The organism is Arthrobacter sp. Soil_N43 (assembly GCF_057655195.1).
This window is the reverse complement of the sequence record NZ_JBDGML010000113.1, coordinates 57,672-115,342: the sequence shown is the minus strand read 5'-3', so window position 1 is coordinate 115,342 and position 57,671 is coordinate 57,672. Positions and strand designations below refer to the sequence as shown.

Below are 57,671 nucleotides of genomic sequence, written 5' to 3'. Positions count from 1 at the left end.
CGCTGTCTGTGTCGTCCGGCATTTTGGGAGATTTCTCTGAGGCAGCCGACTTTGCAGCCGCTCTTCGCCCTGCTCCCGGGCGACTAATGCCTAAGTTCGATTGAAGCTTCTTCCGCAGTCCGGGCCGTGGGCGGCTAAGCGGGGCAGGACGCCCTGCGGCCCAGACTTCTAACCGATCAGGCTTGGGTCGGACTTGCCAGAATGTTCCCATCGGGGTTGGGCGCTAGGGAATGCGCGCTTGTGGTCTGGTCGTACAGCCACCCGATATGCTTCCGGAGCAGGTCGGCTGCAAGGCTCCCGTTCTTGTCTTCAACGGCAGCAAAGATTGCGTGGTGATGAGCCCTAAGCTCTGCGAGGACGACCGGCCATTGCCCGAGGGAAACGAGGGCGTCCTTGATGTAGCCACGGACCGAGCCGCTAAGGGAGTCCATGACCGTATCGATGACCGCATTGCCAGCTAACGCGCTGAGGGCCAGATGGAACTGTGCGTCCAAATTATGGAATGTTTCGTAATCGATGTCGGAAGCATCCATGGCCATAAGAAGCTCCCTGGCCCGCTGGATGCCCTGCGGATTGTCATGTTGGACAGCCGCCTCGGCAGCCCATGTTTCGAGGAGAATCCGGGTTTCAACGATGTCTTTGACGGCAAGCCGGCTGCTGGCGATGTGGAGGCGAAGTGTGGCGGACAGTCCTGCCGAAGGTTCAGAGACGATGACGGCGCCGGACTTGGGGCCCGCCCCGCTCGGGCTGCGGATGACACCCACGACATCCAGGATGCGCATTGCCTCTCGAACTGATGCCCGGGATATGCCGTACTTTTCCGCCAGTATGCGCTCCCCGGGAAGCTGGTCCCCGGTTTTGAAGCGTCCGGAGCGCAACCCCTCCTCAACATCCTGCAGGAGTGCATCGTACGTCCGCTTTGGTGAGGAGGGCGCTAAATCGGTCATGCTTCAGTTTCCCCTACCAGGAACAGCATCAGCTACGGTCCTGTCCAAGAGCTCAGGAAAAGGAAAGGGATAACAGAACCTGAGAGGGGCCGCTATCCCTTTCCTTACCCGAGGCTGTCGAGGAACTGTGGAGTCCGGTTAGATGGCTTTACCCGGGTTCAGAATTCCCTGAGGATCGAACACATTGCGGATCGACCGCTGAAGTTCCAGCGACACGCTGCCCAGCTCGTCTTCAAGCCAGTCTCGCTTGAGCAGGCCCACGCCGTGTTCACCGGTGAGTGTGCCCCCAAGGCGCTGGGCCAGGTAGAACATGTCGCCGAGGGCCTTCTTCGCGGGTCCTTCCGTGATGGATTCGTCAGGGTCCACCACGATCATAGGGTGGAGGTTTCCGTCGGCCGCGTGGGCCACATTGAAGATTCGTACTCCGGTCTTACGGGAGATGTCTTCAAGTCCTGCGAAGACATCTGCTAGCCGGTTCCGCGGGACACCAATGTCGCAGATCGAGACACGGCCAAGTTGTTCCAGCGACGGGATGGCTTCCCTTCGCGTGGCCACAAGCGCATCAGCGGCGGCGGCGTCAATGGCCTTCTCTACATGGCTGGCGAAAGGCTCTATGGCCTGGAGAAGGACATCCTGCTCCAGGAATGCGCCGTACCCGTCGGTCTGGGCCAGTAGGAAGGCGCCGCCCTTTGAGCGATGGTTGGTGCCTTGCGCCGCGTCCACAGCTTCCAGTGTGGGGCCGTCCATAAGTTCCAGTACCGAGGGCTGCAGCCGGGCTGCGATGATCGCAGATGCAGCCAGGGCCGCGGCGTCGACATCCGGGAAATAGGCGGCGACGGTGGCAGTCTGGATGGGCCGGGGCCGAAGGCGCAGGGTGGCTTCCACCACCACCCCCAGCGTTCCTTCAGAACCGATCATCAGGGCGTTCAGGTCGTACCCGGTAACCCCCTTAATGGTGTTCCTTCCCGTGCGCAGCATCCGGCCGTCGGGCAGGACAACTTGGAGCGCCAGGACGGATTCCCGTGTAACGCCGTATTTTGCGCACCACATTCCGCCAGCGTTGGTGGCGATGTTGCCACCGATGGAGCAAATTGCCGTACTCGCGGGGTCCGGTGCGTAGAAAAGGCCGTGGGCTCCTGCTGCGGCGTTCACTTCGGCATTGAGGACGCCAGGTTCCACCACCGCCAGCTGCTCCACCGGGTCGATGTGGAGGATCTTGTTCATCCGGGCCAGGTCAAGGACCACTTCGCCCGCGTGGGCCGAAGCTCCCGCCGCCAGTCCTGTCCCGGCCCCGCGGGGAACCACCGGAACGTTGTGTGCAGCGGCGAGTTTCATGGTGGCAACCACTTCCTCCGTGCTGGTGGCGTACACGACGCCATCCGGGAGGCTGGGCGGGATGTAGCCGGATCGGTCCGTGCTGACCCGGACACGTTCGTCCAAGTCGGTCGACGAGTGTGCGCTGGCTTTCAGGAGAGCCGACGACGCTGTGAGGGCTGCTGTTGTGCTCATGGAAGGAAACCTCTTTGTCTTCTTGGGGCCCAGGGGTAGGACGAAACCGTACCCAGTGCGATGTTCGTTTTGGATAATGCGGGGTTTAGGGAACCATCCAGCCCAGCACCGGAGTTGATTGCAGCAGGACCAGGATGATCATTACGGCTAGGAGCGCAAGGCTCCAGCCCAGAAGCCTCCGGAACAGCGTGCTTTCGGCTCCTTCAAGGCCCACGGCTGCCGAAGCTACTGCCAGGTTTTGCAGGGACAGCATCTTGCCCATCACGCCGGCGGAGGAGTTTGCTGCTGCCATGAGTACCGGAGGCAGGCCTGTTTGTTCGGCTGCGGCAACCTGGAGTTGGCCGAACAGGGAATTTGAGGACGTGTCAGAGCCGGTGAGCGCGACTCCGATCCAGCCGATCACCGGGGAGAGCACAGCAAAGAAGCCGCCGGCCGAGGCGAGTGCCAAACCGAGGGACGTTGTCTGTCCAGACAGGTTCATGACGAATGACAGGGCGAGGACGGCGGTCACGGTGATGATGGTCCAGCGCAATTGCTTAAGAGTTTCCCAGTAAATCCGGAGTCCACTGATTGCCGGAATGCGGTACAGGATCATGGTGAGGATGCCAGAGATCAGCAGAAGCGTACCGGTGGCCTTGAGGTGGTCGAACTTGAACTTCTGCGCGGCAACATGCTTCCCGTCTGCATCGACAACGTCCAGGCCCGGCCATGCAAAACTCACGCTTCCCACCACACTCAACCAGTTCTTCACCAGAGGAATCTGGGCGATGGAAAAAATAGTCATAATGATCAGGTATGGCGCTACGGCCATCCAGATTTCCCGCGCCGCGGGCCGCTGTACGTTGGTTGGTGTCATGACTCGCGTGGTCGCCGCTGCGGAAACGGCCTCCGTAACGGAGGCGGAGGCCGGCTCCCGCTCTGAACCGTAGAGGCGAGCCGAGGCCGGACGGGACTGTGCCGGACCGGATGGCAACTCTTCGCCGGGCTCGCCTGGTTCCCTGCCCTCCCCGGACATCTCGATGATCTGTCGGGGCTGCCAGACACGAAGCATCAGCAGCCAGCGGCCACCGTGGCGACAGCGGCCACAACGTCAGTCAGTTCGACGGCAAAGTAGTTGGACGTGATGAACTGGAAAATGCCGAACACCGCGCCGGCCACCAGCGCCACGGGCCAGGTCTGCTTCAGGCCGCGCTTGCCGTCCACGATAAAGACGAGCAGCAGCGGCACGATCAGGGCGATAAAGGGTGTCTGGCGGCCAGCCATCGAGGACAGGTCCTGGAGCGGCAGCCCCGTGACGCCGTTGAGGGCAATAATTGGGGCGGCCATGGCACCGAAAGCCACGGGGGCAGTGTTGGCCAGGAGGGAGACGATGGCGGACTTCAGAGGCTTCATGCCGGCGGCCATCAGCATCGCCGCGGTGATCGCCACCGGCGCACCGAAACCAGCCAGGGATTCGAGGAGCGCACCGAAGCAAAACGCAATCAGAATGGAGAGGATGCGCAGGTCGTTGGAAATCGACCTAATGGTCCTGCCGAGCGCATCGAACCACGGAGTGGCCACGGTGAGCTTGTACACCCACAGGGCGTTCACCAAGATCCATAGAATCGGAAACAGTCCGTAAAAGGCGCCGGCGGCGGTGGCGCTGAGAGCCTGATCCAAAGGCATCTGCCACACGGCGGTGGCCAGCACGATGGACAGCAGCAGGCTGACCAGGGCAGCTTTTGCGGCCTTGACACGGAAGACGCCCAACAGGACAAACAGAAGAAGCAACGGCAACGCCGCACACAAGGCGGATAGGCCAAGCGAACCCCAGAGGGGATCCACGACTTGCTGGTAAGTGCTCACAAAAAACTCCTTTGTATTTGGAGCGGGGGGAGGGAGAGAGTACGTGGTGCATAGGACTGAAAGCATCAATTGATGGGGCAGATCTCCGACGGGTCTGGTCCGGGGGTTGCAGAAGAGCCGCTATTTTCCACCATGCGATAAAATCATTCTGCTCTATGGATCGACCTTACGTATCGGTCTGACCGCTAGTCAATGGTCTTTCAGAGAAAAAATTTCACGTTGCTTTAGCCGTTAGTGTCGACTGTCGGATAGCCAAGGCGCCGCCGTGAGCGAACTCGACTTGAGCGTTGACAGGCATCGTTACGGTCGCTAGGTTCTACTTGTTGAAATATTTTTTCCGCTGTGCGGAATACCGTGGATGGGTGAGAAACATGTCAAACCGAATAGAAACTAATGGCCTTAGAATCGCCGAAGAGCTCCACGCCTTTGTCCGGGACGAGGCGTTGCCCGGCACCGGGATCGAGGAGGAGGAATTTTGGAGAGGCGCCGCGGCGCTAATCGGGGAGTTCTCGCCGCAGGTGCGCGAGCTGCTCGGTGTCCGTGACCGGCTGCAGCAGCAGATTGACGAGTTCCACCGCTTGAACGGCCCGTCGCACCCTGAGGTCTATGAGGCGTTCCTGCGTTCGATCGGTTACTTGGCCGATGAGCCTGCGGATTTCACTATCACGACCGACCGGGTCGACCCCGAAATCGCCACGATCTCCGGACCCCAGCTTGTCGTGCCGCTGCTGAACGCACGCTTTGCGGTCAACGCGGCCAACGCCCGCTGGGGCTCGCTTTACGATGCCCTGTACGGCACCGACGTCGTCGACGAAGCGGAGGGACGTGAGCGAACGGGCGGCTACAACCCGGTCCGGGGCGCCGCCGTCGTCGCCCGCGGGCGACAGTTCCTGGACGAGCACGCGCCGTTGGCGGCCGGCTCGCACGCAGACGTCACCGCCTACCGTGTTGCAGACGGCGTCCTCGTCGCCGAAACCCCGAACGGCACGACAGAGCTGGCAAAGAAGGACCAGCTCCGCGGCTATCGGGGAGCCGCGGATGAGCCTGAGGCCGTGCTGCTCGTCCATCACGGCCTGCACATGGAGATCCAGATTGACTTCACCCATCTCATCGGATCGGGCGACCCAGCCGGCGTGAAAGACATAGTGCTGGAATCCGCGATCACGACAATCATGGACCTCGAAGACTCGGTGGCGGCCGTCGACGCCGAGGACAAGGTGGTCGGCTACCGCAACTGGCTGCAGCTGATGCAGGGCACTCTAACCGCCGAGGTCGCCAAGGGCGGGGGCACTTACACCCGACGGCTGAACCCCGACCGCCTCTACACCGCACCTGACGGCTCCGAACTGACCCTGTCAGGCCGCTCGCTGCTGCTCATCCGCCAGGTCGGCCACCTCATGACGAGTGACGCCGTTCTTGATACGGCCGGTGACCCGGTGCCAGAGGAGATCCTCGACGCCCTGTTTACCGGCCTCGGTTCCGTGCACGACCTGCGCGGGCCGAACGCACGCAACAATTCGCGGACAGGCTCGGTATACATCGTGAAGCCAAAGATGCACGGACCGCGGGAAGTGGCAGTGGCCTGCGCTCTACTCGCGGCCACAGAGTCGGTGCTGCGCCTTGACCCGCTCACCCTCAAGATCGGAATCATGGACGAGGAACGCCGCACCTCGGCCAACCTCAAGGCGTGTATCTGGGAGGCGCGCGACCGCGTGGTATTCATCAACACCGGATTCCTGGACCGCACCGGCGACGAGATCCACACCTCAATGCTCGCAGCGCCCATGGTGCGCAAGGCCGACATGCGCACTTCCAGCTGGATTGCCGCCTACGAGGACGCCAACGTCGACATTGGACTGGAATGCGGATTCCGCGGCCGGGCCCAGATCGGCAAGGGCATGTGGGCGGCACCGGACAATCTGGCGGACATGCTCGCCCAGAAGATCGCGCACCCGCTCGCCGGCGCCAACTGTGCTTGGGTTCCCTCGCCGACCGCCGCGACCCTGCACGCCATCCACTACCACCAGGTCGACGTGGACGCCCGGCAGGCCGAGCTCGGTGGGGCGCGCCGCTCCACGTTGCGGCAGCTTCTCACCATCCCGGTCGGGGACCCCTCCAATTGGGACGCCGATGCTCGACGCAACGAGCTGGACAACAATATCCAGAGCACCTTGGGCTACGTCGTGCGCTGGGTGAACGCCGGCATCGGATGCTCCAAGGTTCCCGATATTCAGGGCGTGGCGCTCATGGAGGATCGGGCCACCTGCCGCATCAGCTCGCAGCATGTCTCCAACTGGGTCCGGCACGGGGTTGTAACCACGGAGCAAGTGGAAGAATCGCTGCGCCGCATGGCTGCGGTCGTCGACGAGCAGAACGCCTCAGATCCGGACTATTTGCCAATGTCCCCTGCGTTTGACACCGAGGCGTTCCTAGCCGCCCGCGAGCTCGCACTTGACGGCGTCGCGCAGCCGGCCGGATACACAGAACCCGTCTTGCACTTGCGCCGAGCCACGCAGAAACACATCCACGACCTTGCCAGGAGCACCTCATGAACATTGACCTAGCGACTGCCCAGTCCATCATCACCCAGGCCCTCGCGACGGGTCAGGAACACGGTTTCAAACCGCTCACCGTTGTCGTGCTCGACGCAGGAGGCCACGTCATCGCCGTCTCTCGCCAGGACGGCGCTTCGAATAACCGCTTCGACATTGCCCAAGGCAAGGCCTATGGTGCCCTCGCCCTCGGGATGGGATCGCGGGCCATCATGGAGCGCGCCGAGCAGCAGGCCTACTTCATCGCCGCTGCGACCGCCGCTCTCGCAGGCCGCTTGATCCCAGTGCCCGGTGGCGTCCTCGTGCGCGATGACGACGGCACAATCAAGGGTGCCGTCGGCATCAGCGGAGACACCTCCGACAACGACGAGACCGCGGCGGCGACGGCCATCAAGGCGGCCGGTCTGACGGCGCAGGTAGCCTGACCGCCCGGGTGATCTGATCCGCCGGGCGCACCTCAGCCCACGTGAGTCCGGCGGCTCCTAGCATCCCTTCAATACGAAACTCCTAGTCGTTCGACGTAATCGAGGTCAATCTCCAAGCCTTGACCTCGAAGGTCGCCGTCGGGGGAAGACCGACCGACTCGATGCTCGTTGCATGTTCATGGGTTGGAGGCGGCGGCGGTGGACAGCGGATCGAATACGTGCGCCTAAGCTGAACCGCACCTCCGAAAGCTGCGCTCGAAAACAAGAGCAGTGCTTTCGGAGGCGCGGTTCTTGCATGTCGCCCTGTTGCTGGTGCTGCATACTTTCGTTCGCCGGAGAGAAACGTCAGGCGGACCCTTATGGAGCACCAACCCCGATTCTCTTGATGCATAAGCAGTACCGTGTCGCGGCAGGCGGCAACTACCAGCGAAGTAACGGCGAGATTGCAAGTGTCCATGGCGCGACGGTTACAGCGCGCCTCCGTGGCCGTATTCCCAGTGCGACCTACAGGCATCAACCCCTCCTCTTGCAGCCGCGAGTGAGTAGTTGAGACAACTTCACGCAACGGGCCCCACAGACTCCGTCGGTCTGACCTACACCCAAAGCTGACACACTGTTCACACCCGCTCAAAGGGAGCGCGCCTCATGTTTGGTTCAGACCGACATAGTGATGTATTGCTTCTTAAAGTGTTCGTGGATTTCCCATTTCCCGCTCCAGCCGTTTGGGATCAAGACCATGTCGCCGGTTCTGTGGTCCAGACGTTCCCCTGTCTCGGAAACAAGAGTTCCTCGTCCCTCTAACACCAAAATGACCTCGTTCACGCCCTGGCGGGACGTCTTGAAACTGCCTGGAGAGCATTCCCAGAAGCCAAGGTCTACTTTGCTGGCGTTGAGCGTCGAGACGCTGTCGGTCGCATCCCTTGGATCCGTGCCATCAGCAGCCGTTGGCTTAGAAACCGGGTCAGGGAAGGACAGGCTTTGGATCGAACGGAGAACTTCGGGTTGTGGGTTTGTCATGTGCTTCCTATTCCTTGTCTTTGTGGGCGGGGAGGCGGTGGTGAGGATGAAGGTCTTGTGGTCGTGTTCTTTGAATCGTGCTGGGGCTCCTAGGCGTAAGACTCCTGCAGTTGGAGTTCGACCACGAGTTCCTCGATGCGCTCCAGGGAAGCAGGCGCGAGGTCTGCGGTGGGGCGGCGGGCGGTGCCGGCAGGGAGTCCGAGAATTTTGAGAGCGGCCTTCACGGCGGGAACGAAAGGCGCGGACAGAATGGCGTCGATCAGCGGGTAGATGCGGTTCCACTCGGCCTGGGCTGTGGCGAAGTCACCAGCTGCAACCGCCCGCTGGACAGCCACAATTTCTCGTGGGACCAGGTTGGCGGTGCCTGCCATGACAGCCGTGGCACCCTCTGTGAGGGCGGCAAGGATCAGGCTGTCTGAGCCGATGATGGTGGTGATGTTGTCACGGTGGAGGTGGATGAGCTGGATGGCCTGTTCCATATTGCCGCTGGAGTCCTTGATGTAGCGGATGTTCTCTACTTCGCGGGCGAGTTCTCCCACGGTTCGGGCATCGAGGTTGACGCCGGTAGCAGACGGGTAGTTGTACAGCATCACGGGACGTTCCACTTGTTCAGCCACGGCGCGGAAGTATCCGGTGGTCTCGGACATCGAGAGTGGCTCGTAGTAGGGGGCAATCAGCATGAGCACGTCAGCGCCACATTCCTGCGCGTGCAGGGAGTTCTCGATGGACTGCCGCGTGCTGGTCGCTCCTGTTTGCGCCACGACCGGCACCCGCCCTGCCGTCTGTTCCACGACGGTCTGCACGACCAGGCGGCGTTCATCGGAGCTGAGCGCAGCGAATTCACCGGTGGAGCCGCAGGCCACTACACCGTCGACGCCCCCGGCGATGGAACGTTCGACGAGGGCACGAAGACCTGGCTCGTCGATCCGGCCGTCAGTGTTAAAGGGGGTTGCCAGAGCGGTGAGCACACCGTTGAGTTGAGAGGACATGGGTTCCTGACTGCTTGTTGAGTACTTGTTGGAGAGAAGCGATGTTGGCGTTATTTCCGGCCCGGGAAGGGGCTAACCTTCCCGGATCAGGAGCCACATGATTCTTGGATTTACCTAGGCTCAGTGTGAGTAGCCTGCGGCAGCCTCCGTGAGGGTTTTTCCCTTCGTCTCGGGAGCCAGCCACTGGGACAGTCCCGCTCCGGCTAAGGCGACAGCGGCGGCGATGAGCATGGTGGGACCTGCCCCGAGGCTCTCCATGGACATTGGCATCAGGAAGATGCCGATTCCTGCCCCGACGCGGCTGACAGCGGCTGCGAAGCCTGTTCCGATTCCACGGATCTCCGTCGGGAGGACCTCGCTCGGATAGACACCGGTCAACGTGGTGTACATCGCGTTGAAGAACGAGAAGATCAGGAACAGGACGAGTACAACAGGCCCGGGCGCCCCGGCCCACATGCCGATTATGGCGAGGACGACGGCGCACAACCACTGCGGCGGAACGCACAGGACTCGGCGGCCGGCCTTGTCGATCAGCAAGACCGTGACGACGACTCCAGCCAGGGCGACGGCGGAGAGTCCGACTCCGCCTGCGAGCCCGCCGGAAAGCCCGTACTGGTGCAGCACGCTGTCGGCGAAGGTGGCGATAGCGAAGTACGGGGTCACGGCGCAGAACCAAAAGGCCGAGATGAACAAGGTGGACCGCCAGTGCTCCTTGGAGAACAGCATCCCGAAGCTGCCCTTGCGCACGTCCTCGTGCTGGACGTCCTCGAGCGCATCATCGGGCATGTATTGTGCTGCCAGGGCGCGGGCCTCGTCCTTGCGTCCCACGCTCCAAAGCCAGCGTGGCGACTCCGGCAAGCCAAGCCGGGCGAGGAACAAGGCAACCGCGATGAACGTGCTCGTACCCAGAATGAAGTGCCAGCCAATATTCGTATACTCAGCCAGCAAATAGCCGATCAGGAACGCGACCATGAAGCCGCCGTACCAGGCGATCTCCATTGCGCCCATCAGCCGCCCCCGCAGATGGGTGGCAGAGAACTCAGCCATCAGGGGCCATCCGACCGCATACTCGGCGCCGATTGCAATGCCCATGAGCAGCCGCACTACCAGCAGCCACACGGGTGAGTCGATGAAGAACTGCATGCCTGACGCGACCGCGAAGAGGCCGATGTCGAACATGAAAATTGGTTTGCGGCCCCATTTGTCGGCTGCCCAGCCACCCAGCGGCGAGCCGATGAGGATGCCGATCAGGGCGGCCGCGGCAATTAGACCTTGCCAAACCACTGAGAGCTCCAGGTCCTCAGCCATCCTCCCCGACAACGGTCCAATGATGCCGAGGATGTAGCCGTCCAGGAACATGCCGCCGATCAGGACGGCGATCATTCTGATCATGAAGCGTTTTTTGGTTGCCGCTGAGACGACGTTCTGACCGGCAGTCGAATTATTTGTGGCTGACACTGGTATATTCCTCCCCGTGGGGATAGATGGGTTTTTGGTTCCTCGTTCGCGGTGTTGGAGCACTATTTTCCGTTTTCCGGTCACTGAGGCGGTGTGCGCTCCGACGGCGTGGTGTGCAGGTGGGGAACATGTGCCGCCGGAGCGCTTGCCGAACAGTTATGAGGCTGGAGTTGTTATCGAGTTGATTAGATGGGCGATCACTCAGTATCGGCGTTGAATCCGGCCTTTGGTTGGGTTTTGGGGTTCTAGCTTTCCGGGTGGGTGTGTGAGGCCTTTTTGCCGTTGTTGCTGGGGTAGATGGGCGTTCCTGCTGCGGTGGCGTCTACTGCATGGAGTTGTCCGGTGGGTGGGGCTATGGATTCTTTGGTCGCGAGGATGAATTTTTGGTGACCGTGTTCATCGACGGCTGCGCGGACGGTGCGTCGCATGACGGAGTCGGAGAGTTGTTTGCGGAGCCAGATGGGGTCTCTGCGGAGGTCCCGGGTGAGCGCGATGCAGAGGACGAGCAGGACGATGACGAAGGGGGCTGCGGCGACGATCGTCATGCGTTGGAGCCCGCTGAGTGCTTCGGCGGGTGTGTCACCGCCGGCCAGGAGCATCACGATTGCCACGGTTCCCATCAGGACTCCCCAGAACACGACGACGGGTTTGGAGGGTTTGAGGGTACCGCGGGAGCTGAGGGAGCCCATCACGATCGAGGCCGAGTCAGCCCCGGTGACGAAGAAGATCGCGGTCAGGACCATGGCGAGGACGGCAAGGCCGATGGTGAGCCACTGGGGTGTGCCGAGCCCGTTGAGCATCGCGAACAGCGCACCGTCGAAGGAGATGCTGGGGGCACCGTCGACGATGGTGGCGATGCCGTCGCCGGTGTCCGCGGTGGCGTCAGCGGCGCGCTGCTGGTGGATGGCGGTGCCGCCGAAGACGGCGAACCAGAGCAGGGAGACCAGGGACGGGACGAACAGCACGCCGGTGACGAACTGGCGGATGGTGCGTCCGCGGCTGATCCGGGCGATGAACATGCCTACGAACGGGGTCCAGGACATCCACCACACCCAGTAGAACACGGTCCAGCCCGAGAGCCAGGCGCGCATGGTGTCATCGCCGGTGGCTTCGGTGCGGGCGGCCATTTCGGGCAGCTGCTGGATGTAGGAGCCCAGTGCCGAGGGGATGATGTTCAGGATGAACATGGTGGGGCCGACGACGAAGACGATGACCGCCAGCACGACAGCGAGGACCATGTTGGTGTTGGACAGGAACTGGATGCCCTTCTCCAGGCCTGATACCGCCGAGGCGACGAAGCAGAACGTGAGCACGGCGATGATAATCACTAGAAGCGGCGTGGCGACCTCGCCGACGACTCCGTTGAACTGCAGGCCGCTGCCGATCTGCAGGGCTCCCAAGCCCAAGGACGCCGCGGAGCCGAAGAGGGTGGCGAAGATGGCGAGGATGTTGATGATTTTCCCGCCGAGGCCGTCGACGGCCTTGCGGCCGAAGAGGGAGGCGAAGGCCTCCGAGAGCAGGTTCTTGCGGCCCAGCCGGAAGGTGCTGTAGGCAATGGCTATTCCGACGACCGCGTACATGGCCCAGGGGTGCAGGGTCCAGTGGAATACCGAGGTGGCCATGGCCGTCTCGACGGCTTCAACTGTCTGCCCGTCCACCGTGCTCGGGGGCGGTGAAATGTAGTGGTAAAGGGGCTCGGCAACACCGTAGAACATCAGGCCGATGCCCATGCCGCAGGCGAACATCATGGAGATCCAGGACCCGGTCTTGAATTCGGGCCCTTCCCCGTCCTTGCCCAGCGGGATGTTCCCGAACCGGCCAATGGCCAGCCACAGAACGTACACAACGAAGACCGAGGACAGCAGGACGAAGACCCATCCCGAGGTTCCGAGGACCCAGTTCAACGCCGCAGTTGACGCAGCAGCCAGACCATCGGTGTCCGTGAACCCCCAAATCAGGAACGCAATGACCAGCGCGCCGGTCACCACAATGATCGTCTTATCGAGTCCACGGGCGTGTTCCCGTAGTGCGCCGCGTCGTTCGGCGACGCCGTCCTTTAGATCTTCAAGGATCTTCGCCTCCTCTGACTCGGTGCGGTGCAGGAGGGCGGTGTCATCTACAGGTGGCGCCATTACCACCTCATCGGGCGACGCGTCCGATGCGGAATGTTTGGTGCTCATGAGAGCCTCTTTCAGAAGGGAGGGATTCTAGGATCTTGCTAATTGGGTGGAAGGCAGTGTCGGAAAGCTGTCTTCCAATCAGGGGCCACACGCTGTGGGAAGCTTTTTAGCCGGCCAGGGTCCTCGAGGATGGGCCCGACCTGGCGTGATGAATACAAGGGCAGTTTCGGAGTATGTTGCCTGCCGCCACCCGGCATCCCAGGACGGTAGAACCGGCTTTGATCAGGCAGGCTATGTGAGCTGCATTCTGTTGACCAGGTGTTAGAGCGACTTCGCGCTACACAGTCACGTCGGAGAGAAGCAACATTTCGTAGTCGGCCAGGGCGGTCCGCGGGGCAATCACCTGAGCCGACCAGCTTGGTAAATATGACGTTGGCCAGACTCCGCCCTACTGACAGGTGAAGTCCCGCGGCAAGCATCACGCCGTGGAGGCCTCGTAAAGACCAGCCCTAGGTGCGCAGCCCCAGAGATCAGAAGCGGGCGCGGTAGATGGGGCGGGGGCAACGGGTGGCATGGACGGGTGCTGATGACGGACCGTCCTGCCGGGCACACGGAAGAACGCTTTGATCGGAATGCGAAGCTCATAATGACTCCTCGACGCTGACGAGGGAACCAAAGGTTCCGGAGGCTTTTGAAATTCTGGGTGGGGGTAACTGAATTTAATCTTTGAACGCGGTGTTCATTTCTTGAACTTCCTCAAGTGTGGCGCGGCTCACCCTTCTTTGCAAGGGGTTCCAGAAATATGTCGAACGTTACGTTCAATCACCGAACGCAGCTGAAGAGGGCTGCGCGGAGCCGCTTCGAACCTGTGGATCCCGGCTGCAATAGGGGAAGGAGTGCCGGCGGGTTATGCCCAACGCTGCAACATGTCCTGGGGCAGCTGCCGCAGGTGCGAAACGGAGCGAGTGTCACAAGAAGCTGCCTCCCCGTGAGGCAAGCGCCTTAGAACGGCAGCGGCAGCTTGGCGGTCCTGCCGCCGTCGAGCGTGATGACCTCCCCGGTGAGAAAACCCGCCTTGTCCCCGGCTAGGAAAACAGCGAGGTCGCCCACGTCGCGAGGCTCGCCAAGACGGCCCGCTGGGTGCAGCCTTTTCACGGCATCGCGCGCCTCTGCCGGTGCCGGCTGGGAGGCGAGATAGGTTTCGCTGAGTTCTGAGGCGATCCAACCGGGGGCGATGGCGTTGCAGCGAATGTTGTCAGCGCCGAGATCGAGGGCAAGGGCTCTCGTCATCCCATGGAGACCCGCTTTGGATGCGGCGTAGGCCGCGTGCTGTGGATTGGCGGCAATGCCTTCGACGGAGCCAATGTTGATGATGCTTCCGCCGCCGGCCTTACGAAAATGGGGCAGCACGCCCTGCGCAAGGAATAGCGGCGCACGCAGATTCAGGGCGATCATGCGGTTCCACTCCTCGGGCGTGATCTCAGCGACGCTGCGTTCGAACATGATGCCGGCGTTATTGACGAGGATGTCCACCCCGCCAATCCGGTCGGCCACCTGATCGACGACTGCGGGAAGGTCGACTGTGTCCGCCAGGTCTGCCTGGATGCCAAAAACCGAGGGGTGGCATTGCAGTTCCGGATCAAGTGGCCGACGCTGAATGACGGCTACGTGGGCGCCTTCTGCGAGGAAGCGATCTACGATTCCCCTGCCGATCCCCTGGCCACCCCCGGTGACAAGGGCTTTTTTGCCTAAAAGCTGCATGGTCTTGGTTAATCGGTTTCCGGGCTGGTGCAGAAGAAGCAGCTGTTGGTGTCACAGTCGTCGGCAGCCGAAGCAACAGCACCGTCGCTGCCGGATGCTTCAGCATAGAGAGTGTTGGCCATGGCTTATTCGCCGTACATCAGATTTGCAAGGAACGAATCCAATTGCCGGTCTGAACCGGCCTCGTTGCCGCCTGCCGTGACGGGTCGCGCCTGCTCCAGGTACAGACCTTCCCAAGGTGAGCACTTAAGCTCTCCTGCTTCATGGGAGGCTCCTGCTTCGAAGGGGGTGACAATTTCCTCCGCGGCTGCCGGCGAGAACGCAGGCACGGATGGAGCGTGTTCACGCAGCGCGGTGGAATTGCGGTGACCAAAAGCGGTAAAGATGGCGCGGTGCCCGATGTAGATAGACATGTTGCTTTCCTTCCTTGCTGTCGGCTGCGAGACGACGATGTCATGCCAGTCGACGGTAATAATGAACGTCTCGTTCGATTAATGAACGTTTAGCTAGTGTGGCACACCTCACGCACACTGCGCAATGGTCCCACGGGAGTTTCCACCCTTAGGCGTCATTGTGGGGATACGGCAACTACGTGAGGCTTGTCAGCGCTGCAGACCATGGCTCGGCCATTGCCGTCATCCTGGATAATCCAGAAGACGCTCCGGTCAAGGGCGAGCATGTCAATTTGTCCCAGCATTCTGCTCCCGTCCCGGCGGAAGACCTGCACCACATCCCCCCGGCTCAGCTTTGACCAATCCGGTACGGGTATGGGCAGATGGGAGCGACGGCGGGCAGTGGCGGCCTGGTGGTGGGTGTACATCGTCCTTGTCCGTTCAAATTGGAGTTAATGGCACGGCGCCGCCTTGCAAAAGAACGTGAGGGGAGCCACAATTAGGAATGTTCATCTAATGAACGTGGCGTTCAACATAGTACTACGACGCGACTTTTTCAAGACCCTGCATCAACGGAGTGCGATTAGATAAAGGATGAGGACAGCCACTTTCCAGACTGCACCGCGCAGTTCCCCTCAGATCTTCCCCGTCTCCCGGGCCCCCTGTGCTAATCGCGCCCTAAGTGCGGGCCTGCGCCCCTTTTTCCGGGACGAGCGAGGGCCTCTTTTTCCTGACAAGGAGGGATGACTATGCCGTACTGGCATCACAAGCAGAAGCAAAAACCGCGCAGGGAGCCCGCGGAAGTCATCAGGGAGCGCGATGAGCGCCGGACCGCGGCATTGGCGCAATGCGTGAGGGAATTGAACAACAACAAACAGGGGTTGACCCACGCTCTGGTGGCCGAGCGCGTCGGAGTCCCGGTTCAGTACGTGCGCTGGAAGTATCCGTCCGTGCAGCAATTGCTGGAGATGGCGGAAGCATAGACCGGCAAGGCTGTGCGCTTTTCCAGTCGCCGCACAGCCCGGCCTGTCAGGCAGGAAGTAAGGTCAGGAGTTGCCCTGGTCGATACCTAAAAGGGCCTTGGCGATCTTTCTGCTGGCCATGCGAAGTTGTTCAATCGTCTCCGGCAGGCTGTCCGATTTCAGCCGCTGCTCCGGTCCGTTGACGGACACGATGCCTACCAGGGCGCCGCCTACGTCCCGCACCGGGACTGCCACGACAAAGAGGCCTTCTTCGAGTTCACTGTCCAGAACTGCATACCCCTGTTCCCGGACTGCGTGCAGTTCCTCGATGAGCGCTCGGGGTTTTGTGATGGTTTTGGACGTATACGTTTCCAGCTTTTTGGGCAGTGCTTGCGCAACTTCTTCGTCGGTCATTTCCGCAAGCAGAAGCTTGCCTGTTGCACTGGCATGGACCGGGTAGGTTTCACCCACGTACATGGTGACGTTCAGATACCGGGAACCGGACGCTTCGGCAATAACGTCATAGGCCAGCGCCTCCCGCACCATTGAGAAGCTCAGGTTCTCTTTAACCTGCGCGGCGTACTCGTCCAAAATGGGTTGCACCCTGGCCACCGCACCGGCGTAGGGGTCTGCCAGCCGGCCCAGTCGCGCCATCTCCCAGCCCAGGGTATAGCGGTTGTCCACCCGGTCCACGAATCCCGTTTGTTCCAGGCTCAGCAACAGGCGGAAAGCCGTAGGGCGGGTCATTCCGACGGCCTGAGCCAGCTCGGTTACAGTGATTCCCGCCCGGTGCCGGCCAAGCTCACTGAGCAGGACGGTTGCTTTAATGACAGATTTGTTGGTGAGGTCAACGGTCTCGCCGGGCGTCGTGTCGTCGTTGCCCATTGCCGCCTGTACATCCACGTCTGTTTCCGCTGCCACATCAGCCCCCGGTCCCGGTTCGGTTCACATCTGTCACGGCACTGCAGCCCTGACTGGTCCTTTACCATCCTATGCCCCTTCAAAGAGCGAACAAGGCGTTCAAGACCGCAATGCTCCACTCCATGTATGGCAGGCCCGACGGCAAGGCACCAAGAACTTGTCCGAAGGGGTATGCCCCGGACGGGCGCCCGCCGCCAGGGCCAGGCAGCACGTACTTCCTTCGGTTTGCCCTCAACCGACCCTGGCGCCCTCGCGGGAGGAAGGTTCTGGCACGAGGAGCATGATCGCAGTATTGATGCGCTCGTCGGCATCCTGCCCCTCGACCAGCTGGGCTGCCTCCTCAACGCTGGTAACGACCGGCACGGAGCCCAGTAGCGGCTGTGCTGAGGATTCGCGCATTTTCAGCGCCGCCATGAATGCGACCGCGGAGAAGAACATGATGTAGAAGGCCGGGGCATAGGAGTCGCCGGTGACCTCGACGAGTACCTGGCTGACCAGTGGCGTGGTGCCGCCAAAGATTGAAATGGCCAGGTTGTGGGTGAGGCCCACGCAGCCAAAGCGTGAGGCCGTGGGGAACAGTTCGGACATTACCGCACCGGTCAACGCCAGGAACAAGGCGCTGGGCACCATGACCAGGACCATGGCCAGGTACAGCGACCAGAGGGTTCCGAACTGCATAAGCCAGAATGCTGGCACCAGCAGGATGAGGTTGCCGATAGTGGCCATGATGTAGATGGGGCGGCGGCCAATGCGGTCCGACCAGTGTCCGACCAGTGGAATCAGGACGGCCTGCAGGACCAGCACGACCACTGCTGCCCCAGCGGTGTTGGCCGTTTGCGACCCGATCTGCGTTTCCAGATACGTTGGCATGTAGCTCGTCAGCATGTAGGACGAGGTTCCGTCGGCGGCAACCAACGCAAAGCCAATGAGGACCTGGGGCCAGTAGTGCTTCAGGATGTTCGGCAGGTTGTGCCGGACGAAAATGGGGTTAACGTCCTTATCCCCGGCCTTGTCCTGGGCAACCTCGAAACTCGGTGATTCCGGGATGCGGCTGCGGAGACAGATCGCAAGGATGCCCAGGGGGCAGGGCGATCAGGAACGGAATCCGCCAGCCGCCATTGAGCATGGCCGAAGGGCCCCACGCCGACGTGGTCACCGCTGTGGTCCCTGCCACTGCTCCGGCGCCGGCGGCGAAACCGAGCATGGACCCCGAATTCAGCAGCGCAGTCATAAACCCGCGGTGGCGGTCCGGGGAGAACTCGGCGATGTAGGTGGCAGCACCGGAATACTCGCCACCGGTGGAAAATCCCCGCAGCATCTTCAACAGGTACAGGGGAATGATGACCCATAGACCGACCTGCCCGGCGGTGGGCAGCAGGCCAATGACGGTGGTGGCAGCGGCCACCAGCGCCATCGTAAAGAAGAGCACTTTCCGGCTCCGATCTTGTCGCCCAGCGGGCCGAGAATCATTCCACCGAGGGGCCGCACCACGAAGGAGACAGCGAAGCCCAGAAGCGTGACCAGCAGACCCATCCGCTCGTCCATGCCCTCAGTGAAAACCGAGGTCATGGTTACCGCTAGGTCGCCGTAAATACCGATGTCATGCCACTCGATGAAGTTGCCGACCCCCGCACCAACCTGGGCCTTCCGCAGGTCGCGGTTGTCGATGACGATGCAGTCCTCGGCCCGCAGTCGACGCGTGGTTGCGGCCGGTATCGAACGCTTCGTACCGAGATGATCGAACATCGTTGTCCTTCTTTCCGTGGGAGTGGAAGCGCTTTTGGCTGGTTCACAAGCCCCTGGCCGGCGCTTGGCGCCACCAAGGACGGACACCCAGTTGGGTTGTCCACCCTCTGCCGACGCGCTTCCTCATAGGTCGTGCTCTTTGAAGGCGAGCCGCCTCGCTGGCGCTGCGGCAAAGAACGCAGCGACCTCCGCTCGTTCAAAAATCGAACGCGATGGTCAAAAATTGTGGCATGCGCCACATTCGCTGTCAGAAAGTGCCCCCGGAAAGTCCGGCCTCAAGAAACCCCTTGACAGTGAGCTGGCTTACAACCTAAATTGAACGCAGTGTTCACAAGCTGAACGTCCGCAATTATTAGTAACGGCATTGTCCGGCACGAGTCCAAGGAAGCACCGCTGCCATGAAAAACGAACCTCTCAGCCTTTTCGCCTTCGATGTTTTCGCCCCGTCCCACCTGACTTCGGGATCATGGCGTGCCGAGGGCGACCAGGGCCACCGCTATACGGATCTGCAGTACTGGACCGGCGTCGCCCAGATGCTCGAAAACGCCGGCTTCGACGGGATCTTCTTCGCCGACAATGTGGGCTACCATGACGTTTACCGCGGGAATGGCGACGCAGCCCTCCGCGATGCCGCACAGTTCCCCATCAACGACCCCACCGTGTTGATCAGCGGCATGGCCGCCGTCACGAAGCACCTGACCTTCGGGGTCACCGTCTCGGCTACGTACGAACCGCCGTACCTGCTGGCCCGAAAGTTCAGCTCGCTGGACCACCTGACCTCCGGCCGTGTCGGCTGGAACATCGTCACCTCCTATTCGGAAGCAGCTGCCCGGAACCTCGGCAAGCAGCAGCAGCTCACCCCGGCCGAGCGTTATGACATGGCCGATGAGTACATGGATGTGGTGTACAAGCTGTGGGAAAGCTCCTTTGAAGAGGATGCGGTGGTCCGCGACGTCGAATCGGCGACGTACATTGACCCCAGCAAGGTGCACCCCATCGAGCATGCCGGCGAGCATTTCACGGTGCCGGGTTTCCACCTGTGCGAACCGTCCCCGCAGCGCACCCCGGTGCTGTTCCAGGCCGGGTCTTCCGCAAGGGGCATGGAGTTCGGCGGCAAGCACGCCGAGGCCGTCTTCATTCAGAGCACCTCCGTAGAGGGCGCCAAGCGTATGGTGGCGAAGCTCCGCCAGGCCGTCGCCGATGCCGGCCGCGATCCCCGGGATGTCAAGATCGTCATCCTGCTCACAGTGGTGGTTGCGCCCACCGACGAGGAAGCCCAGGCGAAGTACCAAAAGGCCGTTGACAATGCGCCCGTCGACGCCGTCCTTGCGCGGTTCAGCGGCTGGACCGGAATCGACATGTCCGAATACGAACTCGACACTCCCTTGCGCTCGGTGGGAACCAAAGCGGGGCAGTCCATGGTGGACATGTTCTCCAAGGCTGACCCGGACAGGGATTGGACCCCGCGCCAGATCGCAGAGTTCCTCGCTGTCGGCGGCACCGGTTCCACCATCGTTGGTTCGCCGGAGACGGTTGCGGCGGAACTGCGCCGCTGGCGCGACGAGGCCGATATCGACGGCATCAACCTCAGCTACATCACCAAGCCCGGGGGCTGGGAAGAGTTCATCGAGCTCGCCCTTCCGGAGCTCCGAGCCCAAGGCATTATTGCTCCTGCCCGCCCCGAGGACCAGGAACCGGTCACCCTGCGGGAAAAGCTCTTCGGCCAGAAGTACACGTTGGATGGCCACCCCGCCACGGCGCAGCGCGCAAAGCACCTCAGCGACGCCGCTCGCTAAGCACAGCTGCCCGCCACGGAATTATCAACGAAGGATCCCTCAATGACTGAACAAACTGACGTCGTCGTCATCGGTGCCGGTCTCGCCGGCCTCATCACCGCCCGTGAACTCGGCAATCGCGGCCACACCGTGGTTGTCCTGGAAGCCCGCGAGCGCCTTGGCGGCCGCCTCTGGACGGAAAACCGCTTGGGCCAGAAGCTCGAGCTCGGCGGCAACTGGCTGCACTGGACCCAGCCCCACGTCTGGGCAGAGGTCACCCGCTACGGACTTGAAGTCTCCCGGGGCCCGCGCTCAGAAGAAACCTACTGGCTGGCTGGCGATGAAGTACGCCGAGGCAACCTCGATGACTTCATGAAACTGATCGATCCCGGCATGACCCGCCTACTCGAAGACACCATGAAGTGGCTGCCCCGCCCCGATGCGCCGCTGACCAACCCCAACCTCGCCGAAGTGGACCAGTACAACCTGCAGGAAATGCTGGACAAGCTGGACCTGTCCGAGGACGAGCGGAACGCGAATGAAGCCGCCTGGGTGGGCCACTTCAACGCTCCCCTGGACCAGTGCGCTTACGTCAACGCGCTGCGCTGGACCGCCGGCTCCTCAGGCCACTGGCATCTGATGCACGAAGCCTCAGCCATCTACCGGCTCAAGCACGGCAACGACACGCTGCCGAAAGCGATTGCCGCCGACACCAACGCCGACATCCGTTTCGAGGCCCCGGTGACCGCCATCCGGCACCACAGTGAGGGAGCGACCGTCTTCTACGCCGATGGGCAGGAGATCGAGACGAAAAAGGTGGTCATTACGCTGTCACAGAATATTCTGCACAAGCTCGATGTCCAGCCCGCCCTGTCCGAGGGAAAGCTCGCCCCCAGCCGGGAAAAGACCGCATCCCAGGGCGTCAAGGCCTGGATCCGCGTCAAGGGACCCATCAAGCCGTTCTTCGCCTACTCCGCCCAGGACAAGCCCCTGTCCGTCATCCGCACGGAGTTCGTCGGCGAGGATGACGCCGTGCTGGTCGGCTTCGGTGCCGACGCCAACCGCATCGACGTCACCGATCCTCAGCAGGTCCAGGAAGCCATCAAAGTGTGGCGCGACGACTTGGAGGTCCTCGAGGTCACCGGACACAAGTGGGGCGAAGACCCCTACGCCGAGGAAACCTGGCAGATCCAGCGCCCCGGCCAGCTCACCAAGTACCACGCAGCGCAGCAGGCCAGCGAAGGTGCACTGCACTTTGCCAGCAGCGACATCGCCAACATCTGGGCCGGCTTCTTCGACGGAGCCATCGAAAGCGGCCTGCGCGCTTCCCGTAACGTCCACGCAGAACTCAAGGAGGGCCAGCCATGAGCGCCCCCGCACTGGAAACCCGCCGGATCACCCCCGATCACTACCGTGCCGTCATGCGGCACCTGCCCACCGGTGTCGCCGCCATCTGCTCCACCGACGCGGTCACCGGCGCCCAGAACGGCATGATCGTCGGAACATTTGCCTCGCTGTCCATGGAGCCTGCACTGGTGACGTTCAGTGTGATGCACTCCTCCACGAGCTGGCCCAGAATGGCCGAGGCTGCGAATTTCAGCGTCAACCTGCTCGCGGAAGACCAGCAGCAGGTCTGCCGTGCACTCTCAGCCAAAGGCGAAGACAAACTCCGTGACGTTAGATGGTCCGAATCCGCCTGGGGAACACCCCACATCCACGGCTCGGTTGCCTGGTTCGACTGCCAGGTCGAACAGCATTTTGTTGCCGGCGACCACATCGTCGTCATCGCCAGCGTGCTGGAAATGACATCCGGTGGGGGAGCGTCCGATCCGCTCATCTTCCATGGCGGACGCTTCGGAAGCTTCCGTGAACCCTCCCTCTCACCGTCCCTCTAACGGGACGGCCTCCAAAGGCCTCCCGGACAACTCATGAAATCGATCAAGGAAGATTGACATGGATATCACCCCTACCAAAGCCGCCACACCGGCAACAGAGGTCACGCCCGCCTACTACCGCCAAGTCCTGGGTAAGCTGCCCACCGGCGTCGTAGCCATCACCGGCATCAACGACGACAAGGAGAAGCTCGGACTGGTCGTCGGCACGTTCCAGTCCCTGTCACTGGACCCGCCGCTGGTCATGTTCTGCGTCGACAAGTCCTCTTCAACCTGGCCCAAACTACGCAAACTCCAGAACTTCACCGCCAACATCCTGGCCGATGATCAGATCAGCATCTGCCGCTCCCTCTCCCGCAAAGGTCCGGAGAAATTTGAAGGCCTGCCCTCCACCGCCGGCCCCCTCGGCACGCCCCACCTGGACGGTGCCACAGCCTACATCGACTGCAAAGTCACGGCTGAAGTCGTCGTCGGTGACCACTACATGGTCGTCGGAGCCGTCACCAACATGGAGGAAGGCAGCGGCAACGCCCTGATCTTCCGGGGCGGGAAATTCGGACAGTACCTGCCCATCGAGATCCCCACCCCCGAAGCAGCCAGGAGCGCATCATGAGCAACCGCCGTGAAGAAATTCTCAACGCCTGGAACCGTGCGTGGGGCGACGGGGACGTGACAGCGTTCGAGCAAATCATCGTTCCCGGGTACCTCCGCCGCTCCAAGTCAGGCAGCGAGGACGCCAACAGCGTCGTGGAAACCATCAAGGCGACCCACGAAGCCTTCCCGGACTTCAGCACCGATATCCTGCACATCGTTGAAGACGGCGAAACCGCCGCCATTCACTGGCAAAGCCAGGGAACCCACCAAGGCTCGTTCATGGACGTGCCCGCGACAGGACGAAGCATCACCGTCACCGGCGCCTCCTTCCTCCGCTTCGATAACGACAAAATCGCCGAGGAATTCGTGGTTTGGGACCCCAGGGAACTGCTCTCCGCCCTCGGCATCTGGCACCTCGGCCCCGGCAACGCCTGACGAGCCCAACCGACCAACCCACCCACCCAAGGATGCGGCAGCCGCCTCACGACAGGCTGCCCGCACCCTTCCACTGTCTTCAGGAGACGCATCAATGACGCTTAACGGACATTCCCTCATCGCAGGGGAGAGTACCGCCGGAACAGGCGGCACAACCAACGGAATCAACCCGGCCACTAATGAACAGCTTGAACCGGCCTACTCACTGCTCACCGAGGACCAGGTCACGGTCGCCACAGCAGCGGCAGTCGAGGCCTACCCATCCTTCAGCACGCTGAATCCGGAAACCCACGCCGCATTGCTGGAAGCCATCGCGGACAACATCGAGGCAATCGGCGAGGAACTGATCACGCGGGCAACCCAGGAAACAGGGCTTCCCACCGCGCGGCTGCAGGGCGAACGAGCGCGCACTACCGGCCAGCTGAGGCTCTTCGCAACCGTTGTCCGCCAGGGCGACTTCCGCGGCGTCCGCATCGACCCCGCACTCCCGGACCGCACTCCCCTGCCTCGGGCGGATATCCGCCAGCGACAGATCCCGCTCGGCCCCGTCGCCGTTTTCGGCGCCAGCAACTTCCCACTGGCCTTCTCCACCGCCGGAGGAGACACCGCCTCGGCCCTCGCCGCAGGCTGTCCCGTGGTCTTCAAAGCACACAACGCCCATCCCGGCACCGGTGAACTCGTCGGCCAGGCCGTGGTCAAAGCCGTCAAGGACTTCGGCCTGCACCCCGGCGTCTTCTCCCTGGTCTACGGCCCCGGCGCCAGCATCGGCCAGGCCCTCGTCTCCGACCCCAACATCAAGGCCGTCGGCTTCACCGGCTCCCAAGCAGCCGGCATCGCCCTCATGAAGACCGCGGCAGCCCGCCGCGAACCCATCCCCGTGTACGCCGAAATGTCCTCCCTGAACCCGGTCTTCGTGTTCGAAGGCGCCCTCAAAGGCGACGTCGACGCCCTGGCCGCCCAGTACGTCACCGCCGTTACCGGAAGCTCCGGCCAGCTCTGCACCTCCCCCGGCCTGCTCTTCGCCCCCGAAGGCGAACTGGGCGACAAACTCGCTGCCGCCGTCGGCCGCGCCGTCTCCGCCTGCACCGGGCAGACCATGCTCACCGCAGGCATCGCCGGGTCCTGGAACGCCGGGACCGAAGCACTCGGCAGCGCTGAAGGCGTGAACCTCATCGGCAAGGGCACCGACGGCGAAACTGAAAATGCCCCGGCCCCCACCATTTTCGTCACCCAGGTCCGCGACTTCGTCACCAACCAGGTCCTCCACGAGGAGATCTTCGGCGCCGCGTCCCTGGTCATCCGCTACACCAGCACCGACGAACTCCTCCAAGCCGTCGCACGGCTCGAAGGCCAGCTCACCGCATCGCTGCAACTCACAGAAGAGGACTACCCCACCGCGGCGCCCCTCATCCCAGCGCTCGAGCAGAAAGTGGGCCGGATCATCATCAACGGCTGGCCCACCGGCGTCGAAGTCGGCCACGCCATGGTCCACGGCGGCCCCTTCCCCGCCACCTCCGACACCCGCACCACCTCCGTCGGAACCCTCGCCATCAACCGCTTCCTCCGGCCCGTCGCCTACCAAAACATCCCCCAGGAACTCCTCCCCGCACCGCTGCAGGACGAAAACCCCTGGAAGGTCAACCGCCTCATCGACGGCAAACCGGAACACGGCTAAGGCGGCGCTGCCCCACATTTTCCGGCCCCGGGCAGGCCTCACGCAAGGAGTCGCCCGGGGCCGGATCCCCAACCACCGGATAACCAGCGACCATGTCCATCACTATGCCTGCAACATCCGCATGGGCACGGGTGTGGGCGAGATGCGCCACGTGATGAAGTAGCGGCAAAAACGCCCGGTCTGCCGGATTTTGCGGCTGACCGCTTGCGTCCTTGGGTTTGGGGGCCGAGGTCCGCGGGGCATGTCAGCCGGCCTGCAGACCGCCGTCGTGCATTCTTTGGGCAGTCGGGGCCCGCTTGCCTCACCGGGCACGGCACCCATGAGAACCTCGACAACAGCGAACTGGCCGGTTGTGTTCGCGGTCTGGGAAGCTCAAGCAGCGCCCGCGGGCAGTGGGGACCTTCCCGTCGAGCAGGAGCGAGTTCCCCGGCTCCATTTACTATTCGTGTTGCCCGTGGCTGGAGACCAGCCTGCCGGAGAGCATTCATGAAAATGAATCCCGTGCCGGGATACTGGAAGAGCGCGCGCAGCGGAGAGTCTCACGCCTGTCACTGTCAGGTCGGGTTACACCCCAATCTGACGTCAGCCATGAACCTGCAGGGCTGTCCGAGTAGGGTTCGATCCCTTATCTTTTCTCACGGCGGCTCGAGAACCTCTTACATCTCAACATGACAGGGCATTGTTTCCGGCGCCTGTGCGCGTGCTCACCCCAGGGCCGGCGGGCAGTCGGGTACCACGTCATAGATGAGCTGGTCCTCCGGGACCCGCACGCCACCGGTCCGCTGATGGGTCGTCATCCGGCCAGCCCGCATCAGGTGCACCGGTTTCGCTCCGTCGAGCAGCAGGGCTTGGTCAGCGATCAACCGCCGGTGGCACCGCCACCAGACCGTTTCACTGCACATGATGACCGTGCGCCGTTCTGCTGCTTCCGCCAGCACCTCTGCCAGCGCAGCGGCAAAGCCAGCCGTGCGCATGTAGGCCGCGTAGGCACGAAAGGAACCATTACGCAGGGCGGTATCTGGCGAGTCCGGCGGTAGCTTACGGAAGCCGCCCAGCCGCTGCTCCCAGCGGTAGCCAATCCCGGCCGCGCGCAATCCGGCCCAGTCCGATGCCGGTACAACCGAATTTGAAGCCCCGGGTGTGCGCATTGTGCACACCCTCTTTTTTGGCATTTTTGCCAGCGAAGTCCCGCCGCCCTTCACAGCGTGAGAGTCCCGCTCCATCGCAGGCCGTCATTCCGCCATGTGGCACCACGTTCCCGGACTCAGCTGGAACCCAACCCACGAAATAGGCCGAGCAGGATGCTGTCACCGACAGCCCTGTGGCCCCAAGCATCCGTTCGGCTGCAACCGCGGGGTCATGAGCTCAGTCCAGGGCGAATCTTCAAAGACGATCACGGACAGCGTCCGAGGAATGTCGCCTCCGGAGTGGGAGAGGCGGCGCAATACTTCGGTTACCTGGGCTGTGTTAGCTACCACCAGAGCGGTAGGCGGGTTCTCGATGCCGAGCAGCGCCGACGCGGCATCCCCTCCCGCGGAGCCTCCGAATGCTGCGTGTCGGATGAGGCTGTCATCCTGTTCCAGGCCGGCTGCTTCCATGCGTGCTGGTAGCCCGCAATCCGCTCCCGCCCGGTGGTGGAGGACGCAGGCCCGGAGATGATTCCGATGCGGCGATGCCCGTGCGCCGCGAGGAGCGCAGTGGCAGACCGGGCAGACTCAAAATTGTCGATGCTCACAACGTCAACTTCGGGGAGCGACGGTATTGAACGGTCGACAAAGACCACATCGGTCCCCAGGTCCTGAAGCTTCTTCCAGATCGCCAGGTTGTTGCCAGTCGGGGTTGCGATAATCCCGCTGACCCTGCGTTCGATCAGTGTGGACAGACGCTCCGACTCCAGCTGGTTATATCCTCCTGCGTGGTCATCAGCAGCACCTCAATTCCCCGGGAATGCGCTTCCTGCACCACCTGGTCGGCAACTCGGGCGAAGAACGGGTTTGAGACATCCGCAAGCAGCAGCCCCCGGGTGGTGGGGGGACCGTACTTGAGCTCCCTGGCAGCCGTGCGGGGGTGGTAACCCAGATTCTGCATGACGTCGTTGACCCTGCTGCGGGTGGCAACAGCGGCCGGACCTGAGCCTGGATTCAGCACCCGCGAGACGACCGCGACGGACACCCCGGCCGCCTGGACCACATCGCGGATGGTCGGTGTTTCTGCACGCCTACTCCTCGGCCTCAGTGATGCACATGTTGGAACTTTTTAGTCCAGGGATTGACGCTTATGCCTACCCATGGGGGCCGGACGAGAGGCCCTAAACAGGCCCTGCGTCTTGGCTGACGCTGGAAACTTCGACGCGATTTAGACTTCTGCTCACAACCGGCCTCCAGCGCCGACAGTTCTGTGTTCAGCGCCAGCTCGGCACCGGCAGATGCAAGGAGTTTGAGGGGTCTTTCATCGCGGCCGCTGCTGATCCGGCAATGATGGACAAGGAGGCGGATGCATCAAATGTCGTCACCGCAGCGTCTATGGATCCTGCCACGAGAAAGCATTTTGCCCCTGCGCTTTTCGCCACGTCCTGGTGCTTCGCGCTGTTCGTGGAGTCGTCAGATCCGCTGTGTCCTTGCTTGTGTGGTGGCGGCCCTTCGAGTCACGCTAGAGGTGATTCTTCGTGCGGATATGGGTGCCACCAGCCTTCCCAGGCTGATGATGTGATTGGGCCTTGTGGAAAGTCTTCGATGTCACGGGGGACGCCAAGGTTGTGTCCCTGGTTGGAACTGACCGGGCCGGGTTCGGTGTGGGCTGCGGACATGCTCTCTCCTTTTGATGTCGCTGGTTTGTGCGGCCTGCACTCCGGCATTTTTCATGTTGCTGCCTGTGTTCCGTCCCGTGGCGGCTCTGCAACTGAGTCGCTTGGTTGATGGACCCTCCGGAGCAGGAGCTGTTCGGCTGTGATCCAGAGGTCGTAGACTGCGGTTTTTTCGATCATGATCCGGTGGTCAATTCCGTCGGCCGCTATGCAGGCTGTATCTCCGGAAGGCTTGGTGTCGTCCACGAGGCCGGTTCTGATAAATACGCCTTCGCGCCGGACATCAACTTCGGCACCGACCAGCATGCTCCACTCCATGAAGGGATAAGGGCGGTGGTCGGCAGCTTCCGGTGCGGGTTCTCTTGCGGGCGCGTAGTGCTGGAAGCCTTCTTGCATGGATCCGGTCCTTTCTGTCGAAGGGTGGCAGCCATGGTTGTGCCCCCTGGCGCCCGCGGTCCTGTCTTTTTTGTCGGTCCGGGTCGGGGCGGACTGCTGCCATGCCAGCTGCCCGCCCCGAGGTTCGGATTAGGCCTCAGCGGCGCTGGGCTCCTGTGTTCGTTGGGGTTCCTGCAGTTCGCCGTTTTGGCGTGCAGCTTCCTTACGACCCCAACCTCCTGGCAGCAGCGCCACCGAGATGACGGAAATGGCCGAGACGATCAGGAGATAGATGACGATGGAATCGCTGGACTGGGTGGCCGCGAACAGTGCGGTGGCGATGGTGGGGGCGAACGCGGATCCGCAGATCTGGGAGATGGTATAGCCAACTGATGCTCCGGTGTAGCGGACTTCACGGGAGAAGACCATTGAGAACAGGGAGCCGGTGACGCCGGCGGCCGGGGCCATGGCGATGCCGAAGATCAGGACGACGGCCAGGATGAAGTTGGCGGCGATTCCGGTATTGATGAGCATGAAGGCAGGTCCGATGAGGGCGCCCATGGCCACGGCCCCGATGAGGTACATGGTTTTGCGGCCGTATTTGTCGGAGAGTGAACCGAAGACCGGGTAGAGGACGACGGCGACGAGTCCGGCGATGAAGACCCCGAGCAGGACACTGGTGCGGTCGATCTTGGCGATGGTGGTGGAGTAGTTCACCAGGTAGGACATGGTGATGTAGGCGAAGACGCCCTGGCTGAGGTAGGTGCCGGCGACTAGGAAGATTTCCTTGGGGTGGCGGCGGAAGGCTTCCTTGATGGGGAGCTTGACGAGTTCCTGCTTTTCGCGGGCCGCTGCGAAGGCGGGGCTTTCGGCAATGGTGAGCCGGATGACGAGGCCGACGATGACCAGAACGGCACTGACGAGGAATGGCAGGCGCCATCCCCAGGTGATGAACTGGTCGCCGGGGAGCTGGGTTGCGCCGAGAAAGGCGACGGTGGCGAGGCTGGTCCCTGCCGGGGCGCCCATTTGGGGGAACGCGCCGTAGAAGCCCTTTTTGCCTTTGGGTGCGTGTTCGACGGCCATGAGGGTGGCTCCGCCCCATTCCCCGCCGACCATGAAGCCCTGGAAGATGCGCAGGACGGTCAGCAGGATGGGGGCGGCGATGCCGATTTGTGCGTAGCCGGGCAGCAGACCCATGAGGAAGGTTGCGGCGCCCATGCCGACGAGGGAGATGATGAGCATCTTTTTCCGGCCGACCCGGTCGCCGAAGTGTCCGAAGACGATGCCACCGAGGGGACGGCGAGGAAGCCGACGCCGAAGGTGGCGAAGGAGAGTAGCGTGCCCATGAGCGGGCTGGCTTCGGGGAAGAACAGCTTGGGGAAGACCAGTGCGGCTGCTGTTCCGTAGATGAAGAAGTCGTAGTACTCGACGCTGGTTCCGATGAAACTTGCCATGGCAACTTTCATCGGGCTGGTGCGGCCTGTGGCGGCCGGGGATGTCTTCGTTGACATGTCAGGTTCCTTGGAGGAGGTGGTGCTAGCGGACGGGGAGGGGTTGGGGACGGTTGGCAGCCGCATGCTGGAGGTCCAGTGCGACGTCCGTGATCATGTCTTCCTGTCCCCCGACGAGCTGGCGGCGGCCGACTTCGACGAGGATGTCGCGGGTGTCCAGACCATAGAGCGTCGAGGCTCGTTCGGCGTGGCGGAGGAAGCTGGAGTACACGCCGGCGTAGCCGAGGGTGAGTGTTTCGCGGTCGACCTGGACGGGCCGGTCGTGCAGTGGCCGGACGAGTTCTTCCGCGGCGTCTTGGAGGGCGAAGAGGTCGGCGTTGTGTTCCCAGCCGTGCAGGGTGGCGACGGCGACGAAGGGTTCGACGGGGGTGTTGCCGGCTCCTGCGCCGTGGCCGGCGAGGGAGGCGTCCACCCGGTAGGCGCCTTCTTCGACCGCGACGACGGAGTTGGCGACGGCGAGGGAGAGGTTCTGGTGGGCGTGGATGCCGATTTCCGTTTCCGGTTTCAGGACTTCCCGGTAGGCGCGGACTCGCTGACGGACGCCATCCATGGTCAGGCCGCCGCCGGAATCAGTGACGTACACGCAGTGGGCGCCGTAGGATTCCATGAGCTTGGCCTGCTGTGCGAGCTTTTCGGGCGCTGACATGTGCGACATCATGAGGAATCCTGAGACATCCATCCCCAGTTCACGGGCGTAGGCGATGTGCTGAGCGGAGACGTCCGCTTCGCTGCAGTGGGTTGCGACCCGGACTGAGCGGACGCCGAGGTCGTAGGCCTGGCGGAGTTCTTTCAGGGTGCCGATGCCGGGCAGCAGCAGAGTCGTAAGACGGGCGTTCTTGATCGCGGACGCAGCAGCTTCGATCCATTCCCAGTCGGTGTGGCTGCCGGGGCCGTAAGTGAGGCTGCTGCCGGCGAGTCCGTCGCCGTGGGCAACTTCGATGGCGTCGACGCCTGCGGCGTCCAGGGCCGCGGCGATTTTGCCGACGTTCTCGGGGCTGAGGCGGTGGCGGACGGCGTGCATGCCGTCGCGCAGGGTGACGTCCTGGATGAAGACGCGGGTTGGTGTCTGGCTCATGATGCTACTTCCTCTTCGGTGGTGACCAGCCGTTCGGCGACGCGGAGCGCGGCGGAGGTCATGATGTCCAGGTTTCCGGCGTATTCAGGGAGGTAGTGGGCGGCGCCTTCGACTTCGAGGAAGACGGTGATCCGTGTGTACTCCCCCGTGCCCCGGCCGTCGGGGATGAGGCCGCTGACTTCGGCGCCTTCGTTTTGGAACTGCACGGCCTGCTTGAGACGGTAGCCGGGGACGTAGCCGGCGACTTCGGCGACTCTGTCGCGGACGGCGGCGGCGACGCGGTCCTGTTCGGCGTCGGTGAGCCTGTCCACGAGGCACAGGACGGTGTCACGCATGATCATCGGCGGTTCTGCCGGGTTGAGCACGATGATGGCCTTGCCGCTGGCGGCTCCTCCGACGGTGACGATGGCATCGGAGGTGGTTTCGGTGAATTCGTCGATGTTGGCGCGTGTGCCGGGTCCGGCGGATTTGGAGGAGATGGAGGCGACGATTTCTCCGTAGTGGACCGGCGTTTCGCTGTTGATGGCGGCGATGACCGGGATGGTGGCTTGCCCGCCGCAGGTGACCATGTTGACGTTGCCTGCGTCCAGGTGCTGCTCGAGGTTTACGGAGGGTACGACGTAGGGGCCGATGGCTGCCGGGGTGAGGTCGACGAGCTTCTTCCCGTAGGGGGCCAGGGCTGCCGCGTTGTGGCGGTGGGCGCCGGCGGAGGTGGCGTCGAAGATGACTTCGATGTCGTCGAATTCGGGCATGCCGATGAGGCCTTCGACTCCTTCGGCCGTGGTGGCGATGCCGAGTCTGGAGGCACGGGCGAGGCCGTCGGAGGCGGGATCGATGCCGACCATGACACCCATGTCCAGCTTGTCGGTCAGCCGCATGATCTTGAACATGAGGTCTGTGCCGATGTTTCCTGAGCCGATGATGGCTGATTTTGCGCTCATGAGAGGTCCTTAGTGACTGTTGTGGTGACGGTGCCCAGCCCGCCGATGCGGGCTTCGACGACGGCCCCTGCGTTGAGGGGAGCCATGGGGCCGAGAGCACCGGAGAGGACGATCTCCCCGGCCCGGAGCGGCCGGCCCAGGGCCGCGGCGGTTTCGGCGACCCAAACAAGAGCATTGACGGGATCTCCGAGGCAGTCCGCCCCTGTCCCCATTGAGGCCTGTTCTCCGTTGATGGTCATGATCATTTCCGCGCCGGCAGGGACATAGCCGTTGAGCGTCGCCTTGGCCTTGCCGAGGACGAAGTAAGCGCTGGAGGCGTTGTCGGCAACCGTGTCAACGATCCCGATGTCCCATCCGACGATGCGGCTGTCCACAATTTCCAAAGCCGGTGCAACGTAGTCCACGGCAGCCAACACCGAGTCCCGGTCGGTGGCTTCGACGTCGCGTCCCATGATGAACGCAATTTCCGCTTCAATGCGCGGAGCGATGAGCCTGTCGTGCGGGATCTGTTCGTCCTCGCCTCGCTGCATGTCGGAGAGCAGGACCCCGAAGTCGGGCTGGTCTACGCCGAGCTGGCGCTGAACGGCCGGAGCGGTCAGTCCGACCTTGCGTCCAACACGGCGGTTCCGGACGCTGGTCCGGCTCTGGATGATCAGTTCCTGGACCTGGTAGGCCGAGTCCAGGTCACCGTCGAGGAGATCACGGACGGGTCCGCAGGGGCGGGCTGTCTTCGAGGCACCGAGGAGGGTGTTGGCCACGCTCCTCAGGTCCGTTGGCGAGGTGCCTGCTGTGACCGCTCCGCCATCGTTGGCGGTAGTGGGTTGCTGTGTCATGGGGTTGCTCTCTGTTGTGCAGCTTGGGCTGCTGGGAGAAGATGTGTATCCCAAAGGGCTAGCATGCTAGACGTCTAGACCTCGATGGTTAGTTGTCTAGGGTTGCGGTGGTGACGCCGAAGCCTGCGATGTATTCACGGATGGGGCGGTAATAGCTGTAGTTGACCGTGTAGGGTCCGATGGCGCCCAGTGCCGCGTAGGCGGCGATCCACGTGCGGACTTCGTGGGAGGAGTTACCGGCGATTTCGGTCATTTCCTGCGGGGTCCACGCATCGATGGGTGACAGGTCGCCGGAGGCGAGGATCTTCATCAGCTGCTGGTCCCATTCCGGGGCCAGGTCCTTGATGTCCGCTTCCCCGCGGGCGAAAGCGTCGGCAGCGTCGAAGACCCGCTGTTGCCGGGCCGCGCGCGCCTCGGCCGTTTGCTGGCCATCAGCGCCGATCAGCATCCGGCGCTGCGCCTCGGTAGCTGTGGCCAGGCGGGGTACTGGCGGGTCGTGGGACAGGCCTCCGGAGGCGATGAGCAGAACCTTCCGGTCCAGTGACTTCAGATATTCGCCGATGGCTTCACCGAGTTGGCGGACGCGTTTGAGCGGCGTGAAAGGTGGCGCGACGGAGTTGATGAAGACCGGCACGAAGGGCTTAGCGGTGATGTCGCCGTACATCAGCTCCATGGGCTGCACGGCACCGTGGTCGACCTCCATCTTCAGGGAGATGGCGATGTCGATGCCGCGGTCGATCACGAACTCCGCGAGGCCTTCGGCGATGTCTTTGGGGACATTGAGGGGTCCGGCCTGGCTGCCGTAGTCACCGATGCTGACGGCGTCATAGCCAATGCAGAACGGCGGCATCAGTTGATAGAAGAAGCCGTTGTAGTGGTCCGGTCCGAGGTTGATGACCAGGTCCGGATCGTAGTCATGGACGAAGCTGCGGGCGGCATCGAACGCCGCATCGACTTCAGCCTTGATCTCGGGCCCCGGATCCCCATGTTCGAGCAGCGGGCTGTGGGACATGGCAAGCAGTGCAACAGTCATGGCAGCCTTCTAGCCTTTCGCGTGGGCGGGGGTCAGTTCCGTCCCGGCGCCTTCGTCGAGGCCCAGGAGGAAGTCCAGGTGGATCTTGTTGAAGATCTCGGTCTGTTCGTACTGGGGCCAGTGGCCTGCGTTTTCGATGACGGCGAGTCGGCCGTTGGGGATGAGACCGGCGATGCGGCGTCCTTCGTCCACCGGGCCGGACGGGTCCTTGGTGGTCCAGACGACGAGGGCGGGTGCCTCGATGGAGCGCAGGTCATCGTCGGTGAGCATGTTCCGGCGGCGGGTTTCCGGGTCCTGCAATGCCATGTTGGCTTCGCACGCGCGTAGCCAGTCGGGCTGCTGGAAGATGGCCTGGCGGGTGCGGATCAGGTCATCAGTCACCATAGCGGGGTCGGCCATGAGCCACTCGAGCCTTGTTTTCACGCGCTCCCAGGACGGGTCTTTCGCTGCTTCCATGGACAGCGTGTAGAGCCGCTCCATCACCACGGGATTGGCCATCGTGCCGCCCATGGTGTTCAGGACGATCCGCTCGACCCGTTCGGGGTGATCGATAGCGAAGCGGGCCGTGACCCAGCCACCGAGGGATTCGCCGGTGAAGTAGGCCTTTTCGACCCCGATGGCGTCCAGGAAGTGGTTGACCTGGTCGATGTAGTGCGGGATTTCCAGCGGGTGCTCGGGCTTGCTGCTGTAGCCGTGGCCGATGAAGTCGATGGCGTAGACGTTGAAGTGTTCGGCGTGGGCTTTGAGGTTGCGGACGTAGGCTTCGGCGTGGCCGGTGATGCCGTGGAGCATCAGCAGCGTGGGCTTGGAGCTGTCGCCGGCGTGCAGGTAGCGGGTGCGGTAGGGGCCGGCCTGGATGTAGCCCTGGCTGAATTCGAGCTGTGCGAGGTCGGACCAGACGCTAGTGTACGGGCGTGAATTCACGGGTTTCTCCTACGTGTTCGGGGGTGGGCTGTTCGGTGTGGCCGAGGATGGTGTCCAGTGCGGCGCGGAGTTCGGTGCGGGCTGTTTCGACGTCCCACACGGGGACGCTTTGGCGCCACGCGATGTAGCCGTCGGGGCGGACGAGTAGGGCGCCCGCTTCGTGGATTTCGCGGACCTTGTGCCAGGCACCGTAGGGGTCTTCGGCGCCTTTCTCGCCGACGACGACGGTGCGCAGGAAGGGTGGGTTCAGTTCGGCGGCGGCCGTTTCCCAGGCCCGGCCTGCGAGTCCGGTGACGAGGCTGAACTTGCCATGGCCGGTGACGTCCAGGGTGGAGGTGCGGTTGCCGGTGCGGTCCACGAGCCAGGCGTGCGGGATTTTCGCTCCCGGCCGGGTGGTGGGCTGGACGTGGAGCTGCGGGTCCTTGGCCCACTGCTCCTCCCCCGCTTTCGGGTCGGGGATGACGGCCGCGGATTCGTAGCGCTGGTTGAGCTCAACCCCGTGGGCGTTGAATTCGTAATTCTTCAGTTCCAGGGCTTCCTGGAGCTTCTGGCGCAGTTCCACGCCCTCGGGGGTCGGTGCGTGCAGCCGTGCCAGGCCGGCTTCGATGCTGTGTTCCTGGCCCGGGACGCGGAAGGTTTCGTTCAGGGGGCCGTAGTCTTTCCGGGACTGGTTGGCGCGGGCCACGATTTGCCGGCCGACGGGGGCGCGTTCGAGGGAGTAGGAGTCCAGCAGGCTTTCCCCGGCGTAGCCCTTGATGACGTAGGCGAGTTTCCAGGCCAGGTTGAAGGCGTCCTGCATGCAGGTGTTGGAGCCCAGTCCGCTGCTCGGTGGATGGCGGTGGACGGCGTCCCCTCCGCAGAAGACCCGCCCGACGGAGAAGTGGTTGGCGTGCTGCTGGTTCACGTACCAGGTGGACTTGGTCTGAATATCGACGACCAGATCCGGGTCCCCGACGAGAGTGCGGATTTTGGCCAGCACGGTGTCCTCGGAGAGGTCCGGTTCACCGTCGGCCATGTTGAACCCCCAGCCGGCGATCCATTCGTCCCACGGGCGGACGGCCCGGAGCAGGCCCATGCCGATTTCTCCGAAGCCGGCGACCGGGTTCATGATCCAGTGCAGGATGCTGGGGCGGTGGGCGACGTACTTGCTCAGGTCCGCCTTGAAGAGGACGTAGGCGGTGCCGGCGCGGGCCAACTGGCCTTCGAACGGCAGACCGATGTCCTCGGCGATCTGGGAGCGGGCACCGTCGGCACCGATCAGGTAGCGGGCCCGCAGTGTGTAGTCGGTGCCCGTCACGTGGTTCCGGAACGTTACGGTCACGCCGTCGCTGTCCTGGACGTGGGAAAGGTATTCGGTGTTGAACGTGACCTGCGCTCCGCGCTCCCCTGCGTTTTTCAGCAGGATCGGTTCCATCAGCGGCTGTGGTACGTCGAGCATGGTGCACGGGCTGGCCTTCAGGTAGTCCCCGTACCGCTCATCGCCTGTCCCCCAGGTGCGGAGCCGGGCGATTTCCTGGCCCGCGAGGCTGGTGGTGAACAGGGTGTCGCCCATTTCACCCCACGGGACAGCGTACTTGGCGGCTTCCTCCTCCACGCCCAGGTCCCGCAGCACTTCCACGGCGCGCTGGTTCGTGATGTGGGCGCGGGGAGTATTGGCGAGCCAGTTCCAGCGCGAAAGCATGTGGACGCGCACGCCCTGGGTGGCCAGCGCGAGAGCCGCCGTGGCTCCGGTCGGGCCGGTGCCGACAATGAGCACATCCGTGTCGAATTCCAACTGAGTTTCCATCACACCTTCTAAGTTCAGGTTCCGGGACGGCATCATCCGTCCGCGCACCGGCGGAGGTCATTCTCGGCCGGGCTGATTGTGCGGGCCCCCTCGCTTCCGCGGTGAAACGTGAGGCCGATTACTGAAAGTAGCGTACTAGCATGCAAGCAGTTTTGTAAAGGCAGCGTTTGAATTCTGAGTCGAAGTTGCATGCTTGCAGGCTTGCCGTCTTGCATGTAATGTGACTCACGTGTCAGTGATTCAGGTCACGCTGATGGCCGCCAATGAGGGCGTTCCCAGTCACATCCTGACCGCACACTCCGATTCCCGAATGCAAGGAGCACAACGATGAGCTTGATGCAGGCCGCACGGCTTCATGAAGTAGGCAAGCCTTTCCAGATCGACCAGATTGAGGTTCCCGAGCCGGGGCCCCGGGACGTGATCGTGGAGGTGAAGGCGTGCAACGTCGTGCCGAACCTGCGGAACGTCATCACGTCCTACCCGGAATGGTTTCCCTACCTCCCGTTGCCCACGCTCCCGGCGATCTACGGGCTGGATGCGGCCGGCGTCGTCAGCAAAGTCGGGTCCCAGGTCCGCAACGTCAAGCCCGGAGACCGGGTCTACGTAAACCCGGGACGCGACTCCGGCGACTCGCACGCCTCCCTACGCGGGGAACGGATCAACGACCCCGCCTACACGTTCCAGGGCTACTTCGGGTTCGGGGCCGGCTCGCAGGAAATCTTCGAAGACTACCCCCACGGCGGCTTCTGCGAATACATGAAAGCCCCCGCCGACGGTCTCGTCGTACTGCCCGAATCCATCTCCTTCGAGGCGGCCTGCCGCTTCGGCTACATGGGGACCTCGTACTCGGCCCTCCGTAAAGCCGGAGCGGGCGCAGGGACGTCCGTCCTCATCAACGGCGGCACCGGAACCCTGGGCCTTGGCGCCGTTTTGAATGCGCTGGCCATGGGCGCAACCAAGGTCTTCGCGATGGCCCGGGACCGTGAACTCCTCGAACGGGTCCGACTCCTCGATCCCAAGCGCGTCCACATCCTCTCCCACGGCGATCAGCCGGTGGGTGAATGGGTCAGGGAAAACACCGGCGGCCTCGGCGCTGACATCTTCATCGACGCGGTAGGCCCCGGCGCGCCCCACGAAATCACCATCGCAGGCATCGAGGCGCTGCGCCGCGGCGGCCGGATGGTCGACATCGGGGGCATGTCAGAACCGCTTCCGCTGGAGATGTTCAAACTCATGTGCTTCCAGATCAGTGTCATCGGCTCTCTCTGGTTCAGCGTCGCCGAAGGCCAGGACATGGCCGAAATGGCGCACGCCGGAACCTTGGACCTCTCCGTCTTCGAACACGAGGTCTACCCCCTCTCCGAGGTCAACGAAGCCCTCGACGCAGTCGACAAGCGGCGCGGCGGATTCACCAACGTCGTCGTCGTCCCCGGCTCCTAACAGCACACGCTGGCCACAGCGGCTCAAGGCCAGCCCAACACCTCAGATACGGAACCCAGCAATGGAACTCAACCCGCAACGCACAGTGGTCATCGCCATCCACTGCCAAGGAGACATCGTCTCCGGCAATGGAGCCTTCGCCCCGTTCTTCCACGAGCAGGTCGTCAGCAGAAGCGTCATCAGCAAGATCGGCGGCCTTCTCGAGAACGCCAGGGAATCAGGAATGATCGTGATCTACACCAGGGTCGCCTTCAAGCCTGATTTCAGCGACCTGAACGCCAACTCCCCGCTACTGAAAGTTGTCGAGCAGGCCGGCTGCCTCAAGGATGGTACGGAACTGGCAGATATTGTCCCGGAGCTGGCCCCGGCCGCCGACGACGTCGTCATCACGCACCAACGCGTCGGGGGATTCGTTCCCGAGCTCACCGCAGTGCTGGAGGACCGCGGCATCGACACCCTGGTGTTCGCAGGCGTCGCGACCAACGCGTCCGTGGAAAGCACCGCGCGCGTCGCCACTGACGCCGGCTACCGCGTCATCATCGCGGAGGATGCCTGCTCCGCCGCGACACCCGAAGCCCATCAGGCCAGCATCGAATCTCTCGGCTTGCTCGCCGACATAGCCACAACCGCAGACATACTTGGGGCATCAGCTCCACAAACCGTCTAATAGCCCTGTTCGGGTCAGCGGCGTCTTCGGACGCCGCCGATCCGAACAGGCACCATCATCAACAAAAACCTGCACATGCTAGCGTGCCAGTTACAGAGAAAAGGATCACCATGCGGGATACTGGACGTATGGCACCGGAATCTTCAGCTCTGAATCATCGTTCGACCGGCACCGGCGGCCGGCTCCTCGGCCGCATCTATGAAGCCATCCAGAACCGGCTGCTCGAAGGAGAATACCCCGCCGGGTCGAAACTCTCGGTGGAAGCTATCCGGGCGGAATTCGGTGTGAGCAAACAGCCCGTCATGGAGGCCCTCCGCCTGCTCTCCGCCGACGGACTCGTCGAAATTTTCCCGCAAATCGGCTGCGTGGTGACCGAATACTCCCTGGAAGAGGTTGAGGACTTCTTCCGGATGTTCGCCGGATTCGAATCCGTCATAGCAGCAGCCGCCGCCCAGCGACGCACGGACGAACACTTGGACGAGCTGTACCTCGCTGCCCGAAGGATGGACCGCCTCAACAGCGAACCAGACCCTGCGGTCCGAGCACGTCAATACCGAATCCAAAACCGCAACTTCCACGAGATCATCCACCGCATGTCCCATTCCCGGGTCATGAGCAATATGAGCCGCCGCATGTGGGACCTCAGCGACTTCCTCATCAACACCACGGGAGCTCCCCAACCATTCGGCTCGGCCATTGTCGAGCGCAATGAAGACCACTCCCGCATCATCAAAGCGCTCGAGGCCGGCGACGCCGCAACCGCCAAGGCAGAGATGGAACAACACATCCTGTCGACAGCAACCATCATCCAGCAGGCCAGAACGGCAGTCGTCTCCTAGCTACACAGGACACGAGACGTCAATCCGTCCCTAACGGCGCATACTTTACAAGGATGTGAGACGCTTCGCCCCCTAAGCAACGTCGCGGTTTGTCGTTCTGATTCCCATCATCGCTGGGCAGGTCCTCCACGCAACCAGGGCGCTATGCGCCGCTTATCACTCCAAAGTTTCGTTCGGCGCTCCTCCGTCGCTATTGCCTCCCGAATCTTTGAACCGCTCCCGGTTCCCCAGGTTGCCCTCCAGACCCTCACACCCAGCGGTGACTCCGCTATCAGAACGACGCCGAAAATCTGATAGACAAGCATGCCCGCCTCGACAACAAGGCCGCACAGCGGACGCCGTCGATGCCCGACTGAAAGCAATTCACCAGCGTCTGAGGTTGCGCCCCGCGGAAGCGAGCACTGGCACGGTCAGAGAGCGCCCTGAGTTTATGTCGAAGCCGTCCTCCCCGTCATGGACAGGTATGACTGGCCCTTGAAGCAGATCCGGATCCCCACACGCCCTCACCCTGTCGACGGGCCGGACGCCACAGCCTCTGACACCCCAGTGAGGTTCCCGCTGAACCCGGAACGTCCACCTACACCGACGATCCAGGCCGCAAAGTCATGTCGCCCGCAACGGAGAACTTCATGAAGTAGTGAAGGCAGAACCAAGAGGAGGGGATCAAATGCAGGCCGATAGGCCACGGTGCACAAGAGTGTGCGCAATGTGCACACCCCCTTTGGCCGGACAAATACCCGATGAGCGCACTCTGCCTAGTTCGCAAAAGAAGCTATCCGAGGAAGATCCTCGAAGACCATACGGCTTGGTCATGACGTCACCACGACTTCTGGCCATGAATGAGTGAGGGTCAAAAACTGGCCACCGGAAACAGCAAGAAAGGACGGCACATGCCCTAGATTCCAGGAAGCGAAGGGCCCCCAGCAAGGACCCTGAACCCGCCACACACACAACCGAATAGGCCACCGCGGCGCCAACAACAGACCGCGGACAACGTCAGAGGGACCCGCAAAAGGGGCGATGTCCACACATTAAAAGCAAAAACCCCTCTGACGAGGGGTCATGCTGTGCCCGAGGTGGGACTCGAACCGGGTGCCAACCCTTGAAAATCCGCCACTCCCGCGTAAACATCCCCAATCCGAACCGGTCCGCCGCCAGTACAACCGAATCCGAAGCCCCCGGTGTGCACATTGTGCACACTCTCCTTTTGCCACCTTCCACGCAAATCCGAACGACTGCCGTGCTCCCCTACCAGGGGCGCGGCAACTGTATGTTCTACCGAAAGTCTTCCGGACCGGGCTTCGCGACCGCCGGTTCTGGACCCATCAGGTCGCAACACAGGTGTCGGCTCGAAATCCCTCATGGTGGTGCTTCCTCCCTTCAGACCTCTCATGAACTGAAACGGAGGACCTGGCATGACCGGCAGGGCCGTTGGGCTGCACGGTAGATACTGGTGTCATCCAGGAAGACGGTTTCCCTGCTCAACGCGGCATCAGGGGCGCTTTCGCATTGTGACAAAAGATCGGTTATCAGCTTTTAAGAATGAGTTCTCATTTACGAGAGAATCGCGCAGCTAGGGGACTTCTGCTCTTCCCGACGACTACCACCGTGGACTGTCGCTGCCGCAAAACGACGTGCCCGCTATGCTCCCCGATTGCTACGGTCGCCCAAAGCTACATGCTTGTCGCCACTCGAATGCCATCGGCCCCCTGTGGGGGCCGACGCAAGCCAGCTTGTTGAAGGTTGCTCAACGGAGTTGACCGCTAGCGCTTTCGGAACCTCTCAGAACAAGTTACCTACCTGACTCATGGTCATGGTAAGCGCTGGCGACCTAACTCGCTGTGGGCTGGGAGAAGTCATGTCGCCAACTCATTTTCCAATCTCTTGACTTGATCATCACGGCGTCAGTATTTCGGCCTGTTGGGGCGCGCGAATCTCGACATAGATCTCGTCGTCGGGAGCAGCATCGTTAAACGAGAGGATGGTCACGGCAATGTCGGCGTCGGCTGGTAGAGCGCGACCTTTGACGCTGCTGCCTCGTTCGGCCTGTACCAGGGCGGCAGCCAATTGCGCATGCGCCTCCGCGGCTATTGCCGGAGGCAGCTCGCTTCCCCTGTCATCAAATATATCGACTCGCACCCCGCGGCTTCGCGCTGCACGGGCTGCCTGTAAAACGCTGGCGCTTGCCAGAGCACGGCCTCGGATCTGGTCCCGGAGCTGTGACTCTAGCAGCTTGCAGTCCTCGCGGTCGGCATCGCTGAGCTGGCCGGCAACGATCTTTTCGAGCAACGGGCGGGTAGCGCGATCCAGGTCATTCACCCATTCGTTTTGAGCTACGTTGCGTGCATGTTCGGAGGCGATCCTGTCCGCCGCTTCCTGTTCCTGGGCATTGTGTTCACGGATCTGAATTTCACAACGGCGTAGCACGACATTGACGGCCGTGGCCAAAACGATCCACATTACAGGCGGTGCGATCAGGGCAAGCGCGTCAACAATGGAGAGCCCACGGATCATCGAAGCAGTGAAATCGATGGTGGCGAAGAGGGTGATTCCGAGCCATGCCAAGCGGATCCGGTTCCGTATCGCTACGGTGACCATGAGCATTTGGATGGCTCCGCACTGCCAAGCGGCATAGCCAGGATGACTTCCGAATGGCAGGACACTCTGTACGAGTATCTCCATGGCCACCGTGCCGCCGATCATGACGAGGCTGCGGTGCCGCGGCAGCCCATTGCTATCAGAGGGGAGCGTGACCAGGATCATTAGGGCAGCGCAAATCGCCATCGCCACTATTGAGGGCCAGATACTGCTGACCCGATGGAGATTGGCAATCCCGAGAATGATGTGGGCGGAAGGGAACGGAAGGCCGAGGGCGAGGATGAGTCGGCGGTCGAAGGCAGTAACCATGCTCCTAGGTCTCCTTCCAGGCAAGTTGCACACGAGTTCCGGCCCCCGGTCTGGAATCGATGACTGCTTCTCCGGCAACGTCCTGCATCCGCTTCATAATGGAAACCCGTATGCCAAGGCGCTGGGGCCCTACGGTCTCCAGATCAAAACCCGGCCCGGTGTCGGCAATATCGATCGTGACTGATTGGATGCTTGGGTCGGAACCGAAGCGGACGATCACCTCGCTGGCGCAGCGAGCGTGAATGGAGCTATTGCGTACCGCCTCCACAGCAGCTTGGATAAGGGCCCGGGAGGCAGCGAGTGGGATTGACTCCGGCACGGGCGACGAATCGTCACGCCAGATTCTGGTGTTGTAACCCAGGGTTGCTGCGCGCAGACGGCCGATTAGTTCATCGGGGCTGATACCACCCTTGTCGTCCTCAACGTTGTGCAATTCTTCGAGCTGATAAAGGGAGTTGCTGGCGGCACGGGCGGCGGCTTCCATTACTTCTTCCGAGTGGGCCTGGGCGGCGACAATTAGGGTTGCCATGACCGTGTCGTGTGTAAGGCCGTCCAAGCGGGTTCTCTCTATGCTCATCGCCTCTGCCCGGGCCGCTGCGGCGGCTTCCAGTACTGAAGCCTCGGCGGCGGTGTCCGAGGCCGTGGCAGCCGTTCTCAGGGCGGCAATTGGTGAGATTATTGCAACCGCCAAGACCACGCCAAGTAGAGCGTCCTGAGCCGAGTCGTACCAACCACGTGCATTGCCAGCCTCGGTTGCGGGTACGAGCAAGATCAGCATGCAGAACAGGCCTGCGTATACCGCCGCGTATGAAGTGCGGAAAGCCAACGCGGCCAAGCCGATGCCAAGTCCGGAAATCCCATATGACCATGGCCTGGCTTCGGCGTGAGTACCTGTACCGATAAAGCCGATGTGCCAAAGAAGAAAGCTGCAGATCATCAGCACCGCTGCTGTTCCTGTGCTCACTCGCAACCACGCCCCAGGCTGGCGGACCAGCATTGACCAGATGATGGCTGCCGGGATTGCGGCCACGAAGGCCAAATCTAAGCCGACAGATTCAATGGGAATCTGCAATAGAACGTCGGGCAACGCCAAGCAGTAGAGAATCAGGCCAAAAAACCCTATGGACCGGGTAAGGACCAACTCGATGCTCGTCCGTGAGATAGCCCGGGGCGCAGCGGCCAGAAAGTTCATGGCCGGCCCGCATGACTGCTGAAGTTCAGGACCGCGGTCTTGAATATCTGACGGTGGATCCTGTTCGCCTCGTACATGCGGGTATTTCGCGGGTCAGCGTGAAGCCTGCGGCCCGTGCCCCGGCGACTGCTCGATTGGACGGCATTCAGCCGCAATGCGGAGATACGGATAGCCCCCTGGGCGTTGACAGTAGTTCGCCTGACGTATTGCATGACCCGCAGCTCTCCTCCTTGGCCGACACTTTCCGCCCAACAGCGCGAGGCTGTGGGACAGAGCATGTGGATCGCTGCGGTGTCGGTAATAATTAGTGATGAGAACGCTAGCAACCGGGCTAGGCCTCTGGCAGCGACCGAAGCTCTTCCGGACGCGTTGCCCCCCGAAAGGGTGACAAGCGTTAGGCGCTGTCCCCCTCGACCAGTCCGTCCTCGACGGCCCGGCGACGCAGATCAATCTTTGTCGGTGCGTACCTGCCTGCGGCCTCGTACTTCTCCCGGATGCGCTTGAGATTAGTTGCGACCGTGTTCTCCGAGATATTCATGTCCCGAGCGATCTGCTTGCGGATGCGGCCAGCGGCATAGTGTTTGAGCGTTTCCTTCTCACGTTCGCTCAGCATATTCCTCGAAAACTTGGGGTCGCCGTCAATGGCCGCGGCCAGATCCTGGTTGTCCACTGTCTCACCGGAGGCGACAGCACGGATAAGACCCAGCGTATGTTGCATAAGTTCAGACTTCCGGGCCACCCCGGATGCACCGGCGGCCAAGGCCTCGCGCAGTTCATCTGCTCGGTCACCTACGCTGAACACAAGCACCGGGCAGCCCGCTTCCACGATTCTCCGGACATTTTCGCCGGGGCGAGACCCGTCCGCCAGCGACATGTCCAAGGCGACAACGTCAAACATCCCTTCACCACCAACCAGCAACGATTCCACAGTGTCGGCCATTCCCATCACTACGACGGGCACCGCCGCTGTCCTTGCATCCACCGCTGCCGCCGCAGCCAAGCCGATGCGCACCGCCTCGTGATCGTCAACGATGCCCAATTTGATTGCTTGCGTCACTTTGCCCCCCGGCGCTCCGTACCGCTCCCCTACGGACCGGTGTCGACACCAGTGTTACCCTGACCGCACCAGACTGGACAACTGTGACGAAACTCGGGTTCTCAACCTTTACCTGCTTTGCACGTGACACCGGCCTTGTTACAACCGTGACGACGGACCGCGATGAGGACTGCGCCGGTCATCGCGAAGTAAATGATTCCGATGACTGCGAAGTCAATCATCCGCGAGGGATCGGCGGTAACCGCGTTGATCGTTCCTACGAGCCAGCGAGGCGAAGAGATGACGAACCAGGCTGTTCCGGCCGCATACAAAGTGATCAGGGCACGCGCGAAACGGCGGTCAGATCCTGGCTGACCGCGTGCGACACGAAGCAATTCTAGGGGAGCCGCCCAAGTGGCGCTCATGGGCCGGGCCTTGAGAAAATCACGCAATGCCCAGTAGCCATCGTACTTATCTGTCGCCCTGAGGTTACCAAGCGCTACCATGCACGATGCCAAGAGGAGGGCAGCGATGGTGCTGTCCCGACTAACGACATATATTCCGGCTAGGACTCCCGCAAGCCAGCCATCAATGCCAGCTCCGGCGAGATCAGCGCGTATGCGCACCAATCTCGACTCGGTCTCGAGACATGTGAGATCGACGTACAGAACCGGGCCGTAGAGGTAAAGCCCTATCCCGACTGGGGGAATCTGCCCAGCTCCGCGTGCAACGGCAAAATGCCCCGCCTCGTGAGCTGCTCCACGCACCAGCTGCCAGACGATCACAATGAGCATGAGACCCCAGGAATTGCCGAACAAGGTGTCGACGGTCGGTTGGACGGGCATAAACATGGTGGAGTAAACGCTGGTGGCAAGGAGGAGTAACAGTCCTGCGAGTACGCCGACCCAGGATGTCAACGGTTTCATGACCACGGCGATCCCGCGGACGGCAACGCCAATCCAAGGCGATGGTCGCTTAATCACGAGATCGGTGAGCGTTGCACCATACGAGGCCGCCGCTCCACTGGTCCCTGCGGGCCGGCTGGACGATTCGAGAATGCCTACGTTCATGAGCAGCGTGATCGATTCCTGCGACGCGGAGTCATCGCCGATAAGGGGACGGTGGCCGCGCTGCAACTCGAGCAGAAAGTCCAGTGTCGCGGCGTCGACGATTAACGGTGCGGCTCCGGGAACTATGACGACGGGGTTGTCATAGGTTCCGAGACGAACCCCGTCACGCAGAGCAAGCAGTTCCATATCCGCCCCGCAGTACTTGGCCGGTCTCGGGGACGGTCGAGGCGAGGGCAATGATCCGCTTGTCGAATTCGTCCGGGAAGCCGTCGCAGACGCCCCATCCGGTCAACGCGTCCTGCTTGAGCCGGGCACCGCATCCGCCTCCGTGGGCGAATGCGACAGGGCACTCGCTGCAATTAGCGAGCTGATCGATCGTGCGCGATCTCCAAGCGTCCCAGATGGGAAGCTCTTTCGTCTTATCCGACGTGAATGAGCCGACGGCCTCCGAGGGCCGGCCGATGAGTTCGTGGCAGTTGTAGAGCTGGCCTCCGGGTGAAAAGTATATGTTGCGGGAGGGAGCACCGCATGCATCGATCATGGGGTTCTCCATAACCCACTTCAGATACTCCCCCAGCGGGTTTGCACCGGTGACGTTCTCGCCTCCGACTGACGCATGGCCCCGCTCACTGAGATACTCATCGATCTCTGTCAGGGTCATGTAGTGCTCACCTACGCCTGCATCAGCGGAGAAGGGATCAGGATGCACGTTCACGTAATGAAGGCTGACGAGCGGGTTGTCGAGCAGTCCGCGTTCCCGAAGAAGTTCGATCAACGCTGGGAGATCGTGAATGTTGCGTCGATCGATGTTGGGCCGGATCATAACGCTCGATCCCCGGTCGAGTGCAATCTCGATATTGGCGAGGATCTGTGCAAACGTCGGCTTTCCGGAGAGCGGAATGCGGCGCTGGTCGTGCGTCGCAGCCGTGCCGTCCAGACTGATCTGCAGGTCAGCTATTCGTGTCGGCCCAAGAAGGTGCGCGAAGCGGTCCAGGAACACCCCGTTCGTGGTGACTCGGGTGGGGAGCCCGTTCTGTTCGAAATGGAGCACGAGCTTCTCGATAACGTCTTCGAGGCGCGGGAGGAGCGGCTCTCCTCCGATCAGCTCCGCGACAGCCACTCCGCGTTCGGCGATTAATCGATCGACGTGCCGCATGATCGCTTCCGCCTCAACCATGGTCAGATGCCGTTCTAGCAGGTTTCGCATGCCGCTGTCGGCCTGGAAACAGTATGAGCACCCGAGATTGCAGCTGTTGGTTGTGACGACCATGACGTTCGCCGGCTCGGTACCTGCGCGCATGCCGGCGACAAGCTGGCGGAACCAGGCGACTTCCTCGTCGCGTCTCATGCTCGTCATGTAGCCGACGTCGAGCGCGTAGTCGCGCCACTCTGGCGAGACCTCGCGCTCCCCAACACCGCGCAGTTCGTCTGCGGCCGACCGCGGAACGATATCCGCGTTCCGCCTGGGAAGGTTCAAGATGACGGATCTTTCGCCTGGAACGTCGATTATCCGTGTGTAGGTGCTAAGCCGCATGGCGTACTCCACTTTCTATGAATCGAAATAATTGGCGAGCCCCGTTGCTAGGCACTCAACCAGGTGACCGTTTGCACTATCTGCCGCCGAAAAGAGACCATCAGGATTGATATCGCACCACCACCAGCGGCCCACCCGATCGCACAGGACATCCGCGGTGAAGACATTGAGCTTGAGTGCGCGAGCAACCCTCCGACACTGATCCTCGACGGTCGAATTTCGGAAAGGCTCCCGAGCCATATCGACGTACCGCTTGTCGACCATGTCGGTCTCGACAACCGGTCTCTGGGAGACGATTCCAACAACACCGAACGAGTACCCGACTCGCAGCTCGGTGACGACATCAACCTTCTCCTGATAAAAGCCGGGGCATGGTTGGCGAATACCCCGGTCCCTTTCCGACACCGAGATGGCTGCTGCGCGTTCCTCACCGAAGGACTGATCAACATGAATCGGTTTCCACACCCAATCACCCCCGTCGGGTGCGACCAGACCGACCTCCGTTCGCGGTGCGAGCCCCATGCCTCCGAGAAGCTCAAGCGTCTCGATCTTCAAGTCGTGACGCAACGGTGAGAGCGACCATCTTGCGCTCCTCGCGTCGTGCTCCCGTGCGAGGAGCGGCGCAAGCGTACCTTCCCACTGACGTTCGATGAACCGCGCCTCCTCGGGCGATGCGCCAACATCTGCCCGTACAATCGGTGCGGGCGGGGAAGACCGCCAGCGCCGGTAGAAGACGGTGGATGCTCTTGCGAGTTCGACTGGGGTGAGGTCGCCGGTGGGCGTCTGAAACAGCCAGCTATGCCCGAGTACCCACGAAAACTCATAGTCGGAGTTCGGCAGGCCAAGCTCGATGATGTCCACGCTCGCGATAGCCCGGATCGCGTGGAGGTCAGGATCGTCATGATCAACAAGGAGGAGCGGCACGGAATTTGTCATCTTTTCTTTATTTCGGCCGCAGACGACGCGATGGCGGCGAACCGTATCGAATTCCACACCTGCTCCTCGAGAAGAGCGGACCATGCCGGATCGACGAAGGACTTGGCGTCTCGCCACCACGTTGCAAGCCTCTCCGCGATTGCGTTGATCTCACTAAGGACGGCGTTGAACTCGTTCTCCGCCGGTGGAAGCCTGAGCCAGCTCGCCGCGAAGCCCAAATTTCTCCCATCACCGCGCACCCAGGCGAAAAGTTGCCGGGAGAGCCACTCGAGCGCGGCGAATTCGCCGGCCGCGGAGACGATCTGTTCAGGCGTCTTATATTCGCTCGCGCAGACAGCCGTAGATACGCCGAAAGGTGTAAGGCGCGCGAAGCCGTGACCGGTGATCGCGCCGTCGTCGAGGCGCACCTCTCCGTCTGCCTTTCGTTCAAATTGGGATTGTCTCCACTCACCGAGTGCATTGTCGGATCGGCCTGCAATGGCGACTGGAACGTCAATGAGTTTTTCGATGAGAGCCGGGACAGCGGTGCGACGACAAGCGTACGCATCAACCACGCGGAGAGCCGCGAGGGCCGCATCCAGTCGCGGCTCGACATCGGTGCACCAGCCGTTGCCCGTCCCGCCCGCGAGCACACGGAACCAAACATCTTCGGGCCGGATGAACTGCAGATCTGCGACAAGGACTCGAACGAGGCGATGCTCCCGGGACAGCCCTCCGGCCTCGCATGCATCAAGGAACGAAGTCCGACGCAGTTCCGCACACCCTGCCGGGAAGATCGATTCAACCTGATCGACCCAGAGACCACTCGATGTCCGGGCCGTAACTTTCACTTTCATAGATCTCCTGAGCACCTGAGCACCTGAGCACCTGAGGGACCACACCACAAAACCCGAGTGATCCCCCAGGCACATGGAACTTATTTCCCGTAGGAGCCCCAACTGCACATCTTGCCCGTGCCGCTCATGGTTGCACGCACATCAGTCGCCTTGACGACGCTCTGCAGGAACGTCGGCGCGAGCCTCTCGGCATCCTTCTTTTCAGCCATCACTTTCACCTCCTCCCCTTTGTAGAGACACTGCGGCGGCCCCCCAAGCCCGTCGCAGCAACTCAAATGAAGGTTATGGGGCGGGATGCATCGCGGGAGAGTAGAGGAGGAGAATCTGGGTTTTTGTCACCAGAAGAGGTGACATCCATGAAGGATTTCTTTAGTTGTGGACGCGGCATTGCTCAGACAGGCCAGTGCGTCATCCCGCGGCAGAGTGAGAACTTACGGCTCGGGCAAGAATCAGTGAACTCCACGAAGATGGTTCCATTCGGCTTGTCCGGAGTCGACGCATAAATTAGTCATGGCCAGCTCCCCGCCCGAGGCCTAGGCCGCCTCGTATCCAGCGCAGGCATTTGGCGCCGGCGAAACACAGTTCGACTACACCCCAACCTGACGTCAGGCAGGGAGCTGCCGGACTGTCGGGGTAGAGTTCGTTTCCTTCTTTTCTGACGGCGGCCCGCGAAACTCTTGGACCTCAAAATGACGGACACCCTGGTGCATCGCAACGAAGATGTCGAGACAGGTTGGGCAAAGAGAGGCCATGCGGGCGTGGCTTTCGGACGTCTGCAGGCAAGTCGCCTCAGAAGAAAGAGGCGCACCACAGCCTGACTAGTTCCCATCCGCCAAGAGTGCTTCGGCGTCTCACCGTTCCATCATGCAGTCATCCAACAGGCCAGTAATGAACAATCATGAAATACCAGCCAGCCAGCAGTACTCCGCTTCGGTTCATCACGGCAAATATCCACAGCGTCATGCCGTCGACTCCCACGGCAACCATGAACAACTATCAACGGAAATAGCCCTCGATCCACGGAAGAAGGACGGCGAACGTCATCGGCCACAACGTAGGCCAACATTTGCCTCGCCGTCGGGCAGTATTGGACAGCCTGTGGGCGTCCGGGGACGCCGATTCCCTACGGGTTGGGCGCACGTCATGTCGCCCTCCCCCGCACCCACCATGTAGAAGACGAACAGCCAGCGAAGCCCAGCAGGAGGAACCTGATGAACAGCCAACGATGCGCCAAAGAACCTCGCACCGAAATGGTCCCTCCCAGTCTGGCTTGAAGCCCTGTCGCCGAGCGATGGCGGCCTCTGCGGCCATAGTGGCACCGCAGTCCCGGGAAGTCCGGCGGCCTTCGTTGGCCCAAACTAGGGCCGGTTATCGGCCCTTCTAAAAGGGCGCGGGGCCGGGATTCACGGCCGGCTAATCCTCTGGCTCCCGCCGTGAAGCCTGCCGTCGCCGCGTCATCCGGGTTGATGCGCCCCGTCTCAACGCCGCAGAACGCCATCGTCTCCAGCTCGGGCGGCCGTTCCGATCACCCGCACGGTCCGCGACGGATTCACGTTCGATATTCTCGGCGCGATCCTCATCATCAGCATCGTCCCGATCATGCTCGGCGTCACGGGCATCGGCAGATAGCCAGAACCCAACCGCTGGCTGCAGACGCAACGATGCGAGTACAGGTGACTGTGATGGAGGAGAGCACCCAGTCCGAGCGATTCATCTTCTTCTGGCCCCATCTTTTCTGTGGTGTTACGAGAGGATTTTGTGAATTACTGATCCGTCACCATGAAAAATCACAATTCGGGTTTGCCCGTCAATCCAGACCCAGAAGTACGTTGCGTCCTCACTGACGATGTCCACAGTGCCGTGCTCTGGTTCGCAACCGTACCGTTTGACGATGACTCCGTCACCTGGGTGTAGGTGGACCCAGTTGTGGTGGTCAAGGGGCGGGCTTTGGTCGCGACCGTCAAGAAGCTTGCCGTTTTGGTGTCCCCATTCATGAGGTTCCTTCCGATGTGAAGCTTTCAGCATTCCCTGTGATCGCTTGAGCGGCGTTGGCTGGATTGGATTGGAGAGAAAAGCGGGGGTGTGCATCACAAATGCACACCCCCGCTCGGTCACCTTTGGTTCTGCCCCAGGTGCGCAAGTCTGCCAAAGCAGTTCCGCAGTTGGGCTGCAATCAGCCGAGGCCCGGGATCAGCAGCACTTTGCAGGCATCCCCGGTGAGCAGCTCTACGGCTTCGTCGATCTGGCTAAGCTTCTTGCGGTGGGTGATGAGCCAGTCGAGTTCCAGTTTTCCTGAGTCCAGCAGCAGCAGGCTTTGTTCCCAGGTTTCCCAGAGTCGGCGCCCGAAGATGCCACGCAGGGTGATGCCTTTTTTGTTGATGTGGGCAGCGATATCGACCTCGGCCGGGCGGCTGGGGTGACCGACAGTGATGACGGTGGCTTCGCGTCGGACGGCTTCGAAGAGGGTCGTCAGGGTTCCGGGCGCTCCGGAGCATTCGAAGGCGACGTCGAAGCCGCCACGGCGGCCGGTCAGTTCGCGGCAGCGTTCGACGATGCCGTCGTTGGGGTGCAGTGCCATGGCGCCAAGCTTTTCGGCTTGGGCGCGCCGGTAGGGGTTGGGGTCGACGGCGATGACGTGGGAGGCGCCCATGAGCAGTGCCAGGTTAACGACCACCAGACCGACGGGTCCTGCTCCGCTGACGAGCACGGCCCGTCCTGCGACGGAGTAGTTGGCGCGCTGGATGGCGTGGACTGCGACGCCGGCCGCTTCGAGCAGGGCACCGGATTCGAGGGAGAGGCCGGTGGGGAGTTTGACGCAGATGTCCTGGGGGACGGCTGCGTACTCGGCGAAGACGCCGTCTATGTGCATTCCGAGGATGCCGGTGCGTTCGCAGGTGTGGGCATCTCCTGTGCGGCAGGGGAAGCACTGGCCGCAGGTCAGGTGGCTTTCAAGTGCTACCTGGTCACCCACGCGCAGGCCGGTGACACCTGCGCCTACCTCGACTACGGTGCCTGCGCCTTCGTGGCCCAGGATCACCGGGAGGTTGAGGTTGAAGGCTTGGGCGGAGGGGGTCCATTCATACAGTTCCCGGTCGGTGCCGCAGAGGGAGGCGGCGCCTACTTCGATGACGACGGTGCCTTCTGTTGCTTTGGGGTCTCCGGCGTCGGTGACGTATGTAACGCCTCGTTCGGCTGCGTCTTTAACTACTGCCCGCATGGGGGCCGCCTTTCATTGGTTCTGGTGATTAGTCGGGGAGTTGGCCGGCGAAGCGGCGCAGGATGTTGGTGGGGCCGACCTGTCCGCCCTTGAGCAGCAGGCGGCATCCGGCGACGATGGAGGCGCCGTCAGCCTGCAGGATCGGGCCTGCGGTGACGAACTGGTCCGAGACGCGCAGTTCGCGCACGCCCATGGCGATGAGTGCGTGGCTGGAGGTGTCTCCGCCGCACACGGCGATGTCCCGGGTGAGGCCGGCTGTGGCCATGCGGGCGGCGATGCCTCCGATCAGTGCTCCGACGTAGCCGGCATCGGCCGGTTTGGCGGCTCCATAGCGAGGATCCCCAGGACCCCGGGTGGTGTGGACAATGACGTTCCGGCCCTTTTGAAGGGCTGCTGATACGCGCCGGTCCAGGGCAGCTACGGCAGCAGCGTCATGTCCTTGCAGCAGCTCAGTGGATACGGGCACGTCCTCCCAGCCTTGGGAGATGGCATCGTTGATCTGCTCTGCTGTGGTGCTGGACGCTGAGGCGCTGATGGCCAGCACCGGCCCTGATGGCTGCTGCGGTCCAGGTACACGCGGAGTCTGGTCCGAGATGGATCGAGCGAGTGCTGCCATGATGCCGCCGGACCCGACGACGACGGAAGGGCCGTGTCCATGCTCCTCCCGGGTCAGTGCTTCGGCGACTGCGTCCATGTGCCGTTCGTCCACAGCGTCCACGACAAAGGCTCGTGCTCCGAGCTCCCGCCGGCGGTCGGCCCAGGCGTCCTTGAAGGTGCCGTCCTCATAGGCGGGCAGGTGGATGGCCCCGGGAACTTCCCCGGTGCCGAACTGCTCGGCGAGTACTTGGCGCAGGTCGGCCTCGGCCATGGGGGTGGACGGGTGCCCGGACATGACCGGGTGGCGGTCCAGCCGGTAAATTTGGCCGCCGAAGGCGGCGTAGTGGTTACTGAAGGCGGTGTAGCGGCCAAAGGCTGGCTGGGCCGGAACGACGGGGATTGGGCCGTGGAGGGGGAATCGCTCACGGAGAAGCTGGATTCCCCGGCCGATGCTGCCGACAGTGGTCGAGCTGTCGAAGGTGGAGCAGACTTTGTAAAGGAGCACCTCCACGTTGAGAGCGGCGATGCCGGCCAAATCCCTTCGTACGAGGTTGTCGAATGCTTCCCCGGCCAGGGACCTGGAAGGCCCGGCGATTCCGACGATGTCAGCATCAGCAGGCAGCGGCGCGTCGCCAATCACGAGGACAGCTTCAAGACCGTAGCGATGGGACTGGGCAAGGACGTCGGCGGCTCCGGTGAGGTCGTCTGCGACAAAACCAAAAGCGGGCATGTCAGGCACCTTTCCCGAAGGTTTGAACGGCATGCAGGAGTGCGTAATCCCCGCTTTGGGACTGCTTTTCCGCCGCAGCTTGGAGGGGTACGCCGTCCACGGCCGCTTCCCAGGCCTGGCGCAGGCTGCGCACACCGGCTGCGGGGCCATCCGGGTGGGCCGCGACGCCGCCACCGGCCAGCATCATCAGGTCCGTGGAGCCAACCGCGTCGAAGGTGGGGCCGGGGGTGGTGACGTTCTGCCCGGAGGACAGGACCGGCAGCGGTGCAATGGTCTGTCCGAGGGGTTCGAGCAGGCTGCGGATGTTTGCGGCGACCTCTTCGTCCAGTTCATAGAATTTGCTGCCCAAACCGCTGGCGTGCAGGTGGTCGGCGCCGGCGAGGCGGGCCATCTGCTGCCAGACGCGGTAGTCCATGCCCAGGGCCTTGGACCGCATCGAGGCCGCCAGGCCCGCCCGGTGGCCGTGGATCGGTACCTGGGCGAAGCTGCGCAGCAGGGCCAGGGCGGGCAAACCCATCACCGGGATGTTCAGCATCACGCACGTGCCGCCAGCTTCAACGACCAGGTCGTGGCGTTTCTGCAGTCCGGCGAGGTCACCGGTGATGTTGAAGGCGTACATGGTGGAGTGGCCGGTGACCTGCTCAGCGGCGCGGATTTCTTCGGTGGCAACCGCGACCCGCCGCTCCAACGGCAGGTAAGCGGGGTCGGTCATCAGCTCGTCGTCCTTGATCAGGTCGATCGAGGCCATCGCCAGGTCCCGGACCACGAGCCGGAATTCCTCTTCGGAGAGTCCGACGTTGGGTTTGACGATGGTGCCGACCATGACGCCCTGGACGTCGCTGATGAGTTTGCGCGTCCCCTCGATGCCGAAAGCGGGACCGGGGTGGGCGGTGACGAAGTCCTCGGGCAGGGCTATGTCCTGCAGGCGGCAGGCGTATAGATCGCCCAGTTCGAAGAGGTTGCCGGCGATGGCGGTCTGCAGGGTGGCCAGGTCGGTGCCGACGTTCTCCATGGGGAAATCGACGGTGACAAGGGCGGCCCGGACCTTTTCGGGAGTCGAACGTGATGGCAGGGAGGGCCGGCAAAAGCCTAGCTCTTGAACGTTTGAGATGCGCGCGGCGTGCCGTTCCCGGATGCGTGCGGACTCGCCGGGTACTGGCAGGAACGTGCCGCTGGACTGCTCGCCGGCCATGATGGCTGCGGCCTTTTCAGGGTCGATTTCGGACTCTAGGTAGTAGGTGCAACGTACCGAGCGCGGGTCGCGCATGGGTTCTCCGTCCATGAAAGGGATGTACAGGGGTGGCTCAGATTGTGCTGGGGACGACCGGGTCGGCCGGCTGGAGGCCTCCGGCCCGCTTCAGGGCCCAGGAGGCGACGATCGGGGCGAGCAACGCAGTCACGAGGACGGCTGTGGCGGCCTGGGCTGAGGCGGAGGCGACAAAGGGTTCGAATCTCGGGTCGGCGACGGCTACTACCGCGGGTACGGCGACGGCGTTGCCGGCTGTGGTGCCGGCGGCGAAGCCGATGCCGCTCTTGAAGCCTCGCTTCAGGACGTACCGGTATCCCAGATAGGTCAGGCCTCCGGTGAAGATGACGACGATCAGGCCGAGGAAGATGCCGGCGAATCCGCCGGTGAGCACGGTCTTGAGGTTGATACCGGTGCCAACGGCGAACGACATGAACGGGATGACGATGTTCGGTACGTGGTCCAGGGCCTTCGTCCATTCCCGGTCTACTGCGCCGATGATGAGGCCGATGATGAACGGAATCAGTGCCGCGGCAAAGGCGAGCAGCGGGATGTCGCCCAGCCCGGAGGCGCCGAGGAAGATCAGTGCCAGGAATGGTCCGTCATCAAAGGCGCTGGCGACATAGGCGCCGGTGTCCCGCTCGTCGCCGTACTGGCCGGCGAACGCAAGCCAGAGGGCGCCGTTGCTGTTTCCGAAGATTGCCAGCATCGCCAGGATCGATACGCCCGCGATGCCTTCGATACCCACCACCAAGCCGAGGATCACCGCAATCGTGGCCGGGATCAGGGTCTTGCAGACCAATACCACTGTAGTGGTCGAGGCCGCGGCCTTTCCGCTGTGGCTGCCTGTGATCTGGGCACCCGTGGCGAGGATCAGCACCGCGATCAGTGTCAGGGCACCCTCCTTGAACAGCGCCGTGGTGAAGCCGCCGATCTTCAAGGCCTCGGGTGCGAACGTGTTCATCAGCACCCCCAGCATCAGCGGGATCAGCATCATGCCCGCAGGGACCCTTTGGAGGAAGGCAAACATCGGGACTCGCGAGCGTCCAGTCCTCAACTGCATTTGTGTCATCAACCTGACCTTTCATACGCCTTTGTATCTTTCAGTCGCCGGAACTAGTCCGTACAATTAGTACGTACATTACCTGTGGTTTGGATCACCCGTCAACCGGGAGATGCAGCAACCGGGCGCGGCGCTATGATGTCCTCGAGTGGCAAAGGAGTCAGAGTGAGTGTGCAACCAGCCAAGGCCGAGCCCTTGGAGCGGGCTAACGGACTGAACCGGCAGGAGGGGCCGCCCCTTCACGCGCAGATCCGGGACATCCTGCACCGGCAGATCCTGGAACGGCCGCTGCTCCCCGGCTCTCCCCTTCCCACGGAAGAGGAACTTCAAAAACAGTTTGGTGTCTCCCGCAGTGTCGTACGCCAAGCCTTGTCCGGGCTGTCCGACCTCGGACTGATCCGCCGCCAGCGCGGCCGCGGCAGTGTCGTGGCCGCCGCACCAGTCCTCCGCCGGCATATCCAGCGCGCCGGCGGGCTGGACGAACAGGCCGCCGCGCACGGCCAACACCTACGTACCCACGTCATCGCCGTTGAACACGCAGCCCCGCCGGAGCCCGCGGTAGAGGCGCTGAACACCACCAACACATGGAAAATCGAACGGATCCGCTATCTGGAGGAGGTCCCGGTAGCCTTCATGCGCACATGGGTGCCACGTGACCTCTTCCCTCACTTCACCAAGGAACTACTGGAGAACGCTTCACTACTCGGCCTCATGCGGGAGCACGGCTACCACCCCGCAGGCGGACCCAGACAAGTCCAAGCCGTGGCAGCAGATACTGACCTGGCTCACACACTCCACACCAACACCCGTGAACCCCTGCTCCTGCTGCAAGGGGTAACCCGTGACGCGCTCGGCCACGGCTTGGAGTGGTTCAACGTCTGGCACAGCCCCAACACCGTCTTCGACGTCGACGCACAAGTGACGTCGCAGCCAACGCCTATCGCCCAGGAACACGTGCGGCGGCTCCGGTCACTGGCACAACAAATCGAATCAGAACTGGCAGCCCTTGACCCAAGCACTGGCTGAACTGAATCACTCCGAAACCGTTCCTGCCGGAGCGGAGTTTAGGTTCTGTGACAGGGTGCACCGCACTTATTCAGAGGGCTTCGCGTCCGAGTAGGGGTACGCCGCAACCTGACGTCAGGCATGAACCTGCAGGGCTGTCCGAGTAGGGTTCGATCCCTTATCTTTTCTCACGGCGGCTCGAGAACCTCTTAGATCTCAACATGACAGGGCATTGTTTCCGGCGCCTGTGCGCGTGCTCACCCCAGGGATCGGCGGGCAGTCGGGTACCACGTCATAGATGAGCTGGTCCTCCGCGACCCGCACGCCACCGGTCAGCTGATGGGTCGTCATCCGGCCAGCCCGCATCAGGTGCACCGGTTTCACTCCGTCGAGCAGCAGGGCGTGGTCAGCGATCAACCGCCGGTGGCACCGCCACCAAACCGTTTCACTGCACATGATGACCGTGCGCCGTTCTGCTGCTTCCGCCAGCACCTCTGCCAGCGCAGCGGCAAAGCCAGCCGTGCGCATGTAGGCCGCGTAGGCACGAAAGGAACCATTACGCAGGGCGATGTCTGGCGAGTCCGCCGGTAGCTTACGGAAGCCGCCCAGCCGCTGCTCCCAGCGGTAGGCAATCCCGGCCGCCGGCAGCCATTCTTCCAACCGATCTTTGCCGAAGTGCGGATGCTTCCGGCTGCCCGGCCCGATCCGCACATCGACGACGGAAGCAACTTCCGCCGACTGCAGCAGGTCCAGGAAGTCCTTCTCGCTGGAGGCACCGTGACCCACGGTGATCAGGATCGTAGGTTCGGGCCTCATGGGTTCGAGCCTACTGCCGTCATAGCTCCAGCTCATGGCCAGTCGGGTTCGGCGTCTCACCGTTCGGTCATGCAGTCATCCAGCAGGCTGGCTATGAACAGACATGAAAGACCAGCCAGGCAGCAGTCTTCCGCTTCGGTTCACGGCAAATAGACACACCGTCATGCAGTCGAATCCCACGGCATCCATGAACAGCTATCAACGGAAAATCCCTCGATCCAAGGAAGAAGGACGGCGAGCATCA

At 62.4% G+C, this 57,671-nt stretch carries 51 protein-coding genes and 1 pseudogene; 14 read left to right on the top strand and 38 right to left on the bottom strand.

The features are described 5' to 3' along the window. Window positions 1-176 precede the first annotated feature (176 nt). From AC3A3W_RS17210 to AC3A3W_RS17200, 3 genes and pseudogenes are all read right to left on the bottom strand, one after another. A complete protein-coding gene (locus AC3A3W_RS17210; RefSeq protein WP_487444216.1) occupies window positions 177-947 on the bottom strand; it encodes a FadR/GntR family transcriptional regulator in 771 nt (256 codons plus the stop codon). 138 nt (window positions 948-1,085) lie between these two features. Continuing rightward, window positions 1,086-2,456, bottom strand: coding sequence for an FAD-binding oxidoreductase (locus AC3A3W_RS17205; RefSeq protein ID WP_487444215.1), 1,371 nt, complete (start codon window positions 2,454-2,456; stop codon window positions 1,086-1,088). Between the two features lie 85 nt (window positions 2,457-2,541). Then, window positions 2,542-4,301 (bottom strand): annotated as a pseudogene (locus AC3A3W_RS17200) (L-lactate permease). 371 nt (window positions 4,302-4,672) lie between these two features. On the opposite strand from AC3A3W_RS17200, the gene AC3A3W_RS17195 reads away from it, so the two are divergent. Beyond that, on the top strand, window positions 4,673-6,853 hold the full coding sequence (locus AC3A3W_RS17195; RefSeq protein WP_487444214.1) for a malate synthase G: 2,181 nt from the start codon (window positions 4,673-4,675) through the stop codon (window positions 6,851-6,853). Beyond that, window positions 6,850-7,278: a GlcG/HbpS family heme-binding protein gene (locus AC3A3W_RS17190; RefSeq protein ID WP_487444213.1), complete on the top strand. Its 429-nt coding sequence runs from the start codon at window positions 6,850-6,852 to the stop codon at window positions 7,276-7,278. The genes AC3A3W_RS17195 and AC3A3W_RS17190 overlap by 4 nt, the downstream gene beginning before the upstream one ends. Window positions 7,279-7,932: 654 nt before the next feature. Here AC3A3W_RS17190 and AC3A3W_RS17185 read toward each other — a convergent pair. The 6 genes from AC3A3W_RS17185 to AC3A3W_RS17160 all read right to left on the bottom strand — a co-directional run bounded on the left by AC3A3W_RS17185 (window position 7,933) and on the right by AC3A3W_RS17160 (window position 15,036). Then, on the bottom strand, window positions 7,933-8,295 hold the full coding sequence (locus AC3A3W_RS17185; protein ID WP_487444212.1) for a cupin domain-containing protein: 363 nt from the start codon (window positions 8,293-8,295) through the stop codon (window positions 7,933-7,935). An 89-nt stretch (window positions 8,296-8,384) separates the two neighbouring features. Further along, the gene (dapA, locus tag AC3A3W_RS17180; RefSeq protein WP_487444211.1) at window positions 8,385-9,284 is read right to left on the bottom strand and encodes a 4-hydroxy-tetrahydrodipicolinate synthase; all 900 of its coding nucleotides are present in this window, start codon (window positions 9,282-9,284) and stop codon (window positions 8,385-8,387) included. A 120-nt stretch (window positions 9,285-9,404) separates the two neighbouring features. Further along, on the bottom strand, window positions 9,405-10,676 hold the full coding sequence (locus tag AC3A3W_RS17175) for an MFS transporter (protein ID WP_487444210.1): 1,272 nt from the start codon (window positions 10,674-10,676) through the stop codon (window positions 9,405-9,407). A 311-nt stretch (window positions 10,677-10,987) separates the two neighbouring features. Further along, window positions 10,988-12,922, bottom strand: a complete 1,935-nt coding sequence (locus tag AC3A3W_RS17170) for a BCCT family transporter (protein WP_487444209.1) — start codon at window positions 12,920-12,922, stop codon at window positions 10,988-10,990. A gap of 942 nt (window positions 12,923-13,864) precedes the next feature. Further along, on the bottom strand, window positions 13,865-14,623 hold the full coding sequence (locus tag AC3A3W_RS17165) for an SDR family NAD(P)-dependent oxidoreductase (protein WP_487444208.1): 759 nt from the start codon (window positions 14,621-14,623) through the stop codon (window positions 13,865-13,867). Between the two features lie 125 nt (window positions 14,624-14,748). Continuing rightward, window positions 14,749-15,036 (bottom strand): hypothetical protein, encoded by a 288-nt coding sequence (locus AC3A3W_RS17160; protein WP_487444207.1) that lies wholly within the window; start codon window positions 15,034-15,036, stop codon window positions 14,749-14,751. Window positions 15,037-15,758: 722 nt separating this feature from the next. On the opposite strand from AC3A3W_RS17160, the gene AC3A3W_RS17155 reads away from it, so the two are divergent. Then, the gene (locus AC3A3W_RS17155) at window positions 15,759-15,998 is read left to right on the top strand and encodes a hypothetical protein (RefSeq protein WP_487444206.1); all 240 of its coding nucleotides are present in this window, start codon (window positions 15,759-15,761) and stop codon (window positions 15,996-15,998) included. 63 nt (window positions 15,999-16,061) lie between these two features. Here AC3A3W_RS17155 and AC3A3W_RS17150 read toward each other — a convergent pair whose 3' ends face one another. The 3 genes from AC3A3W_RS17150 to AC3A3W_RS17140 form a co-directional block, all read right to left on the bottom strand. Beyond that, on the bottom strand, window positions 16,062-16,898 hold the full coding sequence (locus AC3A3W_RS17150; RefSeq protein ID WP_487444205.1) for an IclR family transcriptional regulator: 837 nt from the start codon (window positions 16,896-16,898) through the stop codon (window positions 16,062-16,064). A 231-nt stretch (window positions 16,899-17,129) separates the two neighbouring features. Continuing rightward, the gene (locus tag AC3A3W_RS17145) at window positions 17,130-17,852 is read right to left on the bottom strand and encodes an MFS transporter (RefSeq protein ID WP_487444225.1); all 723 of its coding nucleotides are present in this window, start codon (window positions 17,850-17,852) and stop codon (window positions 17,130-17,132) included. Window positions 17,853-17,895: 43 nt separating this feature from the next. Beyond that, a complete protein-coding gene (locus AC3A3W_RS17140; protein ID WP_487444204.1) occupies window positions 17,896-18,327 on the bottom strand; it encodes an MFS transporter in 432 nt (143 codons plus the stop codon). 715 nt (window positions 18,328-19,042) lie between these two features. Here AC3A3W_RS17140 and AC3A3W_RS17135 point away from each other — a divergent pair. The 6 genes from AC3A3W_RS17135 to AC3A3W_RS17110 all read left to right on the top strand — a co-directional run bounded on the left by AC3A3W_RS17135 (window position 19,043) and on the right by AC3A3W_RS17110 (window position 25,015). Continuing rightward, the gene (locus AC3A3W_RS17135; RefSeq protein ID WP_487444203.1) at window positions 19,043-20,440 is read left to right on the top strand and encodes an LLM class flavin-dependent oxidoreductase; all 1,398 of its coding nucleotides are present in this window, start codon (window positions 19,043-19,045) and stop codon (window positions 20,438-20,440) included. A 42-nt stretch (window positions 20,441-20,482) separates the two neighbouring features. Then, a complete protein-coding gene (locus tag AC3A3W_RS17130) occupies window positions 20,483-21,787 on the top strand; it encodes a flavin monoamine oxidase family protein (RefSeq protein WP_487444202.1) in 1,305 nt (434 codons plus the stop codon). After that, complete coding sequence (locus AC3A3W_RS17125; RefSeq protein ID WP_487444201.1) at window positions 21,784-22,314, top strand: flavin reductase family protein; 531 nt, start codon at window positions 21,784-21,786, stop codon at window positions 22,312-22,314. Before AC3A3W_RS17130 ends, AC3A3W_RS17125 begins: the two co-directional genes overlap by 4 nt. A gap of 58 nt (window positions 22,315-22,372) precedes the next feature. Further along, window positions 22,373-22,924 (top strand): flavin reductase family protein, encoded by a 552-nt coding sequence (locus AC3A3W_RS17120; protein ID WP_487444200.1) that lies wholly within the window; start codon window positions 22,373-22,375, stop codon window positions 22,922-22,924. Continuing rightward, window positions 22,921-23,340 carry an ester cyclase gene (locus AC3A3W_RS17115; protein ID WP_487444199.1) on the top strand — a complete coding sequence of 140 codons (420 nt, stop codon included), beginning with the start codon at window positions 22,921-22,923 and terminating at the stop codon, window positions 23,338-23,340. Before AC3A3W_RS17120 ends, AC3A3W_RS17115 begins: the two co-directional genes overlap by 4 nt. Before the next feature lie 94 nt (window positions 23,341-23,434). Beyond that, the gene (locus tag AC3A3W_RS17110) at window positions 23,435-25,015 is read left to right on the top strand and encodes an aldehyde dehydrogenase (NADP(+)) (protein ID WP_487444198.1); all 1,581 of its coding nucleotides are present in this window, start codon (window positions 23,435-23,437) and stop codon (window positions 25,013-25,015) included. Window positions 25,016-25,719: 704 nt separating this feature from the next. Here AC3A3W_RS17110 and AC3A3W_RS17105 read toward each other — a convergent pair. From AC3A3W_RS17105 to AC3A3W_RS17045, 13 genes are all read right to left on the bottom strand, one after another. Next, a complete protein-coding gene (locus tag AC3A3W_RS17105; protein WP_487444197.1) occupies window positions 25,720-26,163 on the bottom strand; it encodes a DUF488 domain-containing protein in 444 nt (147 codons plus the stop codon). Window positions 26,164-26,322: 159 nt separating this feature from the next. Next, window positions 26,323-26,577, bottom strand: coding sequence for a substrate-binding domain-containing protein (locus AC3A3W_RS17100; protein WP_487444224.1), 255 nt, complete (start codon window positions 26,575-26,577; stop codon window positions 26,323-26,325). Then, window positions 26,487-26,885, bottom strand: a complete 399-nt coding sequence (locus AC3A3W_RS17095) for a hypothetical protein (protein WP_487444223.1) — start codon at window positions 26,883-26,885, stop codon at window positions 26,487-26,489. Before AC3A3W_RS17095 ends, AC3A3W_RS17100 begins: the two co-directional genes overlap by 91 nt. Further along, complete coding sequence (locus AC3A3W_RS17090; RefSeq protein WP_487444196.1) at window positions 26,885-27,205, bottom strand: LacI family DNA-binding transcriptional regulator; 321 nt, start codon at window positions 27,203-27,205, stop codon at window positions 26,885-26,887. Before AC3A3W_RS17090 ends, AC3A3W_RS17095 begins: the two co-directional genes overlap by 1 nt. A 667-nt stretch (window positions 27,206-27,872) precedes the next feature. Further along, entirely contained in the window at window positions 27,873-28,124 is a 252-nt protein-coding gene (locus AC3A3W_RS17085) for a hypothetical protein (protein ID WP_487444195.1), read from the bottom strand. Between the two features lie 219 nt (window positions 28,125-28,343). Beyond that, a complete protein-coding gene (locus AC3A3W_RS17080; RefSeq protein WP_487444194.1) occupies window positions 28,344-29,435 on the bottom strand; it encodes an MFS transporter in 1,092 nt (363 codons plus the stop codon). Next, window positions 29,336-29,704 carry a hypothetical protein gene (locus tag AC3A3W_RS17075; protein ID WP_487444193.1) on the bottom strand — a complete coding sequence of 123 codons (369 nt, stop codon included), beginning with the start codon at window positions 29,702-29,704 and terminating at the stop codon, window positions 29,336-29,338. Before AC3A3W_RS17075 ends, AC3A3W_RS17080 begins: the two co-directional genes overlap by 100 nt. 25 nt (window positions 29,705-29,729) lie before the next feature. Then, window positions 29,730-30,779 (bottom strand): 4-hydroxy-2-oxovalerate aldolase, encoded by a 1,050-nt coding sequence (dmpG, locus tag AC3A3W_RS17070; RefSeq protein WP_487444192.1) that lies wholly within the window; start codon window positions 30,777-30,779, stop codon window positions 29,730-29,732. Further along, a complete protein-coding gene (locus AC3A3W_RS17065; protein ID WP_487444191.1) occupies window positions 30,776-31,720 on the bottom strand; it encodes an acetaldehyde dehydrogenase (acetylating) in 945 nt (314 codons plus the stop codon). The genes dmpG and AC3A3W_RS17065 overlap by 4 nt, the downstream gene beginning before the upstream one ends. Further along, window positions 31,717-32,553, bottom strand: a complete 837-nt coding sequence (locus tag AC3A3W_RS17060; RefSeq protein WP_487444190.1) for a 2-keto-4-pentenoate hydratase — start codon at window positions 32,551-32,553, stop codon at window positions 31,717-31,719. The genes AC3A3W_RS17065 and AC3A3W_RS17060 overlap by 4 nt, the downstream gene beginning before the upstream one ends. Window positions 32,554-32,641: 88 nt before the next feature. Next, window positions 32,642-33,586, bottom strand: a complete 945-nt coding sequence (locus AC3A3W_RS17055; protein WP_487444189.1) for a 3-carboxyethylcatechol 2,3-dioxygenase — start codon at window positions 33,584-33,586, stop codon at window positions 32,642-32,644. 9 nt (window positions 33,587-33,595) lie between these two features. Then, entirely contained in the window at window positions 33,596-34,510 is a 915-nt protein-coding gene (locus AC3A3W_RS17050) for an alpha/beta fold hydrolase (RefSeq protein ID WP_487444188.1), read from the bottom strand. Further along, entirely contained in the window at window positions 34,488-36,296 is a 1,809-nt protein-coding gene (locus AC3A3W_RS17045) for an FAD-dependent oxidoreductase (RefSeq protein ID WP_487444187.1), read from the bottom strand. Before AC3A3W_RS17045 ends, AC3A3W_RS17050 begins: the two co-directional genes overlap by 23 nt. 327 nt (window positions 36,297-36,623) lie before the next feature. Here AC3A3W_RS17045 and AC3A3W_RS17040 point away from each other — a divergent pair, with 327 nt between their 5' ends. From AC3A3W_RS17040 to AC3A3W_RS17030, 3 genes are all read left to right on the top strand, one after another. Beyond that, window positions 36,624-37,736 (top strand): alcohol dehydrogenase catalytic domain-containing protein, encoded by a 1,113-nt coding sequence (locus AC3A3W_RS17040; RefSeq protein WP_487444186.1) that lies wholly within the window; start codon window positions 36,624-36,626, stop codon window positions 37,734-37,736. Between the two features lie 61 nt (window positions 37,737-37,797). Continuing rightward, window positions 37,798-38,403 carry a cysteine hydrolase family protein gene (locus AC3A3W_RS17035; protein WP_487444185.1) on the top strand — a complete coding sequence of 202 codons (606 nt, stop codon included), beginning with the start codon at window positions 37,798-37,800 and terminating at the stop codon, window positions 38,401-38,403. Between the two features lie 128 nt (window positions 38,404-38,531). Beyond that, window positions 38,532-39,242 carry a GntR family transcriptional regulator gene (locus tag AC3A3W_RS17030; protein WP_487444184.1) on the top strand — a complete coding sequence of 237 codons (711 nt, stop codon included), beginning with the start codon at window positions 38,532-38,534 and terminating at the stop codon, window positions 39,240-39,242. A gap of 1,896 nt (window positions 39,243-41,138) precedes the next feature. Here the strand turns inward: AC3A3W_RS17030 and AC3A3W_RS17025 are convergent. The 7 genes from AC3A3W_RS17025 to AC3A3W_RS16995 all read right to left on the bottom strand — a co-directional run bounded on the left by AC3A3W_RS17025 (window position 41,139) and on the right by AC3A3W_RS16995 (window position 48,324). Next, a complete protein-coding gene (locus AC3A3W_RS17025) occupies window positions 41,139-42,149 on the bottom strand; it encodes a hypothetical protein (RefSeq protein WP_487444183.1) in 1,011 nt (336 codons plus the stop codon). A gap of 4 nt (window positions 42,150-42,153) precedes the next feature. After that, on the bottom strand, window positions 42,154-43,341 hold the full coding sequence (locus tag AC3A3W_RS17020; protein ID WP_487444182.1) for a sensor histidine kinase: 1,188 nt from the start codon (window positions 43,339-43,341) through the stop codon (window positions 42,154-42,156). 394 nt (window positions 43,342-43,735) lie between these two features. Continuing rightward, window positions 43,736-44,398, bottom strand: a complete 663-nt coding sequence (locus AC3A3W_RS17015; protein ID WP_487444181.1) for a LuxR C-terminal-related transcriptional regulator — start codon at window positions 44,396-44,398, stop codon at window positions 43,736-43,738. A 101-nt stretch (window positions 44,399-44,499) separates the two neighbouring features. Next, window positions 44,500-45,633, bottom strand: a complete 1,134-nt coding sequence (locus tag AC3A3W_RS17010; protein WP_487444180.1) for a hypothetical protein — start codon at window positions 45,631-45,633, stop codon at window positions 44,500-44,502. After that, complete coding sequence (locus AC3A3W_RS17005; protein ID WP_487444179.1) at window positions 45,611-46,993, bottom strand: radical SAM protein; 1,383 nt, start codon at window positions 46,991-46,993, stop codon at window positions 45,611-45,613. The genes AC3A3W_RS17010 and AC3A3W_RS17005 overlap by 23 nt, the downstream gene beginning before the upstream one ends. 3 nt (window positions 46,994-46,996) lie before the next feature. Beyond that, window positions 46,997-47,974, bottom strand: coding sequence for a hypothetical protein (locus tag AC3A3W_RS17000; RefSeq protein ID WP_487444178.1), 978 nt, complete (start codon window positions 47,972-47,974; stop codon window positions 46,997-46,999). Then, on the bottom strand, window positions 47,914-48,324 hold the full coding sequence (locus AC3A3W_RS16995; RefSeq protein WP_487444177.1) for a hypothetical protein: 411 nt from the start codon (window positions 48,322-48,324) through the stop codon (window positions 47,914-47,916). Before AC3A3W_RS16995 ends, AC3A3W_RS17000 begins: the two co-directional genes overlap by 61 nt. Here AC3A3W_RS16995 and AC3A3W_RS16990 point away from each other — a divergent pair. Continuing rightward, window positions 48,292-48,780, top strand: a complete 489-nt coding sequence (locus AC3A3W_RS16990) for a hypothetical protein (RefSeq protein ID WP_487444176.1) — start codon at window positions 48,292-48,294, stop codon at window positions 48,778-48,780. The genes AC3A3W_RS16995 and AC3A3W_RS16990 overlap by 33 nt on opposite strands. A gap of 53 nt (window positions 48,781-48,833) precedes the next feature. Here the strand turns inward: AC3A3W_RS16990 and AC3A3W_RS16985 are convergent, their stop codons facing one another. The 5 genes from AC3A3W_RS16985 to AC3A3W_RS16965 all read right to left on the bottom strand — a co-directional run bounded on the left by AC3A3W_RS16985 (window position 48,834) and on the right by AC3A3W_RS16965 (window position 55,573). Then, complete coding sequence (locus AC3A3W_RS16985) at window positions 48,834-48,962, bottom strand: hypothetical protein (RefSeq protein ID WP_487444175.1); 129 nt, start codon at window positions 48,960-48,962, stop codon at window positions 48,834-48,836. Between the two features lie 1,964 nt (window positions 48,963-50,926). Then, window positions 50,927-51,970, bottom strand: coding sequence for an alcohol dehydrogenase catalytic domain-containing protein (locus AC3A3W_RS16980; protein ID WP_487444174.1), 1,044 nt, complete (start codon window positions 51,968-51,970; stop codon window positions 50,927-50,929). A gap of 28 nt (window positions 51,971-51,998) precedes the next feature. After that, entirely contained in the window at window positions 51,999-53,297 is a 1,299-nt protein-coding gene (locus AC3A3W_RS16975; RefSeq protein ID WP_487444173.1) for a four-carbon acid sugar kinase family protein, read from the bottom strand. Between the two features lies 1 nt (window position 53,298). Beyond that, complete coding sequence (locus AC3A3W_RS16970; RefSeq protein WP_487444222.1) at window positions 53,299-54,564, bottom strand: RuBisCO large subunit C-terminal-like domain-containing protein; 1,266 nt, start codon at window positions 54,562-54,564, stop codon at window positions 53,299-53,301. A 37-nt stretch (window positions 54,565-54,601) separates the two neighbouring features. Then, window positions 54,602-55,573: a 2-keto-3-deoxygluconate permease gene (locus AC3A3W_RS16965; RefSeq protein WP_487444221.1), complete on the bottom strand. Its 972-nt coding sequence runs from the start codon at window positions 55,571-55,573 to the stop codon at window positions 54,602-54,604. Between the two features lie 198 nt (window positions 55,574-55,771). Between AC3A3W_RS16965 and AC3A3W_RS16960 the strand changes: the two genes are divergently transcribed. Continuing rightward, window positions 55,772-56,632, top strand: coding sequence for a GntR family transcriptional regulator (locus AC3A3W_RS16960; RefSeq protein WP_487444172.1), 861 nt, complete (start codon window positions 55,772-55,774; stop codon window positions 56,630-56,632). A 195-nt stretch (window positions 56,633-56,827) separates the two neighbouring features. Here the strand turns inward: AC3A3W_RS16960 and AC3A3W_RS16955 are convergent, their stop codons facing one another. Then, window positions 56,828-57,427: a DUF488 domain-containing protein gene (locus AC3A3W_RS16955; RefSeq protein WP_487444171.1), complete on the bottom strand. Its 600-nt coding sequence runs from the start codon at window positions 57,425-57,427 to the stop codon at window positions 56,828-56,830. Window positions 57,428-57,671 lie beyond the last annotated feature (244 nt).

Coding starts and splice junctions, on each gene's coding strand:
- AC3A3W_RS17210 (WP_487444216.1), bottom strand. CDS start 947: ATGACCGATTTAGCGCCCTCCTCACCAAAGCGGACGTACGATGCACTC.
- AC3A3W_RS17205 (WP_487444215.1), bottom strand. CDS start 2,456: ATGAGCACAACAGCAGCCCTCACAGCGTCGTCGGCTCTCCTGAAAGCC.
- AC3A3W_RS17195 (WP_487444214.1), top strand. CDS start 4,673: ATGTCAAACCGAATAGAAACTAATGGCCTTAGAATCGCCGAAGAGCTC.
- AC3A3W_RS17190 (WP_487444213.1), top strand. CDS start 6,850: ATGAACATTGACCTAGCGACTGCCCAGTCCATCATCACCCAGGCCCTC.
- AC3A3W_RS17185 (WP_487444212.1), bottom strand. CDS start 8,295: ATGACAAACCCACAACCCGAAGTTCTCCGTTCGATCCAAAGCCTGTCC.
- dapA (WP_487444211.1), bottom strand. CDS start 9,284: ATGTCCTCTCAACTCAACGGTGTGCTCACCGCTCTGGCAACCCCCTTT.
- AC3A3W_RS17175 (WP_487444210.1), bottom strand. CDS start 10,676: ATGATCAGAATGATCGCCGTCCTGATCGGCGGCATGTTCCTGGACGGC.
- AC3A3W_RS17170 (WP_487444209.1), bottom strand. CDS start 12,922: ATGAGCACCAAACATTCCGCATCGGACGCGTCGCCCGATGAGGTGGTA.
- AC3A3W_RS17165 (WP_487444208.1), bottom strand. CDS start 14,623: ATGCAGCTTTTAGGCAAAAAAGCCCTTGTCACCGGGGGTGGCCAGGGG.
- AC3A3W_RS17160 (WP_487444207.1), bottom strand. CDS start 15,036: ATGTCTATCTACATCGGGCACCGCGCCATCTTTACCGCTTTTGGTCAC.
- AC3A3W_RS17155 (WP_487444206.1), top strand. CDS start 15,759: ATGACTATGCCGTACTGGCATCACAAGCAGAAGCAAAAACCGCGCAGG.
- AC3A3W_RS17135 (WP_487444203.1), top strand. CDS start 19,043: ATGAAAAACGAACCTCTCAGCCTTTTCGCCTTCGATGTTTTCGCCCCG.
- AC3A3W_RS17130 (WP_487444202.1), top strand. CDS start 20,483: ATGACTGAACAAACTGACGTCGTCGTCATCGGTGCCGGTCTCGCCGGC.
- AC3A3W_RS17125 (WP_487444201.1), top strand. CDS start 21,784: ATGAGCGCCCCCGCACTGGAAACCCGCCGGATCACCCCCGATCACTAC.
- AC3A3W_RS17120 (WP_487444200.1), top strand. CDS start 22,373: ATGGATATCACCCCTACCAAAGCCGCCACACCGGCAACAGAGGTCACG.
- AC3A3W_RS17115 (WP_487444199.1), top strand. CDS start 22,921: ATGAGCAACCGCCGTGAAGAAATTCTCAACGCCTGGAACCGTGCGTGG.
- AC3A3W_RS17110 (WP_487444198.1), top strand. CDS start 23,435: ATGACGCTTAACGGACATTCCCTCATCGCAGGGGAGAGTACCGCCGGA.
- AC3A3W_RS17105 (WP_487444197.1), bottom strand. CDS start 26,163: ATGCGCACACCCGGGGCTTCAAATTCGGTTGTACCGGCATCGGACTGG.
- AC3A3W_RS17085 (WP_487444195.1), bottom strand. CDS start 28,124: ATGCTGGTCGGTGCCGAAGTTGATGTCCGGCGCGAAGGCGTATTTATC.
- AC3A3W_RS17080 (WP_487444194.1), bottom strand. CDS start 29,435: ATGCTCATCATCTCCCTCGTCGGCATGGGCGCCGCAACCTTCCTCATG.
- AC3A3W_RS17075 (WP_487444193.1), bottom strand. CDS start 29,704: ATGTCAACGAAGACATCCCCGGCCGCCACAGGCCGCACCAGCCCGATG.
- dmpG (WP_487444192.1), bottom strand. CDS start 30,779: ATGAGCCAGACACCAACCCGCGTCTTCATCCAGGACGTCACCCTGCGC.
- AC3A3W_RS17065 (WP_487444191.1), bottom strand. CDS start 31,720: ATGAGCGCAAAATCAGCCATCATCGGCTCAGGAAACATCGGCACAGAC.
- AC3A3W_RS17060 (WP_487444190.1), bottom strand. CDS start 32,553: ATGACACAGCAACCCACTACCGCCAACGATGGCGGAGCGGTCACAGCA.
- AC3A3W_RS17055 (WP_487444189.1), bottom strand. CDS start 33,586: ATGACTGTTGCACTGCTTGCCATGTCCCACAGCCCGCTGCTCGAACAT.
- AC3A3W_RS17045 (WP_487444187.1), bottom strand. CDS start 36,296: ATGGAAACTCAGTTGGAATTCGACACGGATGTGCTCATTGTCGGCACC.
- AC3A3W_RS17040 (WP_487444186.1), top strand. CDS start 36,624: ATGAGCTTGATGCAGGCCGCACGGCTTCATGAAGTAGGCAAGCCTTTC.
- AC3A3W_RS17035 (WP_487444185.1), top strand. CDS start 37,798: ATGGAACTCAACCCGCAACGCACAGTGGTCATCGCCATCCACTGCCAA.
- AC3A3W_RS17030 (WP_487444184.1), top strand. CDS start 38,532: ATGGCACCGGAATCTTCAGCTCTGAATCATCGTTCGACCGGCACCGGC.
- AC3A3W_RS17025 (WP_487444183.1), bottom strand. CDS start 42,149: ATGGTTACTGCCTTCGACCGCCGACTCATCCTCGCCCTCGGCCTTCCG.
- AC3A3W_RS17020 (WP_487444182.1), bottom strand. CDS start 43,341: ATGAACTTTCTGGCCGCTGCGCCCCGGGCTATCTCACGGACGAGCATC.
- AC3A3W_RS17010 (WP_487444180.1), bottom strand. CDS start 45,633: ATGGAACTGCTTGCTCTGCGTGACGGGGTTCGTCTCGGAACCTATGAC.
- AC3A3W_RS16985 (WP_487444175.1), bottom strand. CDS start 48,962: ATGGCTGAAAAGAAGGATGCCGAGAGGCTCGCGCCGACGTTCCTGCAG.
- AC3A3W_RS16980 (WP_487444174.1), bottom strand. CDS start 51,970: ATGCGGGCAGTAGTTAAAGACGCAGCCGAACGAGGCGTTACATACGTC.
- AC3A3W_RS16975 (WP_487444173.1), bottom strand. CDS start 53,297: ATGCCCGCTTTTGGTTTTGTCGCAGACGACCTCACCGGAGCCGCCGAC.
- AC3A3W_RS16970 (WP_487444222.1), bottom strand. CDS start 54,564: ATGCGCGACCCGCGCTCGGTACGTTGCACCTACTACCTAGAGTCCGAA.
- AC3A3W_RS16965 (WP_487444221.1), bottom strand. CDS start 55,573: ATGTTTGCCTTCCTCCAAAGGGTCCCTGCGGGCATGATGCTGATCCCG.
- AC3A3W_RS16955 (WP_487444171.1), bottom strand. CDS start 57,427: ATGAGGCCCGAACCTACGATCCTGATCACCGTGGGTCACGGTGCCTCC.